Source organism: Bradyrhizobium uaiense (genome assembly GCF_010811875.1).
Classification (GTDB): Bacteria; Pseudomonadota; Alphaproteobacteria; order Rhizobiales; family Xanthobacteraceae; genus Bradyrhizobium; species Bradyrhizobium uaiense.
Genome location: NZ_VKHP01000055.1, coordinates 1 through 40,768 on the forward strand (window position 1 = coordinate 1; position 40,768 = coordinate 40,768).

Genomic DNA, 40,768 nt, shown 5'->3' on the forward strand with positions numbered 1-40,768 from the left:
CCCGGCGCCACAAAGCCCCGCCCCACTCCCCGGCGAGTGGCCCAACGGGCTGGGGGCGCCCCGCCCCCCCCGCCCGGGGGCGGGCGAGCCCGCCCCCCCGCGGGTTGCCCCCGGGGCCCCGCCGGTCCGCGCGCCGCGCAGCGAGCCGCCCGCCCCGCCCGCCGGCGGACAAAAGAGCGGCTTCGAGAATCTCGAGGACGAGATGGCCTCGCTGCTCGGCCGGCCGAAGAATCCTTCGTGAGGTTTCGGGCAGTCCCGCGTAGAGTTTTTTTCATCGCTGTCCTGATCGCCACCGGATCCCTCGCCGATCCGGCGATGGCGCAGGACATCAGCATCAATCTCGGCGGCGGCAATGGCGGCGTGACCGAGCGCGCGATCCAGCTGATCGCGCTGCTGACGGTGCTGTCGATTGCGCCGTCGATCCTGGTCATGATGACGTCGTTCACGCGCATCGTGGTCGTGCTGTCGCTGCTGCGCACCGCGCTCGGCACCGCGACCGCGCCGCCGAACTCGGTGATGATCGCGCTTGCGATGTTCCTCACCGCCTTCGTGATGGGACCGGTGCTGCAGAAATCCTATGACGACGGCATCAAGCCGCTGGTCGCCAACCAGATCGGTGTCGAGGAGGCATTGCAGCGTGCCTCGGTGCCGTTGCGCGGCTTCATGCAGAAGAACGTCCGCGAGAAGGATTTGAAGCTGTTCATGGACCTCTCGGGCGAGCCGCCGCCGGCGACGCCGGAGGAGATGTCGCTGCGCATCCTGGTGCCGGCCTTCATGATCTCCGAGTTGAAGCGCGCCTTCGAGATCGGATTCCTGCTGTTCCTGCCGTTCCTGATCATCGACCTCGTGGTTGCCTCGGTGCTGATGTCGATGGGCATGATGATGCTGCCGCCGGTGGTGGTCTCGCTGCCGTTCAAGCTGATCTTCTTCGTGCTGGTGGACGGCTGGGCGCTGGTCGCGGGCAGCCTGGTGCAGAGTTACGGGGGGTAGCCCCGCGAAACATTCATAGCCCGCTCGCTGGATCAGCCGCGCGGTTGCACTATCATGCGCAGCACCGCATCCAGGGAGCTGCGCCGTGCAGCAGCCATTCGACCGCGCCGCAGAAGACCTCGGCAACGCCATCCATCTCGAGCACGTCAATGTGCAGGTGCCTGACCAGCGCCTCGCCACGCTGTTCTATATCGCCGGCATCGGGCTGACCCGCGATCCCTATCTGATGGTCTCCGACAGCAACATGTGGGTGAATGCCGGCCGCAGCCAGTTTCATCTGCCGAGCGGCCGGCCGCAGGTGCTGCGCGGTCACACGGGTATCGTGATCGCCGGGCGGCAGGCCCTGCTCCAGCGCCTTGCCGCGGTCGCGCCCAAGCTCGAATGCACCGCGTTCAGCTATCGCGAGCACAACGATCACGTCGAGGCCATTTGCCCCTGGGGCAACCGCCTGCGTTGCTACGAGCCCGACGCCGAGCGGTTCGGGCGCATCGCGCTCGGTATGCCCTATGTCGAATTCGAAGTGCCGCCCGGCACCGCCGAAGCGATCAGCCGGTTCTATCCCGAAATCATGGGCATCCCCGCGAGCATTACGAATGACGACGGCACGGTGGCGCGCGCAAAAGTCGGCAAGGACCAGTATCTGCAATTCCGCGAGACCGATCAGCCGCAGGGCCAATTCGACGGCCATCACGTCCAGATCTACATCACGGATTTCTCGGGCCCCTACAGGCGGCTGCGCGAGCGCAATCTGGTCTCCCGCGAGGACAATCAGTACCAATACCGCTTCTGTGACATTGTCGATCCCGCCAACGGGCGGCATCTGTTCACCGTGGAACATGAGGTGCGCAGCGCCACCCATCCGATGTATCTGCGGCCGCTGGTCAACCGCAATCCGGCACAGACCAACCGCACCTTCGCCAATGGCTACGATCAGGCGCCATGGGCGATGGGCCCCGACCAGTATGACGGATGAGCCGCGCGCTCATCCTCACCGCGACGTCATCTGCAATCCCAGCCACGAGACGACATGCTTCCCTCCCAGCGCCATCTGTTCGAGATCCCACGCGAGGTCTGCTACCTGAATTCGGCGTCCTACAGCCCGCTGCCGCTCAAGACGCTCGACGCCGGCCGCGCGGCGGTCGGACGCAAGGGCCGGCCCTGGACGATCGACGCCGGCTTTGCCGGCCGCCAGCATGAGCGTGCCCGCAGCGCGGCAGCCCGTCTGATCAATGCCGATGCCAATGACGTCGCGCTGATCCCGGCGATCAGCTACGGCGTCGCCACGGTGGCAAAGACGCTGACCATTCCGCGTGGCACGCGCGTCGTCGTGCTGGAGAACGATCACTCCTCGCCGGTGCTGGAATGGCACGCCCGCGCCGAGGCGCAGGGTTTCGTCGTCGACACCGTACGCCAGCCCGCCGATGGCGACTGGACATCTGCCGTGCTTGCAACGATCGAGCGGCCGGGTGCGCCGCCGGTCGGCCTCGCCTCGATCTCTTCGGTACACTGGTCGGACGGCGGCTTGATCGACGTTGACAAAATACAGGCCGCGCTACGGCGGCAAGGCGCTGTCTTCGTCATCGACGCGACGCAAAGCGCCGGCGTCGTGCCGATGGATGTGACAAAGCTCGATCCGGACGCCGTGATCTTCCCGACCTACAAATGGTTGATCGGCCCCTACGGCCGGGCGTTTCTCTACGTTGCGAAACGCCACCAGAACGGCGTGCCGCTGGAGCAGACCTCCGCCGGCCGCCGCAACGTCAATTCCGAGAACCCGGTCTATTTCGGCGACCTCGCCTATGTCGACAGCGCGCAGCGTTACGACATGGGCGAGCGCGATCATTTCATCACCCTCGAAATGGCCTCGATCGGCATGGAGATGATAGCCGAATGGGGCGCCGCGGCCGTCAGTGCGCGGCTTGCGATGCTCAACCAGCGGATCGCCGACGGCGTCCATGACCTCAAGCTCAACATGCTTGCGCCGAACGTGCGCGCGCCGCATATCCTGAGCCTCGGCATGGCCGGCGGCATCCCGAAGGAGCTGATCGCGCAGCTCGCCGCCGAGAACATCCACGTCGCGCTGCGGCTCGGCCGGATGCGGATCTCTCCGCACGTCTTCAACGACGAGGCGGATGTCGACCGCCTCGTCGCTGTGCTGACCAAAGCGCTGCGCGGTTAGCTCGGCTTGCGTCCCAGAGCGACAACGCTGAACAGTTCAATCGTCAGTGCGATGGCCACGCCGGCCGCACCGATCACGAACAGCAGCGCATAATTGCCGCCGCTCTGCGCGAACAGATAGGACAGGCCATAGGCGCCCGCAGCCTGGAACAGCGCGAAGGTCGTGGTGGCCTGCGCCCAGGTGGAGCGCTGGCTCGCTGCCGAATGCGGGATCAGCTCGTGGATGCGGCCGATCACCAGTGGCACGATGCCGGGCGTGAAGCCGCCGACGATGAGGCTCGACACGATCAGCGCGGCGGGCGAGTTCGTCACGGCGGGCAGCGCGACAGCAACGGCCTCGATCGGGAACGCCGCACGCAGCGCCGCAGCGAAACCTGCGCGATCGGCAAGATGACCTGCGAGCAGCGGACCGACCACCGCGCCGATGCCGTACAGCACCCAGTAATGCGATCCCGCCGCAATCCCCTGCCCGAGTCCGCGGGCGACATAGTCGACAAGGAACACCATGTGCGGCACCAGCGCCAGCGCGTTGAGCCCGTACTCCAAGCACAACGCGATCACCAGCGGCGAGCGCACGCCATGCGACGCAACGTGGGGCTCGGCGGCACCATGTGTGGCAGGCACGTCCACCGGCCACGCCTTCCAGCTGATCAGGGTCAGCACTACCGACAGCACGCCGAGGCCGTACCAGGCCTGCTTGACGCCCTGCTGCAGCAACAGCGGCACCAGCGTGCCTGATGCGGCGACGCCCAATCCGACACCGGCAAAGATCACGCCGCCGATCAGGCCGCGCTTGCTTGGCGCGGTGTGCGGCAGGATCGCGGTCGCGGCCAGCACCATGATCACGCCACCGCTGATGCCGGCGAGAAAGCGGAAGCCGAAGAACCAGATGAAGGAGATCGGCACCGCGCAGGCAAAGCAGGTCACTGCGGCCAGCAGCATCATGCCGCGCAGCGCCCACACCGAGCCGATGCGCGCGCCGAGATCGCGGGCGATCAGCGCGCCGGCCAGATAGCCGGCAAGGTTGGCGGCTCCGAGATAGACAGCTTCCGCCGGCGTGAACCACTTCGCCGCGATCAGCGCCGGGATCAGCGGCGTGTAGGCAAAGCGCGCCAGCCCGAGCCCGACCAGCGAGGCACACAGCCCTGCGGTTGCGGATAGCCACAGCGGCCCAGCTGCGTCGCGATGCGGCTTGGCGTGATGGCGCCTGTCATGATCGACATTGGCTGACATGGACATCGCAGTAGGCCCTCCGGCCGTTCGTGAAAAATGATTAGTTGCGATCGCAGCAATCGCTCGCAGCGATCACCGTTCGCCCCTCCCGATCGGGAGAGGCGCGAGTTTAATTTGGCAGAAGCGGTCAGCGGGACGAGGTCGCAGCGGCAGCAAGCTTCTTCCGATATTCGAGCGCGGGCAGCCCGCCCCAGCCCCAATTGTCGGTGTCGACTTCCTCGATGATAACGAAGGTCGATTCCAGGGGCTTGCCGAGCACGTCGCGCAGCAATTCGCTGGCGCCCTTGATCAGCGCGGCCTTCTGCTCCCGTGTGGTGGACGACGCACCCGGCGCCGTCCCTTCGCGCGTGACCTGGATCGTGACGATAGGCATGATGCTCTCCGGATCACGCTCGTTAGTGACCGGCGCTCTGGCCGCCGTCGACGTGCAGGATCTCGCCCGTGACGAAGCCCGCACCTTCCAGGAACAGTACGGCGTCGACGATGTCCTTCATCTCGCCCATCCGCCCGACCGGATGCAGCTTGGCGAGGAAGTCATGGGTCTCCGGAGCGTGCATCGGCGTCTTGATCACGCCGGGCGCCACCGCGTTCACGCGGATGCCCCTGGCGGCATATTCAATCGCCAGCGACTTGGTCGCTGCGTTCAGGCCGCCCTTGGTGAGCGAGGCCAGCACCGAGGGGACGTTGCTGTTGGCATGGTCGATCAGGCTGGTCGTGATCTGCACGATGTGGCCTGAACCCTGCTTCACCATCTCCTTGGCGACGCGGCGGGTGATGTAGAAGAAGCCGTTGAGGTTGGTCGCCAGGATCGAGGCGTAGTCCTGATCGGTATGATCGGTGAACGGCTTGGCGATGAAGATGCCGGCGTTGTTGACCAGCGTGTCGATACGGCCGAAGCGCCCAAGCGCCTGCTTGACGATACGCTCCGCAACCTCGGGATCGCCGATGTCGCCCGCCACCGCCAGAACATCCGGGTCCGACGACGGCTTGATGCTGCGGGAGTTGGCGACGACGCGATAGTTGCGGTCGCGATAACCCTTGACGATGGCCTCGCCGAGGCCCTGCGATGCACCGGTGACGATTGCGACCTTCTGCTCTGCACCCATGATGTCTCTCCATCTGTTGCTGAAGCGACCCAGCGCCGCTTCGATGCAAAACAAATTAGATACATCCGCTTTTCGTGCGAATGCCCGCAATTCGGCAGACACTCTTCCGCGGCGCGAACGATTGAGCATGATCCGGAAGAGTGTGAAGCGGTTTTCCGGCGCGACAAACGCGAAGCGTTTGCGCAGAGTTCATGCGCTAGCAAAAACAGAAGCGCGATGAACTCATCGTCGCGCTTTTGCCCCGGCCTTGCTGGCCTCCCGGGAGAGCCGCTCGAAGTAACGTTTCAGCCGCGGCGTCGCGAAATCGACGAAGGCGCGCACCTTCGGCACGTCGAAGCGGCCCTGCGGCGCCAGGAGATGCACCGGCAATGGCGGGGGCTCGTCGCCCGCGAGCAGGATCTGCAGCCGCCCGTCGCGGATCTCCTCGGCGATGTGATACGAGAACAGCCGCGTGACGCCGTGCCCTTCGCTGGCGGAGGCGACCGCCGCCCGCACCGTGTTGACGACCAGCCGCGGCGCAAACTGCACCGCGCGCGCGACCTTCGACTTGGCGGCCGGCGGAAAGCTCCAGGAGTCGAGCCCGAAATGCGTCATCGCGATGATCTGGTGCTTTGCGAGATCGGCCGGCTCGCCGATCACGGGATGCTGCGCGAGATAGCCCGGCGATGCCGCGAGCACGCGGCGCACCTCGCCGAGCTTGATTGCGATGAAATTGGAATCGGCGAGATGGGCGATGCGCAGCGCGACGTCGATGCCCTCGTCGATCAGGTTGACGGTGCGGTCGAGCATCGCGAGCCGCACCGACACCGCCGGATGTTCCGTCATGAAGGCATCGAGCACCGGCCGCAGCACGTCCTCGCCGACCACGACAGGCGCCGTGATGGTCAGCGTACCGCGCGGCGCCGACCGCTCGCCGCCGGCCGAGATGTCTGCCTCCTCGAGCTCGCTGAGGATGCGCCGGCACGCCGACGCATAACGCTGGCCGGCATCGCTCAGCTTCAGTGACCGCGTGGTGCGATGAAGCAGCTCGGCGCCGACATGATGTTCAAGGAACGCGATCGCCCGGCTGACCGCCGCCGGCGAGCGTCGCAGTTTCCGCCCGGCACCGGCAAGGCTGCCCTCGTCGACCGCCGCGACGAAGACCTTCATGGCGTCGATGCGGTCCATCGCTCCCCCCGCTTCGCGGCAGCCGCTAACCCTGCGCGCTATGCTCCTTGCACGTCATACTGCTTGCTGAGGTGATCGCCGATCTGCACCAGCATCGCGACGCATTCGGGATAGCCGGGCCTTGCCACCGTGGCCTCGTTGGCGCTGGCGCGGAATTCCCAGCTGTCGCCGTCGCGCAGCACGGAGATGTCGATGCCGTCGGGGCAATCGGCATGCACCTTCAACTCGGCACGCGCCATTGCGATGAGTTCGGCTTCGGTCTTGATCGGCTTGCTCATGTGACGACGTCCTCCCGGCTGGCGGCTTCAGCCATGGTTGCCGATTTGGCAGCGGAATGTCGAGAGGACGAACGCGATCACGACCTCTTGCAATTGACAAATCGCACCTCTCCGGCGAACATTTGGCCGGGTCGATACCACCCGCCGCTTGCACCCCGCCCCGGGGACGGTGAATGTATCAAGCCAGTTTCAGGCTTCCTTTGCCCGTACGAACGGGTCAGCAACGCAAGCCCCTGACGGTTTTCCGTTCGTCGATGCAAAGGTTGACCCCATGCGCGACTTCCGTGATGCCAAGGCCATGGCGCAGACGCTGCGCGAAGTGCTCGGCGCCAAATCGATCCCCCTCACCCACAGCGACAGCCTGGAGCTGATCGCAAAATTGTTCGGCCAGCGTGACTGGAACACGCTGTCCGCCCGGATTCAGTTTGCCGGACCGCCGAGCGCGCCGGCCCAGGCTACGGACTTCACCGCAGAATCACCGCCGATCGCCGCGCGGCAGGAGATTGCCGTGGATTCGGCCGCGCTCGATCGTTGTGCCGGATTCTACCAGCTCAACGACCGCGCCGTGTTCACGGTGACGCCCGACGGACATCATCTGGTGATGCAACTCACCGGACAGCGATCGGTGCGATTCTATGCCGAGAGCGTGACCGAATTCTTCGCCAAGATCGTCGACGCGCAGGTCAGCTTCGTCGCCGGACCTGACGGACGAGCCACCTCGCTGATTCTGCATCAGAACGGCAGCGATATTCCAATGGCGCGTATCGACGCCGCGACGGCAAGCAAGATCGCCGATCAGACGGCGGAGCGCGTCAAGAACCAGTCGGCCAATCCGGGAACCGAGGCTGCACTTCACCGCCTGATCGATGGGATCGCCTCGGGGAATCCCAACTACAATGAGATGAGCCCGGCACTCGCGGCGGCGACACGCAAGCAGATGACGTGGCTTCAGGCCCTCGCGGACCTCGGCACGATCCAGTCGGTCCGCTTTCTCGGTGTCGGCGAGCAGGGCGAAGACGTCTACAGCGTCAGACAGGCGAACGGCGCGTCGCATTGGCGCATCGCACTTGACGACAAGGGGATCATTTCGACCGCATGGGTGTCGCCCGGGCCGTAAGTCCCTGCGTCTCTACTGAGCTGCGCTGGCGCGGCGCTCGCCCTTGATGACGGGCAGCGTGCTCACCGGCGCGGCCTTCGGTTTGTCAGGCAGCGATCCGGTCGCGACCGGGTCGGGCAGCGGCGCCCGCGCGGTGGCGTCGGGGAAGCGGGTCTTCATCTCGCGGATGAAGCCGTCGAGCGTGTCGACGCTGGCGGCCATCCGCGCGATCTGGGCGAATTCGGCGCTCGAGGTTGCAACCGGCTTGCTGGCCGAGTCGAACGCGAGCTTGTCGGCGTCGCCGGACATCAGCGGGGCATATTTTTCGCGGAACCGGGACAGCCCGATGGCGTCCTCGGCGAGTGCGTAACCGACCACGGCGCGGATGATGTCGGCCTTCTCGCCCGGATTGAGCGGCGTGAAGTCGCGCCAGCGGTCGCCGTAATAGAGCTCGATCTGCTCGGAGGCCTCGCGCCAATGCCGCGACGCCCAATAGATGTCCGAGCGCAGCCGGATCGCCTCGCGGCCCGTGATGTTGGAGATGATGTCGAGCGCGAGGTCGTGCCGGCCGACGTCGCTCTGCGCGCGCGCCTCGAGCAGCAAGCGCTGCTGGCGCAGTTCGCCGGAGAGGTCCGCGATCCGGGTCGAGCGCAGCGCGCCGATGGCGCGGTCGGGCTTGCGGTTCATCAGATAGACCATCGCAAGCCGCGCGGCGACCTGGGCGCGTGCCGCGCCTTCGAGCCGCTTGTCGACCTGATATTGCAGGAGGTCGGCGGCCTGATCGAGCAGATCGACACCGACCAAGCGGTCCGCGAGACGGCGGATCATCTCATCGCCGCGGCGGCCGATCGGCGTCAGCTCGCGATACTCGTAGAAGGTGCCGAGCGCGTCGATCGGCGCCATCTCGTCGCCCTTCGGGCCGAGATAGAGCTGCACGAACAGCGCCGAGGCGGCATCCTGGGCCTGGCGCGATTCCGGCGCGTTCGGCTGCAGCCGGGTCGCGGCACGCGTCACCGCGAAGGCATCGGCATAGCGTGCGGTCTCGGCGTAGATCTTCGACAACACGTAGAGCGTCTTCAGCTCGATATTGTCGCCGCGCCACATCATCGACAGCAGCTCGAGCTCCTTCAGCACGTCGTCGCGGCCGATCTCGCCGCGCTTCTGCTTGAGCAGCGTCTCGAGCAGCTTGCCTTCGGCGGCGGCCTGGCGGTCGGCCGAACTGATGGCGAAGCGGTAGGCGTCGAGCGCGTCCTTCTCCTGGCCGAGCGCTTCGGCGAGCCGGCCGCGCAGCACCGCAACCGCGGGCTTCAGCTCGTCGGGAACGCCGACCACGTCAAGATCGCTCTTGCGCCGTGCGGCGCCGGCATAGTCCTTGACCTCGAGCGAGGCCTTCATCGAATCGATGGTGACGATGCGCTGCAGGTCGGGCGGCAGCGTCGCGACCGCGAATTCGGCATTCTTGAACTTCTCGCGCGCCTCGGCCCATTTGCCCTCGCGGGCAAAGGCGAGGCCCTTCCACAATTGGGAATCGTAGCCGTTGCCGATCGCCGAATTGGCGAGATCCTTGAAGCCCTGCGCCGGATGCCCGATCAGGATGCTGGCGACCGCATGCACCATCACGACGGGCGCCGTCTCACTGCCGCGCTTGCTCTCGGAGAGGGTCAGGTTGGCGACGCCATGAGCTTCCTGGTACATAGCACGCGCCATGTAGAATTCGGCGAGATCGAGCCGCGCCTGCGGCAACTGCTCGGCATCGGCGGTCGAAGCCGCCGCCATCAGGCCGTCGAGCCGCTTGAGGAAATTCTCCGACTGGTTCTGGCGCCACTCGTCCGGGTCGAACAGCGGCTTCACCGCCGCGGTCGCGCGCTCGGCGGCGACGTCGGCCGACGACAGCGTCAGGCCGCCGGGCCGGCCCAGCATCACCTTGTCGGCACCGACCTCGGCCTTGACGTCATCCGCATTCGGATGAACCACGACGCCGTGGATCGATTCCAGCAATGAGAGCTCGACGAAATCCTGCCGCTTGATGATGCCGCGGGTCGGCGGCGGCGCGGTCACCACCCAGAGCGTATCGCCGGCGTCGGGATCGACCAGCTTGTGAAGCTGGCCGGGATTGGCGAGCGGCACGCTGACATTGGCGAGCGACGGCTCCGAGATGTTGCGCACCACGGTGAGCGGCAGCGGCGGCTTCTGCACCCGGTCGGCAAAGGTCAGCGTCCAGCTCACGCCGCGCGAGCGGTCGTCGCTCTCGAGCGACGGCATCTGCGGCCGGTTGAGGCGGAAGCGCACCGCCTGCCCCTTCTCCAGCGGGATCCGGCTGACATCGGAAATCAGCGCACCGCCCTTGGCACGGATCGGATCGACGTCGATCGGATCGGCGGTGTCGAACACCATCCACACCGTATCGGCGCGGCGGAACAGCGCCGCCGGCGTCGCGCCGGGGAATGAGAACGTCACACGCAGCCCGTCGCTGTCGCGCTGGGCTTCGACCGCGGGTTTGCCGCGGGCCTCGGCGGACGGCGATGGCGCAGCGTTGGGCTTCGGCGTCTCCATCGCAGCCGCGGCTGCGGCAGCGGGCATTGGCTTCGGCGCTTCGCTCGCGGGCGTCTTACCCGGTTCCGGCTCAGAGCCGGCGCTGCCGTCGTGCGGCACAGCGGCGCGCTCGACGTCGGCCGCCGGTGCAGCTGCGATCTTCGGCAGCTCCGAATTGGGCAGCTCTGACCTTGGCTGCTCGGTTTTCGCTGACGCGATCGCCGGCTGTTCACTGCCGCCCTGCTCGGATTTGACCGCTTCGGATTGCGGCTGCGGCAGGTCGGACTTGAGCGGCTCGGGCTTGGCCGATTCCGCTTTGGCCTGCTCGGGCTTGATCTCGATCCTGGCCTGCTGCGCGATGCTTTCCGAGGTCACCGGCGCAATCGCCGCCGCGCCCTTCGGTTTGCCGCGTGGCGTCGGCAACAGCGAGCTGAGCGAGGGCTTCGCCGCCTGCTGCTGCTCGTTCTGCTGGAATGCGACATCGACGATATAGTTCTTCTCGTCGCGGAACGAATGCACATCGACGTCGCCGATCAGCGTCACGTCGACCGCCGAGGTGTCCGTATCGGAGCGCGAGCTGATCGATGCGACGTTCGGCGGCGCGGCGACCTTGGCGTCGGCTAGATCGAAGATCAGGACCGAGTTGAAGGACAGCGACAGCTTCTGCTCATTCAGCACCGAGGACACGCTGACCCCGTCGGGAACCTCGAACACGAAACGGACGAAAGTGGGCTGCACCAGCGCGCGGACGCGGATCGGCGGCTTCTTCTTGGCGGCGTCGGCCGCGCGCTGGATGCGCAGCAGACGCTCGGCGGCGCGGGCGCGCTCCGCAAGCTCGCGGATTACCTCCTGCGGCAGCGACGGCGGCGGGCCGGTCCAGCCGTCGGGCAGGAAGTCGACGAAGATGCGCTCGCCGGCGGTCATGGTGTTGACGGTGACGCGGCGTGCCAGCGACAGGCGGATCGCCGACCCGTCCGGATCGCGGCGGGCGGCGCCGACATAATCGGGCACCGCATCCTGCAGTTTCTCGACGGGGATGTCGACCGGACGCTTGAAGCGGATCACGATAATCGAGCCGGCGGTCGTCACCTCCGACTCGACATCCTCCTTCAGCCTGAGCACCAGCCGGGCATAGCCGTTGGCGGCCGAGAATGCCGCCTCACCCGGCACCGGGTCTTCGGCCCGCGCCGCGGTCGAATAGGTCAAGTTTGTCAAAGCAAGGCCGGTGGCGAGCAGGCACAGACGCGCAGTCCGCGCCCAGGCGCGGCCTAGCGACCATGTTCCAGCGGCAGCTGTTTGCGCCATCTCGAAGCGTCTTCTCGGGACCCCAGCCATACCAGCGCGAAGCGCCCTCGCCCACGCGTCCCGATCTTGGATCGGGCGGCGTTAAGGAGCTGTTAACGCAAACCCAAAGCCCTTGATTTCATTCGAGCGATGTCGTGTGCGGCGGTCCACATGCGCCCTGAGTTCGGGGTCTGATCGCCGCGCATTGGGCCTGATTTATCGCGGCGGATACCCGCACCGGATCAGGGCCCAGAACTGGACGCCCCCCCCCCGCGGCATTAGGGAGGTTCAAGTGAGCGTGCTCCGAGCCCGGACCGCCGAGCCGCCCGGCTCGCCATGCGCCGCTCGCCGCGTCTGTGTGTTCTCCCGGACCAGCAACCAGCAGAACAGGATGATGACCGGAGCACCAAAGGGCAGCGGCTGCACGGCGGACAGTTGGTAGAGAACCGGCAAATAGAAGACCATCGGCGCGAGAAACGTCACGCCAAGCACCATTTTCGACCAGGCCGGAAAGCCGACCTTCAACCACTCGCGCAGCATCCAGGCCAGCGGCAACGCCAGAATGAGCATGTCGTAGAACAGCGAGAACGGCGTGACCAGGAGGCAGGCGAGCACGATGATCGAGCGTTCGGCGGCGGCGCTGATCTTCTGACGCAACATCCAGATCAGCACACACACCATGCCAAGCGCCGCGAGGCCGTGAATGACATAGGCCGTGCCGGCGCCGGCGCCGAGCATGCGCGCCGCCGCGAACACGCTCTGCAGCAACGAAAACCCGACCTCGCCGTTCTCCAGCGCCTGGCCGGCCGAGTGCGAGACGTCGAGGAACTTGAGCCAAGTATCGAGGCCGAACAGCAGCCCGGACAACACCACGAGCGAAGTCGACGAAATGCCTGCCCAGATCAGCGTGCGCCAGCGACCTGTGACGATCAGGGCGATCGGCACGGCCAGCGCCAAATGCGGCTTGATCACCATCAGCCCGAGGATCACGCCCGCGAGCCTTGGCCTCCGGTTCATGATGCCGAGACCGCAGCCAAGGATCGAAACCGTCAGAAAGGCGTTCTGCCCGGCCACAGCATTCAGATAGACCGGCGCATAGGCCAGGATCGCAACCAGGGCCCATGGCGTTCGCAGGATACGCCAGATCACCACCGCGAACGACGACGCCGTCACACCGATGAATACGAAGAACGAGACGAAATACGGCGCGAGCGCGAGCGGCAGGCACAGGATCAGCATCGGCGGCGGATAGAAGAACGCCTCGTAGCCATCTCGCAGGTAGGGACGCTCCGCGAGCAGATGCAATTCGGGCACATAGACCTCGGCGGCATGCCCGGCGAGAATCTGAAGCGAGGCGGCCCAGAACGTCAGGAAGTCCGAGCCGAGCAGAAAATCTTTCGCGCCATAGCCGCCGGCGCGATAGAAAAGCAAAAGCGACCTCGCTTGGGTCAGGACCAGCACAAGTGCGATGCCACTTGCGTACAACCGGGCGCGCTGCGCGGTCAGCCAGGGCATGTCCTTCAGCATCGGCAATTTCCTAAAGCAACAGCTTGAGACATGGCGTCTCGAATTCCACGACAAATCGGTCGCAGCTTGACGCTATCATAACTCCGGTGTTCCGTGGCGGTCGTGTCCCTCGGACAGAGCGCAAGGACCTCCGCACCTTTCGTTGGGGATACGGTGCCGGAAGCCGGCGGCATCGGCGGACCACTCGCCTGCAGCACCGCGAGTGTGCTATAGACCGGCCTATATTGCGAAATTTTCTATAGCTTCTGGCTGTTTCATGAATGGAATTGGAATGACGCACGAGCGCAGCGGATATGACCGTGCGCTGGCCATTGCCTGCCTCATCGTGTTGAGCTTCCCGCTGCTCCTGGTCTTGCCGAAAGTCGTTGACGGCAGCTTCATGCTCGGGCTCGACTTCTCATGTTTTTGGAGCGCGGGGACGATGGCCCTCGATGACCACGCCGCCGCCGCCTACGATTGGCAGCAGCTGCGGCAACTGATCCTTCGGATTCAACCGGGTCTGAACCAGGCGCCGTTCCCGGTTTACGAAGTACCGATACCGTTCTTCTATCCGCCGGTGTTCTTCTTTCTTGCGGCGCCGCTCGCGCTGCTGCCGTTTCCGACCGCGTTCTGGATCTGGAGCGCGGCAAAGCTGCTGTGCTGGGCGCTCGTTGTTTGGGCCATCCGGCCGCGCTCCATCGCGCTGCTGCTGGCATTTGCGATGCCGCCCGTCTTGTATGACTTCTTTGTCGGCCAGTGCTCGCTGCTCGCGGCATCGCTGCTCGGCGGCATCCTGCTGACGCTGGACAGGCGCCCGATCGTCAGCGGCTTGCTGATCGCGTTGCTGATCTTCAAGCCGCAGTTTGGCTTCCTTCTTCCGTTCGTCCTGATCGCCACTGGACGCTGGCGCGTCGTCATCACGGCCAGTTTGGCGATACTGGTCCTCATGCTCCTCACCGGACTGACCTTCGGCTGGGACACCCTTGAGGGATTCCGTGCGGCGGCAATCTTCGCGACGACCCAGTTCCACTTCACCGGCACGCTGGCCTGGTACAAACTGCAAAGCATCTACGGCGTGCTTCGGTTTGCCGGCCTTGGTTACGGATCGGCGATGGCAGTGCACATCGCCGTCGCTGCCGCGGTCGCGATCTGGGCGATGATGATATGGCGCCGCAATGTCAGTTTCGCCGTCAAGGCCGCGAGCCTGCTCGCCGGAACGCTGCTCGTCTCTCCCTACTTCGCGATCCACGACATGGCGACACTGGCGCTTGCGCTCGTCTTTCTCATGAGCGCGCCCCCGTCCGAACAGGGCTCTCTTCTCTCAAATCGCTCCGCAATCCGGATCGGATACAGCGTGCTTGTCGTGTTGGGGTTTGCCTACATCGCACTCATACCCGTCGGTCCGTTGATGTGCGCGACCGTGATCGCGATGATCTGGATGAGATGCCGGCAACCCGACGTCAAATCGGATCTGGCTTACGGTTGAGCAGAGCATCGTCAGCCAATTGACGGGTTGCCCGATCAGAGCCGGTCAATTCGTCTTCGGGGCGAGCATCTTGCCTTCGATCTTGGGGAGATCGTCGGTCGACGCCGACTTGTCGCCACCGGCGCGGCGGGCAAGCTCGACCGTCAGCCGTTCGGCGGCCTCGGGCTGCATCAGGCCGAGGATGTCGGACATCTTGCGCGGCTGGATCTGCGATGCGATCTGGTAGAGCACGCCCATTTCTAGGCGATCGAACACCTTGGCGGCGTCCTTCGGCTTCATGTTCTCGTACATGGTGACGATGCCCTTGAAGCGCGCGGCCTCGGCTTCCGTCTTTGCCGCCGCGTCGGCATTCGCCTTGGCATCATTGGCCTTGGCTTCCTCGACCTTGGCCTCGATGCGCTTCTCGGCCGCCTTCAACAGGCCTTCGCGGATATCGACCTCGCGCGCGCGCGTCTCGAGCTCCTGGCGGCGCGCCTGCAGCCGTTCCAGGATCGCGCGCTCGGATGCCGACACTTGCGGCGGCGCATCGAGATTGATCGGCACACCGTCGGGCTTGGGCGGCTCCGCGGCCGGTGCAGCCGGCTTCGGCGGCTCGTCCTTCTTTGCGTCCTTGCCCTCGACCGATCCCGTGATGTCGCCGGGATCGGCCTTGATCCTGCTGGTGACGACCGCCGTCCTGCCGGCGCCGGGGAAGTTGAAATTCTGCTGCGCCCAAGACGGGCCGGCCGGCGGCGCATCGTCGGCAAACACGTATCCGCCATCGAGCACCAGGCCCGCGATCTTCAGCACCATCAGGCCGAAGATCGCGACCAGCACCACGGGCATCACTCTGATGTCACGAAGCAACTTCATGCAGCGAGGCCGCCGGCCCTCCTGCGCTCGGTGAAGGCTTCAGCCGCCGCGGCAACCGCGCGCGCGGCCGAAACCCTGGGCGCCGGCGCCACCGGTGCGGCGGGCGCAGCTGCTTGTACCGGTGCATGCGTGGGCTCCGGCGGCCGCGCCGCCAGCGCGATCTTGGACAGCCGGCGCACCACGCCATCGCCTTCCGCCAGCTGGTTCTTCAACTGCGCCGACATCTGCGTCGCCGCATCGAGCTGGTTGCCGAGGTTCTCGTTGACGTCGCGCACCGCATGCTTCAACCCGCCGATCGCGCGCTCGGCGATCTCGGTCGCGGTGATCAATTCGGCGATCGTCGCCTTCAGCGAATGCTCGTCGGCCTTGAGCCGCTGCAGGCGCTTGTTGAGCAGCCAGCAATAGCCGATCGTCAGCATCAGCAGCACGGCCACCAGACTCTCGATTATCAGTCCAAGCACATGACTCATGGTGCCTCCATCATCTTGGTCCGCTCATCCGCCTTCTCGAACATCGCGAAGGTGGTTTGGGGTTTACGCAAATTCTTGGTGACGCGGATCGCGACACGGTCGCCGACGCGGCCCATGCGGCCTTCCGTCAGGGTGACGTTGCCGCAGCGAACCGAGACCAGCGCATCGGAACGGATATCCAGCGGCAGCGTGTCGCCGACCTTGAGCTTCATCAGCTCCTTCAGCGGGATATCGGCTTCGTACAGCACCGCGTCGACCGAAATCTCGGCCTGCGCCACTTCGGTGGCGAAATGGCCTTCCCAGATCGGGTCGCGGCCGAACTTTTCGCCCATGAACATCTGCAACAGCACGTTGCGGATCGGTTCGATGGTGGCGTAGGGCAGCAGCAATTCGACGTTGCCGCCGCGGTCTTCCATGTCGATGCGCAGGCGCACCAGGATCGCGGCGTTGGCCGGACGGCTGATCGCGGCGAAGCGCGGATTGGTCTCGAGCCGGTCGATCGAGAACGTCACCGGCGACAGCGGCCGGAACGCCTGCTCGGCATCCGACAGCACCACCTCGACCAGGCGCTTCACGAGGTTGGTCTCGATCGTGGTGTAGGGCCGGCCTTCGATGCGCAGCTGGGTCTGGCCGCGGCGGCCGCCGAGCAGCACGTCGATCATCGAATAGATCAAGCTGGAGTCGACGGTGGCGAGACCGAAATTCTCCCATTCCTCCGCCTTGAACACCGAGAGCACCGCCGGCAGCGGGATCGAGTTCATGTAGTCGCCGAAACGCACCGAGGTGATGCGGTCGAGCGAGACTTCGACGTTATCGGAGGTGAAATTGCGCAGACTGGTCGTCATCAACCGCACCAGGCGGTCGAACACGATTTCGAGCATCGGCAGACGCTCGTAGGACACCATCGCGGAATCGATGATGGCGCGGATGCCGGAATGGTCGTCGAGGCTGACGTCGCCGACCGTGAAGCCGAGGAGATTGTCGATCTCCTCCTGCGACAGCACGCGCTCGCCATTGGTGGTCTTGCTGCCGAAGTCGCGGCTGCCGTCCTCGACCATGGCGGCCCATTGCAGCGCCATGTTCTCGGTGAGCTCGTTCTTGGCTGCTTCCGCCGCGGCCGCCGCGGGATCCTCGGAATCGAGCGAGGCTTCCCATTGGGCCGCAATGGCGTCCTGGTCCATCTGGTCGTTGCCGGCCATGGCTTTACATCCACCCCGTCACTGGATCACGACTTCCTTGAACAGCACCGCGTTGACCTGGTTCGGCGCCAGCGCGAGGTTGACGCGCTTGGTCAGCTCCTCCTTGAGGCGGAACAGGCCGGCCGAGCCGTTGAGATCGCTCGGGCGCAGCTCGCGCATATAGGTCTGGAACAGGTCGGTGACGCGCGGCAGCGCCGGCTTGATCGCCTCGACCTGCTTCTCTTCCTTGACCTCGAGCACGAGCTTGAGCTTGAGATATTGGACGCGCTCGCCGGGCGCGCCGACCAGATTGACCAGCATGTCGGGCACGTCGACGAAGCTCGGCGGCTTCGGTGGCGGCGCTTCGGCGTGCTGCTCCTCGCCATGGCCCCGCATGAAGAAGAACCAGCCGCCCGCGCCTGCGCCGAGCACGACGAGGAAGCCGACGACGGCAATGATCAGCTTGAGCTTGCCCTTCTTCGGAGCGGCCGCGCCTTCGCCGCCTTCCGTCTTTTCCTCGTCCGCCATCGTCCGCCCGCTTCAACCCTGAAGGATGCGAACGCGATTGCCCCAGCTTTGGCTTGAAGACGCGATACAAAGGCCGCCGGCGCACACGCGCCCCAATGCCGTCAACGCTAGGGTAATAATGGTTAACGGAACCTTAGGATTTACCTTCAACTAGGAAAAAACTGCCGGGCAAACATGGTCAACAAGACCTTTCTGCCGCCCTGCCCGGCACCCGGTCAAACACCTAAGCCATTCGAATATCTTACCATTTCAAGTTGGCACGGCTTTCGCTGAGAGGACGGCGTAACAGGCGGGTTTGGGAGAACCCAATGGTTACCGACGGTCCGGCGTGAAGGTTTGGGAGAACCTGCATTCGGATCACCTCACAGGGGAGAGCCACCGATGCAGAATACGCTTCTGGTCGGACTATCGAAGCAGATGGTGCTGGAACGGCAGATGGATGTCGTGTCCAACAACATCGCGAACATGAACACCAACGGCTACAAGGCCGACCGGTCGCTGTTCCAGGAATATCTGTCCTCGAACGCGCATGAGGACAATTTCGCCGGCGGCGACCGCCGCGTGTCCTTCGTGCAGGACCGCGCCACCTTCCACGACTTCTCGCAGGGCCCGACCGAAGAGACCAAGAACCCGCTCGACGTCGCGATCGACGGCAACGCCTTCCTGGTGGTGCAGACGCCGGGTGGCGAGCGCTACACCCGCGAAGGCAATCTGCAGATCAATAATCGCGGCCAGTTGGTCACCGCCTCCGGCTACCAGGTGCTCGGCACCTCCGGCCCGATCACGTTCCAGCAGACCGATCACGACGTCAACATCGCCCCCGACGGCAACGTTTCCGTGCTCGAGGGCACGTCCCGCCTCGATTCGATCCGCGGCAAGCTCCGCCTGGTCTCGTTCGCGCAGGCTCAGCGCCTGCTCAAGGAAGGCTCCAATCTCTACGCGCCGGGCGAAGGCACACAGCCGCTGCCGGACACCAAGGCCCAGATCCGCCAGGGCTTCATCGAGAAGTCGAACGTCAATTCCGTCGTCGAGATGAGCCGCATGATCGAGATCACGCGGACCTACACCCAAATCGCCTCGCTGCTCCAGCAGCAGAGTGACCTGCACAAATCGGCGATCGAGAAGCTCGCCGACGTGCCGAACTGATCCGGGGGACTGACCGATGCGCGCACTTTATACAGCTGCGACCGGAATGGCGGCACAGGAACTCTCCGTTCAGGTGATCTCCAACAACATCGCGAACCTGCGCACCACCGGCTACAAGAAGCAGCGCGCCGCGTTCCAGGACCTGATCTACGACCACGTGCGCCGGGTCGGCGCGCAGGCCTCCGACCAGAACACCATCATGCCGATGGGCATCGACCTCGGCGGCGGCGTCAAGACCGTCGGCACCCCGCGCATGATGACCCAGGGCACCCTGTCGCCGACCGGCAACGACCTCGACATCGCGATCCGCGGCGAAGGCTTCTTCAAGATCCTAATGCCCGACGGCACCTTCACCTACACCCGCGACGGCTCGTTCCAGATGGACAACCAGGGCCGCATCGTCAACGCGCAGGGCAATCTGGTGCAGCCGACGATCACGATCCCGCAGAACGCGTCCGGCCTCACCATCAATGCGCAGGGTCAGGTCTCGGTGACGCTGCCGGGCCAGACCGCATCGACCAACATCGGCACGATCGGCCTGACCCGCTTCATCAACAAGGCCGGGCTGATGCCGATCGGCGACAATTTGTTCCAGGAAACGCCGGCCTCCGGCCAGCCGCAGGACGGCACCGCCAACACCGACGGCTATGGCGACATGCAGCAGAGCAACCTCGAACAGGCCAACGTCGAGGTGGTCTCGGAAATCTCCGACCTGATCGCAGCGCAGCGCGCCTACGAGATGAACTCGAAGGTGGTCTCCGCGGCCGACCAGATGATGCAGTCGACCTCCAACCTGTTCCGCTGAGGATGATCTCGATGATCGCCCGCTCACTCCTGATCGCAGCCGCGCTCCTCGCGGTGACCGTGGCGCCGGCTGCCGCGCAAAGCCGCAGCGAAGCCATCGCGGTGCCGACGCTGCGCGCCAGCATCACGGTCGCGGACGACATCGTGCGGGTCGGCGACCTCATCGACAATGCCGGCAACGCCGGCAGCATCGCGATCTACCGCGCGCCCGACCTCGGCACCACTGGCACGCTGCCGGTCGCGCAGGTTCTGAACGTCCTGCGCGGTCACCAGGTGATCGGCGTCGACACCCGCGAGCTGAAGGAGATCACCGTCACGCGGCTCGCGCGCACCATCGACGGCAAGGAGATCGAGCAGCAGGTGTCGCGCGCGCTGGAGGGCCGCCACGGGCTCGGCCGGGCCGGCAACATCGCGCTGACCTTCGACCGCGATCCCGGCGATATCCGCCTCGAGGCCACCAACACCGGCACGATGCAGCCGATCGCGGTGCGCTACGACGCGCGCTCGACGCGCTTCGACGTGACCTTCGAGATCGGCAACGACGCCGGCACCGCTCCTTACAAGATGCGCCTCACCGGCACGGCGATCGAGACCATCGAGGCCGCCGTGCTGACGCGCAATGTCGAGCGCGGCGACGTGCTGAAGGCCTCCGACGTGATGATCGAGCGCCGCCCGAAGGCCGAAATCGGCAACGACGCGGCGGTGCGCGACAGCACCATCGGCATGCAGGTGCGCCGCCAGCTCCGCGCCGGCCAGGCGCTGCGCACAGCCGACATGGCGAAACCCGATCTCGTCACCCGCGACCAGAACGTCACGCTGATCTACCGCACCGCCGGCATCTATCTCACCATCCGCGGCAAAGCGATGGATGGCGGCGCCGAGGGTGACGTCGTCAGTGTGATGAATTTGCAGTCCAAGCGTGCCGTCTCCGGCGTCGTCACCGGCCGCGGCGAGGTCTCGATCACGGTCGCCACCCCGCAAGCAGGACCCGAAGCCGACGCCACCTCTTCAAATTCCGCTCCCGTCAAGCTGAGTTCAGTCGCACCAAACGCCGAGTAAAGTTCATGTCCCAGTACCGTATCAACCGCCTCATCCTGGCCGGTGCGCTGCTCGCACTCGGCACGATCGCCAGCGGTTGCTCGTCGATCGACCGTCTCTCCCAGATCGGTGAAAAGCCGAAGCTGACGGAGATCGAGAACCCGACCACGCAGCCCGGCTACAAGCCGGTGCAGATGCCGATGCCGAAGCCCGAGGTCGCCTCCTACAGCCCGAACTCGCTGTGGCGCAGCGGTTCCCGCGCCTTCTTCAAGGACCAGCGCGCCGCGCGCGTCGGCGACATCCTGACCATCACGGTGAACATCACCGACAAGGCCGCGATCGCCAACGAAACCCAGCGCAGCCGCGCCAATTCGGAAGACTCAGCGATCACCAACTTCCTGGGATCGCAGACCATCACCCAGGCGAACAAGATCCTGCCCGGCAAGATCCTGACCGCCGAATCGACCGCCTCCAGCGACGGCAAGGGCTCGGTGAACCGCCAGGAGGCGCTGCAGACCAACGTCGCTGCCGTCGTCACCCAGTTGCTGCCGAACGGCAATCTGGTGGTCGAGGGCAAGCAGGAGATCCGGGTCAACTACGAAATCCGCGAGCTGATCGTGGCCGGCATCGTGCGTCCGGAGGACATCCAGAGCGACAACACCATCGACTCCTCGAAGATCGCCCAGGCCCGCATCGCTTACGGCGGCCGCGGCCAGATCACCGACGTGCAACAGCCGCGCTACGGTCAACAGGTCCTCGACGTGCTCTTGCCCTTCTGACGGCGTGATCCCGAAAAATGCGAACCGGCTTTCGGAAGCGGATCATGCCTGAGTAAGACTTTTACGAGCTCCCACATCTCGTCGCGAACCTAGGCGCGGCGCGGTGTACCAACACGGCCCTCGTCAGCTCCCCTGGCGAGGGCCGTGGCATTTGGAGCATGATCCGGAAAAGTGTGAAGCGGTTTTCCCTCGCGACAAACGCGGAACGCGTTTGCGCGGAGATCATGCTCGAACAAGGAGCCAAGGCGCGACGACGATTCGCCCAATCTCATCGCGCTTGTGACCGGTGCCGTGCACGCGAACGATCGCCGCGCACCAGTCCGATACCGCTTCGCGCAAGTCGCACGATCACCTTCTCGGTTCGTTAACCCTTGCGACAACTCGCAGTAGAAGTCCCGTCGCTTGCAACGTAGCTAGACGACAACGCAGGGTTTCTGTTTGTATGACGGTCATGCAGAGAGACGGACAATATGCGGCGTGGTTCCGGACGCCGCGGGGCGAAGGCACCGGAATAGTCCAGCTCGCGAATGGCAGGATCAGCGGCGGCGACGCCATGTTCATCTATGGCGGCTCCTATCAGCTCGATGAGGACCGCTTCACCGCGGTGCTGACGACGCATAGATATGCCGATGGCCCGTTCACCACCGTGTTCGGATGTGACGAGGTCGAGGCGCAGCTGACCGGCACCTTCAGCGGCAATCGCGCGACGTGCATGGGAACGGCCAAGCAGGCCCCCGGCGTGGTGTTCGAGGCGACGCTGTTTCTGCAGCAACCGGAGCCGGAGCCCGCGCCGCGGCCAAGAACGGCGACGACGCGCGCGGATGTGGCGCGGTTGCCGAAACTCCCCGACCGCCGCACGACCGTCGTGAGCAGGCGTTTCAGCTAGAGCCTGACGAGTCTTCCTCACGCGAGCCGGTATCCATCCCGCATCAAGTGCGGGACGGGCTTCGCTCGAAAACGCTCTCATCCGTCCGCAATCCCGATGGCATCTTCGCCTGGTCAGGCGTACCATCGCCTATGCGCGAAGCGCGCCCGATCGATGTAGCCGGAAGGAGCAACGCATGTATGCCGCCATCCGTCACGCCAAGGCGAAGTCCGGTAGCGCCGAGGAACTTGCGCGCCGGATCAAGGAAGGCGCAATTCCGATCATCAGTGACGTCGAAGGCTTCATGGCCTATTACGTGGTCTATGCCGGCGACGACACGGTTACCGCGATCAGCGTCTTCAACAATTATGCCGGCGCCGAGGAAGCCAACCGCCGCGCGCTGGCCTGGATCGACGACAACCTCGGCCCATTGCTGATCGGCCAGGCCACCGCGGTGGCTGGTCCGGTCATCGTGCACACGAAGGCGTGAAGCCCGCAGCCGGGGCTGCACGCTCGCGCGACCAGTCGGCTCATCCGGGCTACCCTCGGCTACGCCCCGTTGCTCAGGACAATGAAAACCTTGTCCGCAAATTCGTATCGCGCGACCTCGCGCATGCCGAGCCGCAGATGCGCGTTGAGCGAGCGCAGATTGTCTTCCCGAATGAAGAGGATCGCTTCGCGACCGGGAAATGTCACCTGAAGTTTGGCGTATAACGCGTCCAGAACTCCCAAACCGCGCGCGTCCTGGGAGACGCATACGGGACCATACACATAAGCATCGGAACCGCCCGGCCAGGCCTTCAACATGGCCCGCACCGGCGGGGCATCGTCGAACCCCTTCTCCGAGGTCAGGAGCGCGCCGAGCAACTGGCCCTTCTCGCCGGTCGCGATCACGATCGACTGCCCGCTCGAGTTGCGTGTGGCAATCACCTCTCGCGGCCATTGTCCGAGCAACATCCCGCCCCGGTCGCCGCTGTTGGCCTCGAGCAGCCCGGAGATAGCTTCCGCATCCGACGACGTGGCGAGTCTGGTCGTGATCATCTCGGATGGACCGCGATCAGCATGCCGGCGCAGCTCACGCCTTCTTCTTCGCGGTCGCGCGGGTGCCCGCGGCGGCCTTCTTCGCCGGCTTCCTTGACTTGCTCTGGTTGAGTTCGATCGCTGCACGAATGAGCGCTTTCAGCGCGCGGTCATTGACCTTGTCCCCCTCGAACAGATCGATCGCGCGCCGCACATTGCCCTCGAAGCCGGTGTTGAACAGCTTGTCCGGGTCGGGGAGTTGCGCACCGTACATGAAGGTCAGCTTCACCTTGCCCTTGTGGGCGTTGCCGACCGCAATGATGCCGTCGCGCGACCACACCGGACTGCCCATCCACTTCCACTCCTCGATGATATCAGGGTCGGCGGCGAGGATGCTCTTGCGCAGGCTGGCAAGCGTCTTGCCGCGCCAGTCGGTGAGATCGTCGATCATCTGGTCGATACGTTCCGATGCCGTCATGTCTGCCTCGCGTTCCCCGCCTGCCCTATGCAATCACACATGGGATGCCCGGGCATCACGCTTGTGAGCCCGAGGTCGATCCCCGCCGCGGCGCCAGATAGGGCAACGCGAACAGATAGAGGCCGCTGAGCAGCATCAAGATCAGCGGGAACAGCGCCAGCAGACCGATCCAGACGGCCTGCTGCTGCATGACCATGGCAACGATGTTGATGATGACGGCGACCGTGAAGGCGATCGAGAGCCAGCGGTGCGATTGCCTGATGCAGTTGTTCCAGTTCAATGTGACCTCCTGTTGGATGGTGTGAGTACAACGTCATTTGCGACGCGCGATCGTCGCGGGCCTCACTCCGGCCGCGTCATCAGCTGATCGAGGTTCTCAAGGAACTGCTTCCACCCGGCATGGGCGCCGCCATAGGCCTGCTTCTGATGGGGCTGGAAGCCGGATTGCTCGACGCGCAGATGGGTGCCGCGCGGCGTTGGCGTCAGCGTGAAGACCACCACGCTTTCGAGATTGTAGGCCGCATCCTCATGCGCGAAATTCCAAGTGTAGGACAGCGTCCTGTGCGGCTCCACAGTAAGCACCTTGCAATCCAGCACGCCGCCCCACTCGCCGCGCAGATTGAAGCTGTGCCCGACCTCAGGCTTGAAGTCGTTCTTCATCAGCCACTCCTCCATCAGATGCGGTTGCGTCAGCGCGCGCCAGAGCTTTTCCGGCGGATGGGGAAATTCGCGCTCCACGATCGCGGAACGCGTCTCAGCCGTGGTCTTGTTCATTGGTCCATCCTTTTGAGAAGATCTTCGAGGTGGTCGAACCGGTTCTGCCAGAAGCCCGCCATCTGGCTGGTCCAGTCGATCAGCGGCGCCAGCGCGCCGAGTTGCGCGCTGTAATGCGTCTGCCTTCCTTCATGGCGATCGCGCACCAGCCCGGCCTGCTTCAGCACGCCGAGATGTTTCGACACCGCCGGCTGCGAAATTCTCGCCCGCGCCGTCAGCGCGCCGACGGTCTGCTCGCCCTCGCGGCACAGGCGCTCGAAGATCGCCCGCCGGGTCGGGTCTGCGAGCGTTCGAAACAGCACATCATGGGCATCCGGCATCGATCAATAACCCGTTAGTTATGGATTATCGTATAACCAGCGAGCTATGGATGAGTCAATAGGGAAGCGACGGCGCCAGCCACAGCCGGTCACGACGCTATCCGCTGGATACGTCTCGAGACCAGCCTCGTCGAATTCTCATAGCCCAATGGTTATCTCACGACAGCGAACGGATCGTGGATTCGTAGGATGGGCGGAGCGAAGCGAAGCCATCATCGACGCTGTCGCTGTCGTCCCTGCGAAAGCAGGGACGACGCCTGGAGGGAGCGTGCCTCTCGGACGACGGTTGTGGATGTGGCGGGTCGTTGCGAAGGCACAGCGCCTGACCTACACATATCGCGCGGATGCGGTCCCCGTTCACGGAGAACCTTGATGTGCCAGTTCTGCGAGATCACACCTTCCAGCCGAACCTCCAGGCGCTTCTTCCTCGCTGCCGCGGCGTGCACCGCGGTCAGCCTCGCCCTTGCGCCGGCTGTGACGGCCAAGGAGGCCAAGCGGCCGCCGAAGCGGCAGAACGTGTTGCCGCCTGATGCGGCGCTCGACCGGCTGGTGAAGGGCAATCTCCGCTATGTCGACGGCGTGTCGCGGCGGCATGATTTCAAGCACGAGCGCAAGGCGCTGGCCGGCGGACAGAACCCGTTCGCGGGCATCCTGAGTTGTGCGGACTCCCGCATCGCACCGGAATACGCCTTCGACACCGGCCGTGGCGATCTGTTCGTCTGCCGCGTCGCCGGTAATTTCGCCAGCGACGAGACCATCGCAAGCCTGGAATATGCGCAGTCCGTGCTCGGCGTGCCGCTGTTCATGGTGCTCGGCCATGACAGCTGCGGGGCGGTCGACGCGGCGATCAAGTCGCTGAAGGACAACACCACCCTGCCCGGTCATCTGCCCTCGCTGGTCAATGCGATCGCGCCGGCCGTGAAGGCGACCGCAGGCAGCTCGGGTGACCGGCTCGCCAACGCGATCCGGCAGAACGTCATCGACAATGTCGCCAAGCTCAAATCGGCGACGCCGATCCTCAGCGCCGCGGTCGATCAGGGCAAGCTCAGGATCGTCGGTGCGGTCTATCGGCTGGTCGACGGCAAGGTCGAGCTCGTCGCGGACGGCATGCGGCCGGCGATTTGAACCTCGGCGCAGCTCGCAGCCACTGAGACCATGTGAGCGACATGGAGAACACGGATGTGGCGCCGGCGCGCTGGGATTGCTGGAGTGCTGCTCCTGCTGGCGGCTTCGTTGACGGCGCGCGCCGGTGCCGAGCCCTGCAACACCGCGGCGAAGCGAATCGAAATAACGGCGTCGCTCCGCCACGCCGCGGAGGACCGGCCGGTCAACGTCACCTTCGCAACCCGGGCCGATGGCGTGAAACTTCCCGCCGCCTTGATCGAGAAATACCCGGAGGAGATCACGATCATCCTGCAACACGAATTCAATCGCCTGGTGGTGACGGATGACGGCTTCGAGGTCGGCCTCTGGTTCAAGCGCAAATATGCGCGGCTGACCGTGCTGTTCGACGCGGTCAGGAGCCTTTGGGATGACGCGATTCAGATGTGCGCGAGCGGTCAACCGGGCAAACAGTGACCATCGTAGAGGGCATGAACGATCAGGTGAACGTCGCTTCCACCTTGCCGAGACCGTCGAGCTCCATCACGACCGCATCGCCCGCCTTCAGCCAGACCGTCTTGACCAGGCTGCCGGTCATCACGATCTGGCCGGCATGCAGGCCGCGGCCCTCGGTGGCGAGATGATTGGCGAGCCAGGCGAGCGCGTTGTGAGGATGACCCAGCACATCGGCGCCGGTGCCGCGCCCCTCCTCCTTGCCGTTGACGATCGCGCGTCCGGTGACCTTGCGCAGATCGGGTACGGTGATGCGTGGCACGGCCTCACCGAGCACGCAGCCGGCGGCGAAGAAGTCGTCGGCAATCAGCGTCGGCGCGCCGAGCGTCTCCCATTTGACGTAGCGGTCATCGACGATCTCGATCGCGGGATGATAGGCCTCGATCGCCTCCGCGACCCATTCGGCGGTGAACGGCGCTTCGCTCGGCGCGAGATTGCGTGCCAGCCGCACCGCGATCTCGCATTCGACGCCGACATGGACGAAGTCGGCGGCCGGCAACCGCACGCCGCTGTCATGCACGACCTTCTCGAATATGCCGCCGCCGCAGGGGTGCGGGATGTTGATGTATTCCTGCATCACCGCGCTGGTGCAGCCGATCTTGTAGCCGACGAGGCTGCCGACCTGCGGCTGCATCAGATCGTGCAGCGCGTACTGCACGCGATAGCCTTCGGCCTCGTCAAGCGGCACCACGTCCTTCGGAAGCGCCTTGAGCGGCGCGCGGTTGCGGCGCGCGGCGGCGATCGCCTTTGCGGCCGCGAGGACCCGATCCATCTGCGCAGCCTCCCTGATGTTCTCGGCGGCGCGGTGGCGCCGACGTCTGCTTGCGGCAATTCAGCACTCGGCGACGCGTCTGGCAAGCACGCTGGACGGGAGCGGCCGTCATGCCTTGACCAAGCCAAGCCTGATCAGGCTCTCGGCGGTCGCAACGATCATCTCCTCATTGCCGCGCGGCCGCCAGCCGAGCAGGTTTTGCGCCTTGGCGCTGGTCGAGCGGCGCACCTTGCCGAGCAGCGGCAGCGCGGCGCGGGCCAGCGGGTTACGCCGCGCGGCGAGCCGCATCATCCAGTCTGGCGCCTGGAACCGCGGCACCCGCCGCGCCTTGCTGCCGAGCTTTCGGCGCAACACCCGAGCCACCTGCAACACCGACATGGTGTCGCCGGCGACCGCGAGGAACCGCTCGCACTTGGCCTTGGGCGACGTCATGGCGCGCAGGTGCAGATCGGCGACATCGCGCACGTCGACGAGCCCGAAATGGATCCGCGGCACCGCCGGCATAGCGCCGTCGAGCAGCGCCTTGATGATCCCGATCGACTCGGAGAAATCAGGCCCGAGCGCCGGACCGAACACCGCGGTCGGATTGACCACGGCGAGCTCGAGGCCATTGCCTTCGCGTGCGACGAAGTCCCAGGCGGCGCGCTCGGCCAGCGTCTTGGATTTCGGATAGGCCTGCACGTCGGGCCCATCGAGATTGGACCACACGGTCTCATCGAACGGCCTGGCTTGCGGCGGATGGCCGTAGCCGATCGCCGCAAAGGACGATGTCACGACGACGCGCCTGACACCAGCGTCGCGCGCCGCGCGCAACACCCGCAGCGTGCCTTCGCGCGCCGGGACGATCAGCTCGTTCTCGTCCTCGGGCACGTGCGATCCGAGCGGCGATGCGACATGCAGCACATAATCGCACCCCGTGACCGCCTCGCGCCAGCCGTCGTCGCGCAGCAGATCGGCGGTGACGAAGCCGACCTGGTCGGCCGTATCAGCGCCGCCCTCGCGCAGCATCGCGATCACGTCCCTGCTGCGATCCGGATTGCGCACGGTGGTTCGCACCGCATGCCCGTCGGCGAGCAGTTGCAGAATGGTATGCGCACCGATGAACCCCGACCCGCCCGTGACCAAAACCGTGCTCATGTCCCTGCCCTCTTCATGGTTCGGCAGGCGGGCTGTTGCACCGTCCACCCTGCACAGGCCGCATCTGGTCACTATCTGACATTGAACAAGTAGGATGAAATTCGAGACCGGTATGGAAAACAATACCAGCGATCTATGTGACGGGTGAATGCGAGGGCTGCCCAACCGACCCCACCCTGCTGATCGAGTTCAAGCACGCGATCCACGCGCTCGGGGGAAAATGGAAGCTCGAGATCCTGTTCACGCTGATGAACGGCGGCGTGCGGTTCGGCGCGCTGCGCCGCGCGCTCGTGCCGATCACCCAGCACGTGCTGACCGCGCAACTGCGCGAGCTCGAGCGCGACGGCCTGGTGGCACGCAAGGTGCTTGCCGAGAAGCCGTTGCAGGTCGAATACGGACTGACGGATTCGGCGTGGAGCCTGACGCCGGCGTTTCGCGAATTGCTGGCGTGGTCGAAGACCTATCAATGAATTGCTCGACTTGCGCGCCGCTCAGCGCGCGCGTCGTCTCCACCAATCATGATTGTCTCTCAAATTGTCGCCGGCCATCATTGGTCCGCGATGCGCGGAACCTGGCCGGTCCATTCGGTTCACTGGAATCCCGCGAGCCCAAGCTCGGGGGGGACGATCAGCGCTTCTGTGCGGAAGCGTGTTTCCTGGCGGAAACGAGATCAGCCCAGGAAGAAGACCGATGCGATATTGAGAGTGCGTGTCGTCATGGCGGCGCGAACCTGCAACCGGTGCGCGCCGGAACCAATCAGTGGGGGCGATCCGCCGCCGTTACTCGTCGCGATAGACCTTCTCGCGCTTCTCGTGGCGTTCCTGCGCCTCCACCGACAGCGTTGCGATCGGGCGGGCTTCGAGCCGCTTCAACGAGATCGGGTCACCGGTCTCTTCGCAATAGCCGTAGGTGTTGTCTTCGATGCGCTGGAGCGCCGCGTCGATCTTGGAGATCAGCTTGCGCTGACGATCACGGGCACGAAGTTCGATCGCGCGGTCGGTTTCCGAGGAAGCTCGGTCCGCGAGGTCGGGATGATTGACGTTCTCTTCCTGCAACGTCTGCAGCGTGACCTTCGATTCGCGGAGGATCTCATCCTTCCAGGCCAGCAGCTTGGCGCGGAAATAGTCGCGCTGCCGCTCATTCATGAAAGGCTCTTTTTCAGTCGGCCGGTAGTTCTTCAGCTTTTCCAAAGGCAGCCATGTCCCTGTCAGGCGGAGGGAACAAAACCCCTCCGCGCGGCGCCTTATATAGCCACGTCATGTGACAGACAATATCTGCCACCGCGAATGGCGGGCTGCCCCCAAGGCCTTGCACAGGCAAACTTATCCGCCCTGCCCGGGGGCCGCCCTGAGGCCTCAATAACCGACCGTAAAGCGCTGTCGGATATGGGCCGGGCGCTCGATTTCGTCGGCGAGTGCAACTGCGAAATCCTCAAACGAGATCGAGCTTTTGCCGTCGGCAGCGGTCAGAAGCTGGTCGGTCCCGAGGCGGAACTTGCCTGTCCGCTCGCCCGCCACGAACAGCGCCGAGGGCGACAGGAAGGTCCAGTTCAGGTCCTTCTCCAGCCGCAGCAGGTCGAGGAATTCGGCGCCCTTGGAGGCCTCGGCCTTGTATTGGGGTGGAAAATTGGGGGTGGTCACCAGGCGGACGCCGGGAGCCACCTCGAGGCTGCCGGCGCCACCGACCACCAGATAGCGGCCCACCCCGGACGCCTTGGCCGCCCCGATCAGCTTGACGGGGTCGCTGACCGAGAAATGGACGGAACTGATCGCGGCGTCGTGGCCGGCCCACAGCGCGGCCAGGGCGGCCTGATCGTTCACATCGCCTTTCTGGGCGGTGACATTGGCGAGGCTGGCGATCTTCTCCGGGTTGCGGGCGATGGCGGTGACGGCATGGCCGCGGCGGGCGAGTTCCGCGGTGAGTCGCGAGCCGGCCTGGCCGGATGCGCCGGCGATGGCGATCTTCATCTCAAGTCTCCGATTGATGGTTTCCAATGGTGACTAGATAGCGAAATGGATGTAAGTGTGAAGAAGGTACTATTGTCTCACCTGATTACGCCGGAGTAACCCGATGAAAGCCGCGAGCCTGAAGCCGGACGCCTATGCCGCCAATTGCCCGACGCGCCAGATCCTCGACAGGGTCGGCGACAAATGGGCAGTGCTGATCCTGCTGCTGCTGCGCAGCGAGCCGATGCGCTTCAACCAGCTCCGCCGCGCCATCGAAGGCATCTCGCAGAAGATGCTGTCGCAGGTGTTGAAGAGCCTGGAGCGCGACGGGCTGCTGCGACGCCGAGCGATCGCAACCGTTCCGGTCACCGTGGAGTATTCGATCACGCCGCTCGGATCGACGCTCGCCGAAGCGGTCGATCCGCTACGGGATTGGGCCGAACAAAATCTGAAGGAGGTGCTGGCCGCGCAACGCCGCTACGACGCACAGCGCAAGGCGCTGGCGGCGTGAGGCAGGTTGGTTGATGGAGGAGCTTAATACTGTCCAGCCTTGGCGAGCTCGACTTCGACGCGCAGCTCGATCTCGCCGAGCACGGCATCGAGGCCGGGGTCACCGGAGGTTTCCTTCAGGCTCGCCGCAGCGTCGCGCAGCCGGTTCACGGTGGAGGAATCGAAATTGCCGGACAGCAGTCCGAGCTTGAGCGCGTCGAGCACGTCGAGTGCGCCCTTGCCGCGGGCCACCGAGCGCTTGCGGCGTTCGGTCGGGTCTTCGACGCCCTGCAACGCGAGCAGCGCGTCCAGGCTGGCCGCGGCCTTCGGCGCGGCGGTGGAGCGCACCTCCTCCTGTGCAGTCGTCGCATCCGGCAGCGAGAAGCCGCTCGACGAGGTCCGCCGCGTGGAACTGGTGGACGTGCCAAGCGTGGTGCCGTTCGGTCCGTAGATGCGCATCGCGATGATCCCGCAGGCCTGAATGCCGCGAGCATCGCCGTTTTATGGTTAACGACACGTAAACGACCCGGCAATTTCTGCCGCCGCACGGCAGTTTCGCGCTCCCTGGCCAACCCAAGCCAAACCGCGAGCAGACAATTTCGATAAATATATCAATACATTGCCCCAGCGAAACGAACTGGCACGCAGCTCGCATGGTTAATGGCGGATCGCCCGTCATGGGAGTGTCGCGTGATCCGCGAGTTCAGTTCGAGGGGAGCATCGGGATGCCCGGCATCCGCATCGCAAGTTTATTCGGAGTGGCCTGCGCCGCGTTGCTGACGCTGGCGGCCTCCGTCATGCCGGCGGCCGCGACGTCGCGGATCAAGGATCTCGCCAATATCGAGGGCGTGCGCCAGAACCAGTTGATCGGTTACGGCCTCGTGGTCGGCCTCAACGGCACCGGCGACACGCTCAACAACATCCCCTTCACCAAGCAATCGCTGCAAGCCATGCTCGAACGCATGGGCGTCAACATCCGCGGCGCTACCATCCGCACCGGTAACGTCGCCGCCGTCATGGTGACCGGCAATCTGCCGGCATTCGGCACTCAGGGCACGCGCATGGACGTCACCGTCTCCGCGCTCGGCGACGCCAAGAACCTGCAGGGCGGCACCCTGCTCGTCACCCCCCTGCTCGGCGCCGACGGCAATGTCTATGCGGTGGCGCAGGGATCGGTAGCGGTCGCCGGCTTCGCGGCCGAGGGCGCCGCCGCCAGCGTCGTGCGCGGCGTGCCGACGGTCGGCCGGATCGCCAACGGCGCCATCATCGAACGCGAGATCGAGTTCGCGCTCAACCGCCTGCCGAACGTACGGCTCGCGCTGCGCAACGCCGATTTCACCACCGCCAAGCGGATCGCCGCCGCGGTCAACGACTATCTCGGCGTCAAGACTGCCGAGCCGATCGATCCCTCTACGGTGCAGCTCTCGGTCCCATCGGAGTTCAAGGGTAACGTCGTCGCCTTCCTGACCGAGATCGAGCAGTTGCAGGTCGATCCCGACCTCACCGCGAAGATCGTGATCGACGAGCGCTCCGGCATCATCGTGATGGGCCGCGACGTGCGCGTCGCGACCGTCGCGGTGGCACAGGGCAACCTCACCGTCACGATCTCGGAAGCCCCGCAGGTCAGCCAGCCCAATCCGCTGTCGCGTGGCCGAACGGTCGTGACACCGCGCACCAGCGTCGGCGTCAGCGAAGACGGCAAAAAATTTGCGCTCGTCAGAAGCGGCGTCTCGCTGCAGCAGCTCGTCGACGGCCTCAACGGACTCGGAATCGGACCGCGCGACCTCATCAGCATCCTGCAGGCGATCAAGGCCGCCGGCGCGATCGAAGCCGACATCGAGGTGATGTGATGGCGAGCCTGATCAACAGCACCACCGGCAGCATGCCGAACAAGGCGCTGACGCCGATGTTCAACGGCCGTCCCGATCCCGTGCTTCAGGATGCGATGAAGAAGGTGACGCCGCAGCAGATCACCAAGGCAAAGGCAACCGCCACCGATTTCGAATCGATGTTCCTCAATTCGATGTTCTCGCAGATGACGACCGGCCTGAAGGGCGAAGGCCCGTACGGCGACACCGTCGGCACCGGTGCGTGGCGCTCGATGCTGACCGACGAATATTCGAAGAACTTCGCCAAATCTGGCGGCGTCGGCATTTCCAACGAAGTGTTCCGCTCGCTGATCCTGCAGCAGGCGAACAAGAGCTAATTCTGTTTCGAGGAGCAGCGCGATGAACCAGCGTCCACAGCACCGTCCAGCCTCCGCTCCCGCCGCGCGGCCCGCGACGTCGACGCCTCCCGATGTCGCGCGTCTCGCCAACGAGCTGACCGAAGTGATGAGCGCGCTGCTCGTCGTCGTCGAGCAGGAGACCGAATTCGTTCGCGCCGGCAAGATCCGCGAGGGCATGCGACTCGAGGCGCAGAAGTCCGATCTGTCGCGGCGCTATATGCTCGCGGTCGAGCATCTGAAATCGATGCAGAAGATGCTGGCGCAGACCGATCCCGAACTGCTTGCGACACTGCGGCGTCATCATGAGACGTTCCGCGCCCTGCTGCAGGTCAACCTGACCGTGCTTGCGACCGCGCACGCCGTCTCCGAGGGCATCGTCCGCGGCGTCAATGCCGAGGTGCAGCGGCGCAACATCCCGAACACCTACACAGCGAACGGACAGCGGGCTGCGCCGGGCCCGCGCAACATGACGCCGATCGCCGTCAGCCGCACGCTTTGACGCAGGCATGCCGACAATTTAGCTCAATTCGACGCTACCCTGGCAGCGCGGAATTCAGCGTGTTCTCTAACACCCTGTTGAGAGGTTCCCCGTAGAGTTGCGGATCGTGAGGGGTTGGGATTTGACTCAAGCGAACTAGTGCCTGTGCACTACGAGGCTGCCATGAGTACAGATTTCAGCATCAAGCCGGTGGGGGCACCGGTTGCAGCGCCGATGATCACTCCCGTGAGCGATACGGCGCAGAAGGCGGTGAAGACCGAATTGCCCGCGAGCCAGAGCGTCACCGCTCCGGAGCCGAGCGTCCGCGTCACGATCGACCCCAACGCCGTCAATGCATCGATTTCAAATCAGGCGCCGTCGGTCACCGACCAGGTCATCATCGACCGCGATGCGCGTGCCGTGGTCTACCAGGTGGTCGACAATCGCACGAACCTGGTGGTGAGGCAGTTTCCGGAAGAAGCCGTATTGCGCCGCCGCGCCTATTTCCACGCACTCGATCTCAGCAAGGACGCGCCGACGCGGGCGCGCGCGACCGACCGCCGCGCGTAACGCAAGCGATCGGCCCCTCACTTCTGTGTGGCGTAGGCCTTGTCGAGATAGGTCGATCCGGTGGCCGGATCGGTGACGACATTGGCGATCAACGCCGTTCCCTGTTGCACCAGCGAAAACTTGGTATCGCCGACCCGGAACGCGCCGTCCTTGATCAGGACGTCTTGATACTTGCTGGTGCCGTCGCTCTGATAATGGACCTTGGCGCGGAAGCCATCGACGTTCGACACGGAGATGTTGAACGACTTGTTGTTGGCATACTTCCCGCTCCAGCTGCCCTCATAGAGCTTCGGATCGACAGCCACATACGGCGTCTTCGACGGGACCGTCAGGCCCGCGGCCTTGTAGTTGGCGGACAGGATGCTCAACACGTCGGCCATGCCGGGAGCTCCGCTGCGAACCGGTCGATCAGCCGCGGCCCGAGAGGCCGGCGGCGATGTTGCAGTTGATGTCGATCAGCGACTTCAGCTTCGCCGGGTCCGGATTCATCTGGATGTCGATGGTCTGTTTCATCACGAACACGCTGATGTTGGCGATGTTCTGACGCACCTCGAGCGGCTGCGGATTGTCAGCGCCCTCTGCCGCGCTGAGAAAGATCGACCACAAGCGGCGATTGAACAGCAATGCGTGATCGAGTGCCTTGTCGAGGCCGTTCCAGTTCGCCTGGACTTCCTGCAGCTGACGGGCCGCCTTCAAGAGCGCCTGCGCCTCGATCTCACGTGGGGACGCCGTCGTCGTGGACGTACGAGCGTAGGCCTGGGCTGCATTCGACATTAATGACCTCGATGGGATGCGGATTTCTCGAGCCGCGGAGACGCAATTCTAGCGCCCGATATTTATGCATTCGCGGCCTTTAAATATGGTTAGCGGCCGTTACGAAATGCGCCGTTCCGACGGCACAGCCAGATACCGTAATATCCCGGAGATAAAGAAAAACGGCGGGGTTGCCCCCGCCGTTCTCGAAGTGCTTGTCGGTGCGCTTAGCGGAGCAGCTGCAGCACGCTCTGCTGGCTCTGGTTGGCGAGCGCCAGTGCAGAGACCGCGATCGACTGGCGGGTCGACAGCGCCTGGCTGTTGGCCGCCTCCTCGTTGGTATCGGCCAGCGTCAGGTTGGACGAACCGGTCTGCAGCACGTTGATCAGGTTCTTGGAGAAGTCCTGACGGATCTGCACGATCGAGAGGTTCGAACCCAGCGTCGAGGCTTCACTGCGCAGCGAGGAGCTCGCGGTGCCCAGCGAGGCGATAACGCTGTTTGCCGAGTTGTTGTCGAGGAAGTCGGTGCCCGCGGCCAGCGATTTCAGGCCGAGGCCTGCAGCGTCGAACTTGACGCCGCTGATTGCGAGCGTGGACTTGCCGGTCTCGTTGAAGGTCAGCTTGAGGTTGTCGCCGTTCAACAGGTTGATGCCGTTGAACGACGAATCCTGCGCCGTGGTCGTGATCTGCGCGATGGTGTTGTTGTACTGCGTCACCAGGGCGGCGCGCGCCGACTGCGAGGCCGAATCGGCAACCGGAGCCGTGCCGGCTGCGCTGAACGTCGCGGTACCGCCGCCGGTGTTGGTGAAGGTCACCGCACCGATCGTCGAGGACGCCGCGTCATTGGTCGTGGTGATGACGAGCTTGTTGGAGCTGTCGAGGCTCGCCGTCAGGTTGCTGGCCGACAGCGCGGTGTTCAGCTGCGCCAGCGAGCTGCTGGCCCCGAAGGTGAAGCTGAAGGCGGGCTGACCGGCCGAAGCCGCGATCGCCAGAACGTCGCCGCTCTTGATCGTGGTACCGTCGACGAGGTTGGCCGCCGTGCCGCCGAGCGCCGCGGTCGAATTGACCTGCGACCTGGTGGTGTAGCCGGTGGGGCTCTGCAGCACCTGGTTGGCAATCGACTTCGCGGTATCGACCAGCTTCTGCAGCGAGGTGATGCCGGTGTTGGCAGCCTGCAGCACCTGCACACCGTTGCCGATGCCGTCCAGCAGGTTGTTGATGTCGCTGGCGCGGTTGTCGAGCGACTGCGCGGTGAAGAAGTTGGTCGGGTTGTCGAGCGCCGTGTTGACCTTCTTGCCGGTGGCAAGACGGTTCTGCGTGGTGGAGAGCAGATCGGCGGTGGACTGGAGGGAGAGGAGATTCTGACGAACGGAGGAGGAGAGAATGATACCGGACATTTTCATACCTTTCTGGTGTGAAACTGAGGAAAAAACCGCGCCAATCCTTTCTGACCGGGCGGATGGCCGATCCTGCGGGCCGAGCCGCGAAGGAAAAAGAAATCTCCAGCACGGCATTTGAGACAAATGCAGAAGAATAAAATTGTCGCGGTTAGGCGAAGCTCGCCGTGAAAACTACTGAGACGATTGCTGATTCCGGCCGGATGCCAGCGCCCGGGCGCGTCCCCTGTTCACCAAGCATTAACCATCATGGGAAAGGATCACTGTCGCATCGGCCCCGTGCCGCAACGGCGGCTGCTAAGCAGAGCCGAACATGTTCCGCTGGCGGCGACATCGCGCGTCTGCCGGCAAAGGAGAACGGTCATGGCCCTGAAGGTCGAACTCAAACCGAACGAGCGCATCATCGTCGGCAATTGCGTGATCACCAACACCGATCAGCGTGCCCGCCTGCTGATCGACGGTGACCGGATCCCGATCCTGCGCGAGAAGGACATCCTGACGCCCGAGACCGCGGATACGCCGGCGAAGCTGATTTATCTCGCGGTGCAGCTGATGTATCTGTCGCCCGACCCGATGGCGCACCACCCGACCTATTTCAGCCTAGTGCGCGACATCATCACCGCGATGCCGAGCGCCTGGCCGTTCATCGAAAGCGTCAACAACTTCATCCTCAACGGCGATCTCTATCACGCGCTGAAGGAATCCAAGAAGCTGATCGCACACGAAGAGAAGCTGCTGGAAAGCGTGCGTGGCCCGCAAAAGTCCAGTCAGGACGACACCCGCAAGAGCGCGTAGAGCTTCTCGTTTTGACGCGTTTTCTTCACGCGAACCGGCCTCCACTTCGTTTGAAAACGCTCTAGCCTCCCCTCGCCTGAACGAAAAAGGCCTCCGCGAGGAGGCCTTTTTGCTGGCTGGAGATGGGCGGCGAGCGATCAGCCGACCGGCAGATATTTCAACAGCGTCGTCTGATACAGCATCGACGTGGTCTGGTACGACGCCTGCAGGCTGGTCTGCAGCGCGAGGATCTTGGTCGCGACCTCGTCCTGATTGACGCCCTCGACCGAGTCGAGCATCGTTTCCGCCATTGCCTTGAGCTGGGTCTGGCGATCGGTCGCCGCCTTGGTCGCCGTCTGGGCACCGGCGAACTCAGCCTGCACGTCCTGGATCTGCTGCTGACCGTTCTGCGGGGCGAGGTTGGCACTCACGCGCTGCGCGAGCGCCGTCACCTGCGCGCTCGCATTCGGGTTGCTGGCGTTGGTGGTCACCGCGGCATACACCGCGACATTCTGCAGCAGATAGCGGAACGCCTGCTCGTTGGCGCGCGCGCCATATTGCACGGTGATCGACTGATCGACTTGCGCCACGGCGGTGCCGCGCGCCGATCCCGGGCCATTCTCGCCGGTGTACCAGTAGACGGTGTTGGCGGGCGTACCGGCGACCAGGCTGGTCGCCGTGTTGAACGGCGGCCCCCCGACCCTGAGTGGCGCCGGGGCCGCGGTCGTATTGTTGGCGATGCCGAGCGCGCCGAGTGCCGCTGTATTGGAGCTCGATATCGACAGGCTCTGGCCGTCGGCGCCGTGCAGGTTGATCACACCGTTGCTGATCGTCGACGGGTTCTTGGTGCCGCTGACCTGGTCGATCTTCGCCATCAGCGTCTGCACGCTGTCGGTGATGTTGACTTGATTTCCGGTTGCGCCGGAGGCCACGAAGGTGATCGGGGTGCCGTTCACCGTGATAGTGTCACCGGTCGCGAAGCTCGTCGACAACGAGTCGGTGCCCGCTGCGCCCGAGAGGACGGTGCTGCCGCTGATCGGCGCCGGCGGCGTGTTCTGGTTGTTGACGGCTGCGCCCGAAACGGTTGCGACCGGATTGAAGAAATTGTTGGACGCCGCGACCGCAGAGGCGGCGACCAGCGACGTATCGCTCAACGTCTTGATGGACGAGGTCAGCGTCGACTGAAGGTTCGCCGTTGTCGCCGTGGTGTCGGCGCCGATCAGGAACGAACCGGCCGGCGGCGGGTTCGTCGCCGTCGCCGTGAGTTCGATCGCATCGGTGGTGCCGTCGGGCAGCGTGAAGTTGAACTTGATCTTGTCGCCTTCCTTCGGATTGACAGCGCCGAGATCGACCGAGGCCGACTTCGGCGTGCCGGTCGGCTGCGTCACCGTGGCGCCGGTCAACGACGACTGCACCGACAGGAGCTTCAGGCCGAAAGGCGAGCCGTCCTCCGCAACGCTGGTTACCGTCGTGGTCGCCGGCGGCGACGAGACGCTCAGGCGCCCCATCATGTTGGCGCTCTGATCGGCCTGCTTGCGCTCATTGATGAGCTGGGTGAGGCCGGCCTGGGTTGCCGTGCCCTTCAACATGGTGTCGGCGGAGACGGTGGCCGGTGTGTCCATGGCTCGGCCGGAGAACAGGTAGCGATCGCCCGACTGGCTGTTGAGCATCGCGACCGCGTTGGCGAAGGCGGCCTGCGCCGTGATCTGCCCCGAGGTCTGGCCACCCTCGTTGAGGGTCAACGTCGCCGTCGTCGAGGCGTTCTTCACCTGGCTGCCGACGTCGGACAGCCCCTGCAAGGTGAGATTGGCGACACTCAAACGCGTGTTGAGGTTGGTGGCGGTGTCGGAGAACGCGTTGATGCTGCTGATCTGCGCGCGCAGGCTGAGCGCAAAGCCGCGGTCGAGCCCCTGCCCCGCATAGGTCGTCGATACCTTGCCCGTCGCGAGCTGCGTCGTCAGGTCATTGAGCTGATTCCGCAGGTTGAGGATGTTGGTGCCGATATAGGAAGTTCTGCCGCTAACGCCGTCGATCGACATGTTACCCTCACGTGAGCTGCAGCAGCGCGTCGTACATCTGCTTGATCGACGACATCACGCGCGCATTGGCGGAGTAGGCGTTCTGGAGCGAAAGCAGATGCGCCATCTCCTCGTCCATGTTGACGCCGGAGGTCGAGTCCATCTTGGTCTGCAGCGTGTTGAGCACGACGTCCTGACCATCAGCCAATTGCTTGGCCGCCGTCGCCGATTCGCCCTGCTGGCTGATGAATTGCTTGGCAAAGTTCAGCAGCGTGCCGGTGAACGGCGCGCCGGTGGTGCCAAGGCCGGTTTGCGGCGAATAGCTGAACGACGCGTTCGAGAGCTGGTTCAGGACGAGATTGGCGCGCGTGGTGTCGCCGGCCGGCGTCTGCGGATTGGTCGAGTACACCACCATGCGCGAGGGATCGCCGACCAGCGCGGTGTTGACGCTGATGCGTGCGGCAAGGCCGGTCGTCTGCGAGCCGTTTGCGGTGATCGCGCCGGTATAGAGCCCGCCGTTGTCGGTGAACAGCGGAAGCTGCGGATTGCCCGACGTCAGCGACGAGACGGTCGACGTGACCGATGCCGCGGTAACAGTGGCCTTGTTGGCGGCGCCGTCGTTGAGCACGCGCAGCGTCGATCCGGACGGATTGGAGAATTGAAGGCCGGGTCCGCCGAGCGCCCCGTTGAGCTGCGACAGCACCGAGCTCATGCCGCCGGAGAAGTCCACTCCCAAGACCTCGTCGTTCGGACCGACGGTCGCGGTATTGCTCAGCGGCAGCACGCTCGGATCGTCGACGCGGATGATCGACAGATTATGCGTCAGGCCGGTGGTGTTGTCCTTGTAGGAGACGTGGATGGTATTGCCGCTCTGCAGCCCCGAGAGATCGAGATCGAAGCCGGACTGCGCCCCCGCCGTCGCCGCGGTGCCTGCGGTCGTCTTGTCCGACAGCGCGCTCGACATCGAGGCCGCGAACTGGTCGATCTGCGCCTGGGCCTTCACCAGCGTGTTGTCGCGCAGCTCGAGATAGGCTGCGATCTTGCCGGAGCGGATCGAGTTGGTCGACACCATGTCATAGGTGCCGCCATGCGGGAACGTGATGGTGATGGTGCCGACGGTGCTCTTGGTCGGGTCGGTATTGTACTGTGCGTTGGGCGTCATCGTCCCCTGGGCGTTGAAGCTGAGCGACGCAGCTTCAGTGCCGACCAGCTGCACACCGGAATTGGTGAACACGGTCACCTGATTCTGGCTGTTGGTGACGGTGCGGATGTCCATCAGCTGCGAAAGCTGCGTGACGTAGCGATCGCGCTGATCGAGCAGCGCCGCGGTCGACGCGTCCTGTGTGCCGCCATTGGCCTGCAGCTGGACATTGAGGCGTGCGATCTGCTGCAGCGCATTGTTGGCGGTGTTGACGGAGTCGTTGATGCCGGCCTCGGCATTGGCGCGCAGCGACTGGATTCCCTGCGAGGTCGCGTTGAGCTGCT

46 protein-coding genes are annotated in these 40,768 nt (G+C 64.7%); 20 read left to right on the top strand and 26 right to left on the bottom strand.

The features are described from left to right. Window positions 1–237 precede the first annotated feature (237 nt). From fliP to FNJ47_RS15800, 3 genes are all read left to right on the top strand, one after another. On the top strand, window positions 238–990 hold the full coding sequence (gene fliP, locus FNJ47_RS15790) for a flagellar type III secretion system pore protein FliP (RefSeq protein WP_163154600.1): 753 nt from the start codon (window positions 238–240) through the stop codon (window positions 988–990). Window positions 991–1,075: 85 nt separating this feature from the next. Then, window positions 1,076–1,963, top strand: a complete 888-nt coding sequence (locus tag FNJ47_RS15795) for a hypothetical protein (RefSeq protein ID WP_163154602.1) — start codon at window positions 1,076–1,078, stop codon at window positions 1,961–1,963. A gap of 54 nt (window positions 1,964–2,017) precedes the next feature. Continuing rightward, a complete protein-coding gene (locus tag FNJ47_RS15800; protein ID WP_163154604.1) occupies window positions 2,018–3,169 on the top strand; it encodes an aminotransferase class V-fold PLP-dependent enzyme in 1,152 nt (383 codons plus the stop codon). On the opposite strand, the gene FNJ47_RS15805 is transcribed toward FNJ47_RS15800, so the two are convergent. The 5 genes from FNJ47_RS15805 to FNJ47_RS15825 all read right to left on the bottom strand — a co-directional run bounded on the left by FNJ47_RS15805 (window position 3,166) and on the right by FNJ47_RS15825 (window position 6,952). Continuing rightward, a complete protein-coding gene (locus FNJ47_RS15805) occupies window positions 3,166–4,407 on the bottom strand; it encodes a YbfB/YjiJ family MFS transporter (protein WP_235999908.1) in 1,242 nt (413 codons plus the stop codon). The genes FNJ47_RS15800 and FNJ47_RS15805 overlap by 4 nt on opposite strands. Before the next feature lie 121 nt (window positions 4,408–4,528). After that, complete coding sequence (locus FNJ47_RS15810) at window positions 4,529–4,774, bottom strand: tautomerase family protein (protein ID WP_163154606.1); 246 nt, start codon at window positions 4,772–4,774, stop codon at window positions 4,529–4,531. 22 nt (window positions 4,775–4,796) lie between these two features. After that, window positions 4,797–5,507: an SDR family NAD(P)-dependent oxidoreductase gene (locus tag FNJ47_RS15815; protein WP_163154608.1), complete on the bottom strand. Its 711-nt coding sequence runs from the start codon at window positions 5,505–5,507 to the stop codon at window positions 4,797–4,799. Window positions 5,508–5,729: 222 nt separating this feature from the next. Next, entirely contained in the window at window positions 5,730–6,674 is a 945-nt protein-coding gene (locus FNJ47_RS15820; protein ID WP_163154610.1) for a LysR family transcriptional regulator, read from the bottom strand. Window positions 6,675–6,712: 38 nt separating this feature from the next. Beyond that, entirely contained in the window at window positions 6,713–6,952 is a 240-nt protein-coding gene (locus FNJ47_RS15825) for a hypothetical protein (RefSeq protein ID WP_163154612.1), read from the bottom strand. A gap of 271 nt (window positions 6,953–7,223) precedes the next feature. Between FNJ47_RS15825 and FNJ47_RS15830 the strand changes: the two genes are divergently transcribed. Beyond that, complete coding sequence (locus FNJ47_RS15830; RefSeq protein WP_163154614.1) at window positions 7,224–8,069, top strand: glyoxalase superfamily protein; 846 nt, start codon at window positions 7,224–7,226, stop codon at window positions 8,067–8,069. Between the two features lie 12 nt (window positions 8,070–8,081). Here FNJ47_RS15830 and FNJ47_RS15835 read toward each other — a convergent pair whose 3' ends face one another. Next, a complete protein-coding gene (locus tag FNJ47_RS15835; protein WP_163154616.1) occupies window positions 8,082–11,885 on the bottom strand; it encodes a tetratricopeptide repeat protein in 3,804 nt (1,267 codons plus the stop codon). 267 nt (window positions 11,886–12,152) lie between these two features. Continuing rightward, a complete protein-coding gene (locus tag FNJ47_RS15840) occupies window positions 12,153–13,391 on the bottom strand; it encodes a glycosyltransferase family 87 protein (RefSeq protein WP_163154618.1) in 1,239 nt (412 codons plus the stop codon). A gap of 271 nt (window positions 13,392–13,662) precedes the next feature. Here FNJ47_RS15840 and FNJ47_RS15845 point away from each other — a divergent pair, with 271 nt between their 5' ends. Then, entirely contained in the window at window positions 13,663–14,856 is a 1,194-nt protein-coding gene (locus tag FNJ47_RS15845; RefSeq protein ID WP_175068382.1) for a glycosyltransferase family 87 protein, read from the top strand. 45 nt (window positions 14,857–14,901) lie between these two features. Here FNJ47_RS15845 and FNJ47_RS15850 read toward each other — a convergent pair whose 3' ends face one another. Genes FNJ47_RS15850 through fliL form a run of 4 tightly spaced genes read right to left on the bottom strand, consistent with a single transcriptional unit; the run spans window position 14,902 to window position 17,884 of the window. Continuing rightward, window positions 14,902–15,708 (bottom strand): MotE family protein, encoded by an 807-nt coding sequence (locus tag FNJ47_RS15850; RefSeq protein ID WP_163154622.1) that lies wholly within the window; start codon window positions 15,706–15,708, stop codon window positions 14,902–14,904. Next, window positions 15,705–16,178: a DUF6468 domain-containing protein gene (locus FNJ47_RS15855; protein ID WP_163154623.1), complete on the bottom strand. Its 474-nt coding sequence runs from the start codon at window positions 16,176–16,178 to the stop codon at window positions 15,705–15,707. The genes FNJ47_RS15850 and FNJ47_RS15855 overlap by 4 nt, the downstream gene beginning before the upstream one ends. Continuing rightward, window positions 16,175–17,377 carry a flagellar motor switch protein FliM gene (gene fliM / locus FNJ47_RS15860; RefSeq protein ID WP_163154625.1) on the bottom strand — a complete coding sequence of 401 codons (1,203 nt, stop codon included), beginning with the start codon at window positions 17,375–17,377 and terminating at the stop codon, window positions 16,175–16,177. Before fliM ends, FNJ47_RS15855 begins: the two co-directional genes overlap by 4 nt. An 18-nt stretch (window positions 17,378–17,395) precedes the next feature. Continuing rightward, a complete protein-coding gene (fliL, locus tag FNJ47_RS15865; protein ID WP_163154627.1) occupies window positions 17,396–17,884 on the bottom strand; it encodes a flagellar basal body-associated protein FliL in 489 nt (162 codons plus the stop codon). Window positions 17,885–18,265: 381 nt separating this feature from the next. Here fliL and flgF point away from each other — a divergent pair, with 381 nt between their 5' ends. The 6 genes from flgF (at window position 18,266) to FNJ47_RS15895 (ending at window position 23,006) form a co-directional block, all read left to right on the top strand. After that, window positions 18,266–19,030, top strand: a complete 765-nt coding sequence (gene flgF / locus FNJ47_RS15870) for a flagellar basal-body rod protein FlgF (RefSeq protein ID WP_163154629.1) — start codon at window positions 18,266–18,268, stop codon at window positions 19,028–19,030. A 16-nt stretch (window positions 19,031–19,046) separates the two neighbouring features. Continuing rightward, entirely contained in the window at window positions 19,047–19,835 is a 789-nt protein-coding gene (gene flgG, locus FNJ47_RS15875) for a flagellar basal-body rod protein FlgG (protein WP_050631042.1), read from the top strand. A gap of 2 nt (window positions 19,836–19,837) precedes the next feature. Then, window positions 19,838–20,893: a flagellar basal body P-ring formation chaperone FlgA gene (gene flgA, locus FNJ47_RS15880; protein WP_163154631.1), complete on the top strand. Its 1,056-nt coding sequence runs from the start codon at window positions 19,838–19,840 to the stop codon at window positions 20,891–20,893. 5 nt (window positions 20,894–20,898) lie between these two features. Continuing rightward, window positions 20,899–21,651, top strand: a complete 753-nt coding sequence (gene flgH, locus FNJ47_RS15885) for a flagellar basal body L-ring protein FlgH (protein WP_163154633.1) — start codon at window positions 20,899–20,901, stop codon at window positions 21,649–21,651. A 451-nt stretch (window positions 21,652–22,102) separates the two neighbouring features. After that, on the top strand, window positions 22,103–22,537 hold the full coding sequence (locus FNJ47_RS15890; protein WP_163154674.1) for a hypothetical protein: 435 nt from the start codon (window positions 22,103–22,105) through the stop codon (window positions 22,535–22,537). A 175-nt stretch (window positions 22,538–22,712) separates the two neighbouring features. Further along, on the top strand, window positions 22,713–23,006 hold the full coding sequence (locus FNJ47_RS15895; RefSeq protein ID WP_163154635.1) for an antibiotic biosynthesis monooxygenase: 294 nt from the start codon (window positions 22,713–22,715) through the stop codon (window positions 23,004–23,006). A 59-nt stretch (window positions 23,007–23,065) separates the two neighbouring features. On the opposite strand, the gene FNJ47_RS15900 is transcribed toward FNJ47_RS15895, so the two are convergent. The 5 genes from FNJ47_RS15900 to FNJ47_RS15920 form a co-directional block, all read right to left on the bottom strand. Next, window positions 23,066–23,557, bottom strand: coding sequence for a GNAT family N-acetyltransferase (locus FNJ47_RS15900; protein ID WP_163154637.1), 492 nt, complete (start codon window positions 23,555–23,557; stop codon window positions 23,066–23,068). A 34-nt stretch (window positions 23,558–23,591) separates the two neighbouring features. Beyond that, a complete protein-coding gene (locus tag FNJ47_RS15905; protein WP_163154639.1) occupies window positions 23,592–24,014 on the bottom strand; it encodes a DUF1801 domain-containing protein in 423 nt (140 codons plus the stop codon). A gap of 55 nt (window positions 24,015–24,069) precedes the next feature. Further along, a complete protein-coding gene (locus FNJ47_RS15910; RefSeq protein ID WP_163154641.1) occupies window positions 24,070–24,294 on the bottom strand; it encodes a hypothetical protein in 225 nt (74 codons plus the stop codon). Between the two features lie 62 nt (window positions 24,295–24,356). Continuing rightward, window positions 24,357–24,788, bottom strand: coding sequence for an SRPBCC family protein (locus FNJ47_RS15915; protein WP_163154643.1), 432 nt, complete (start codon window positions 24,786–24,788; stop codon window positions 24,357–24,359). Then, window positions 24,785–25,108, bottom strand: coding sequence for an ArsR/SmtB family transcription factor (locus tag FNJ47_RS15920; protein ID WP_163154645.1), 324 nt, complete (start codon window positions 25,106–25,108; stop codon window positions 24,785–24,787). The genes FNJ47_RS15915 and FNJ47_RS15920 overlap by 4 nt, the downstream gene beginning before the upstream one ends. Before the next feature lie 372 nt (window positions 25,109–25,480). Between FNJ47_RS15920 and FNJ47_RS15925 the strand changes: the two genes are divergently transcribed. Then, window positions 25,481–26,233: a carbonic anhydrase gene (locus FNJ47_RS15925; protein WP_163154647.1), complete on the top strand. Its 753-nt coding sequence runs from the start codon at window positions 25,481–25,483 to the stop codon at window positions 26,231–26,233. Between the two features lie 84 nt (window positions 26,234–26,317). Beyond that, the gene (locus FNJ47_RS15930; RefSeq protein ID WP_163154648.1) at window positions 26,318–26,686 is read left to right on the top strand and encodes a ClpXP protease specificity-enhancing factor SspB; all 369 of its coding nucleotides are present in this window, start codon (window positions 26,318–26,320) and stop codon (window positions 26,684–26,686) included. A gap of 22 nt (window positions 26,687–26,708) precedes the next feature. Here the strand turns inward: FNJ47_RS15930 and FNJ47_RS15935 are convergent, their stop codons facing one another. Both FNJ47_RS15935 and FNJ47_RS15940 read right to left on the bottom strand, forming a co-directional pair. Beyond that, window positions 26,709–27,494, bottom strand: a complete 786-nt coding sequence (locus FNJ47_RS15935; RefSeq protein ID WP_163154650.1) for a 2-keto-4-pentenoate hydratase — start codon at window positions 27,492–27,494, stop codon at window positions 26,709–26,711. Between the two features lie 108 nt (window positions 27,495–27,602). Next, a complete protein-coding gene (locus FNJ47_RS15940; protein ID WP_163154652.1) occupies window positions 27,603–28,631 on the bottom strand; it encodes an SDR family oxidoreductase in 1,029 nt (342 codons plus the stop codon). A 137-nt stretch (window positions 28,632–28,768) separates the two neighbouring features. Between FNJ47_RS15940 and FNJ47_RS50515 the strand changes: the two genes are divergently transcribed. After that, entirely contained in the window at window positions 28,769–29,101 is a 333-nt protein-coding gene (locus FNJ47_RS50515) for a winged helix-turn-helix transcriptional regulator (protein WP_347341674.1), read from the top strand. Window positions 29,102–29,410: 309 nt separating this feature from the next. On the opposite strand, the gene dksA is transcribed toward FNJ47_RS50515, so the two are convergent. Beyond that, a complete protein-coding gene (gene dksA, locus FNJ47_RS15950; RefSeq protein WP_021077973.1) occupies window positions 29,411–29,776 on the bottom strand; it encodes an RNA polymerase-binding protein DksA in 366 nt (121 codons plus the stop codon). 210 nt (window positions 29,777–29,986) lie between these two features. Beyond that, window positions 29,987–30,598 (bottom strand): NAD(P)-dependent oxidoreductase, encoded by a 612-nt coding sequence (locus FNJ47_RS15955; RefSeq protein ID WP_163154654.1) that lies wholly within the window; start codon window positions 30,596–30,598, stop codon window positions 29,987–29,989. A gap of 103 nt (window positions 30,599–30,701) precedes the next feature. On the opposite strand from FNJ47_RS15955, the gene FNJ47_RS15960 reads away from it, so the two are divergent. Then, a complete protein-coding gene (locus FNJ47_RS15960; RefSeq protein ID WP_074131694.1) occupies window positions 30,702–31,088 on the top strand; it encodes a winged helix-turn-helix transcriptional regulator in 387 nt (128 codons plus the stop codon). A 23-nt stretch (window positions 31,089–31,111) separates the two neighbouring features. Here FNJ47_RS15960 and FNJ47_RS15965 read toward each other — a convergent pair whose 3' ends face one another. After that, window positions 31,112–31,525, bottom strand: a complete 414-nt coding sequence (locus FNJ47_RS15965; RefSeq protein ID WP_163154656.1) for a flagellar assembly protein FliX — start codon at window positions 31,523–31,525, stop codon at window positions 31,112–31,114. A 266-nt stretch (window positions 31,526–31,791) separates the two neighbouring features. On the opposite strand from FNJ47_RS15965, the gene FNJ47_RS15970 reads away from it, so the two are divergent. From FNJ47_RS15970 to FNJ47_RS15985, 4 genes are all read left to right on the top strand, one after another. Continuing rightward, on the top strand, window positions 31,792–32,916 hold the full coding sequence (locus tag FNJ47_RS15970; RefSeq protein ID WP_163154658.1) for a flagellar basal body P-ring protein FlgI: 1,125 nt from the start codon (window positions 31,792–31,794) through the stop codon (window positions 32,914–32,916). Further along, a complete protein-coding gene (flgJ, locus tag FNJ47_RS15975) occupies window positions 32,916–33,272 on the top strand; it encodes a flagellar assembly peptidoglycan hydrolase FlgJ (RefSeq protein WP_163154660.1) in 357 nt (118 codons plus the stop codon). Before FNJ47_RS15970 ends, flgJ begins: the two co-directional genes overlap by 1 nt. 22 nt (window positions 33,273–33,294) lie before the next feature. Then, a complete protein-coding gene (locus tag FNJ47_RS15980) occupies window positions 33,295–33,792 on the top strand; it encodes a hypothetical protein (protein WP_163154662.1) in 498 nt (165 codons plus the stop codon). Between the two features lie 162 nt (window positions 33,793–33,954). Continuing rightward, window positions 33,955–34,341, top strand: a complete 387-nt coding sequence (locus FNJ47_RS15985; RefSeq protein ID WP_165445707.1) for a hypothetical protein — start codon at window positions 33,955–33,957, stop codon at window positions 34,339–34,341. A 17-nt stretch (window positions 34,342–34,358) separates the two neighbouring features. Here FNJ47_RS15985 and FNJ47_RS15990 read toward each other — a convergent pair whose 3' ends face one another. From FNJ47_RS15990 to FNJ47_RS16000, 3 genes are all read right to left on the bottom strand, one after another. Beyond that, a complete protein-coding gene (locus tag FNJ47_RS15990) occupies window positions 34,359–34,721 on the bottom strand; it encodes a hypothetical protein (protein ID WP_097676407.1) in 363 nt (120 codons plus the stop codon). A gap of 28 nt (window positions 34,722–34,749) precedes the next feature. Next, entirely contained in the window at window positions 34,750–35,115 is a 366-nt protein-coding gene (gene flaF / locus FNJ47_RS15995; protein ID WP_050403500.1) for a flagellar biosynthesis regulator FlaF, read from the bottom strand. Window positions 35,116–35,321: 206 nt separating this feature from the next. Then, the gene (locus FNJ47_RS16000; protein ID WP_163154664.1) at window positions 35,322–36,491 is read right to left on the bottom strand and encodes a flagellin N-terminal helical domain-containing protein; all 1,170 of its coding nucleotides are present in this window, start codon (window positions 36,489–36,491) and stop codon (window positions 35,322–35,324) included. Between the two features lie 363 nt (window positions 36,492–36,854). Here FNJ47_RS16000 and flbT point away from each other — a divergent pair, with 363 nt between their 5' ends. Next, window positions 36,855–37,286: a flagellar biosynthesis repressor FlbT gene (flbT, locus tag FNJ47_RS16005; protein ID WP_163154666.1), complete on the top strand. Its 432-nt coding sequence runs from the start codon at window positions 36,855–36,857 to the stop codon at window positions 37,284–37,286. A gap of 137 nt (window positions 37,287–37,423) precedes the next feature. Here the strand turns inward: flbT and FNJ47_RS16010 are convergent, their stop codons facing one another. Both FNJ47_RS16010 and FNJ47_RS16015 read right to left on the bottom strand, forming a co-directional pair. Next, entirely contained in the window at window positions 37,424–39,304 is a 1,881-nt protein-coding gene (locus tag FNJ47_RS16010) for a flagellar protein (RefSeq protein WP_163154668.1), read from the bottom strand. Window positions 39,305–39,311: 7 nt separating this feature from the next. Further along, a partial coding sequence (locus FNJ47_RS16015; protein WP_163154670.1) for a flagellar hook-associated protein FlgK occupies window positions 39,312–40,768 on the bottom strand: 1,457 nt, incomplete at its 5' end.

Coding starts and splice junctions, on each gene's coding strand:
- FNJ47_RS15810 (WP_163154606.1), bottom strand. CDS start 4,774: ATGCCTATCGTCACGATCCAGGTCACGCGCGAAGGGACGGCGCCGGGT.
- FNJ47_RS15920 (WP_163154645.1), bottom strand. CDS start 25,108: ATGCCGGATGCCCATGATGTGCTGTTTCGAACGCTCGCAGACCCGACC.
- FNJ47_RS15815 (WP_163154608.1), bottom strand. CDS start 5,507: ATGGGTGCAGAGCAGAAGGTCGCAATCGTCACCGGTGCATCGCAGGGC.
- FNJ47_RS15900 (WP_163154637.1), bottom strand. CDS start 23,557: ATGATCACGACCAGACTCGCCACGTCGTCGGATGCGGAAGCTATCTCC.
- FNJ47_RS15895 (WP_163154635.1), top strand. CDS start 22,713: ATGTATGCCGCCATCCGTCACGCCAAGGCGAAGTCCGGTAGCGCCGAG.
- FNJ47_RS15990 (WP_097676407.1), bottom strand. CDS start 34,721: ATGGCCGACGTGTTGAGCATCCTGTCCGCCAACTACAAGGCCGCGGGC.
- FNJ47_RS15845 (WP_175068382.1), top strand. CDS start 13,663: ATGACGCACGAGCGCAGCGGATATGACCGTGCGCTGGCCATTGCCTGC.
- FNJ47_RS15980 (WP_163154662.1), top strand. CDS start 33,295: ATGAACCAGCGTCCACAGCACCGTCCAGCCTCCGCTCCCGCCGCGCGG.
- FNJ47_RS15890 (WP_163154674.1), top strand. CDS start 22,103: ATGCAGAGAGACGGACAATATGCGGCGTGGTTCCGGACGCCGCGGGGC.
- FNJ47_RS15965 (WP_163154656.1), bottom strand. CDS start 31,525: ATGCGCATCTACGGACCGAACGGCACCACGCTTGGCACGTCCACCAGT.
- FNJ47_RS15800 (WP_163154604.1), top strand. CDS start 2,018: ATGCTTCCCTCCCAGCGCCATCTGTTCGAGATCCCACGCGAGGTCTGC.
- FNJ47_RS15985 (WP_165445707.1), top strand. CDS start 33,955: ATGAGTACAGATTTCAGCATCAAGCCGGTGGGGGCACCGGTTGCAGCG.
- FNJ47_RS15970 (WP_163154658.1), top strand. CDS start 31,792: ATGCCCGGCATCCGCATCGCAAGTTTATTCGGAGTGGCCTGCGCCGCG.
- FNJ47_RS15850 (WP_163154622.1), bottom strand. CDS start 15,708: ATGAAGTTGCTTCGTGACATCAGAGTGATGCCCGTGGTGCTGGTCGCG.
- flgG (WP_050631042.1), top strand. CDS start 19,047: ATGCGCGCACTTTATACAGCTGCGACCGGAATGGCGGCACAGGAACTC.
- fliL (WP_163154627.1), bottom strand. CDS start 17,884: ATGGCGGACGAGGAAAAGACGGAAGGCGGCGAAGGCGCGGCCGCTCCG.
- FNJ47_RS16000 (WP_163154664.1), bottom strand. CDS start 36,491: ATGTCCGGTATCATTCTCTCCTCCTCCGTTCGTCAGAATCTCCTCTCC.
- flgF (WP_163154629.1), top strand. CDS start 18,266: ATGCAGAATACGCTTCTGGTCGGACTATCGAAGCAGATGGTGCTGGAA.
- FNJ47_RS16010 (WP_163154668.1), bottom strand. CDS start 39,304: ATGTCGATCGACGGCGTTAGCGGCAGAACTTCCTATATCGGCACCAAC.
- FNJ47_RS15925 (WP_163154647.1), top strand. CDS start 25,481: ATGTGCCAGTTCTGCGAGATCACACCTTCCAGCCGAACCTCCAGGCGC.
- fliM (WP_163154625.1), bottom strand. CDS start 17,377: ATGGCCGGCAACGACCAGATGGACCAGGACGCCATTGCGGCCCAATGG.
- FNJ47_RS15940 (WP_163154652.1), bottom strand. CDS start 28,631: ATGAGCACGGTTTTGGTCACGGGCGGGTCGGGGTTCATCGGTGCGCAT.
- flgA (WP_163154631.1), top strand. CDS start 19,838: ATGATCTCGATGATCGCCCGCTCACTCCTGATCGCAGCCGCGCTCCTC.
- flgH (WP_163154633.1), top strand. CDS start 20,899: ATGTCCCAGTACCGTATCAACCGCCTCATCCTGGCCGGTGCGCTGCTC.
- FNJ47_RS15915 (WP_163154643.1), bottom strand. CDS start 24,788: ATGAACAAGACCACGGCTGAGACGCGTTCCGCGATCGTGGAGCGCGAA.
- FNJ47_RS15835 (WP_163154616.1), bottom strand. CDS start 11,885: ATGGCGCAAACAGCTGCCGCTGGAACATGGTCGCTAGGCCGCGCCTGG.
- FNJ47_RS15830 (WP_163154614.1), top strand. CDS start 7,224: ATGCGCGACTTCCGTGATGCCAAGGCCATGGCGCAGACGCTGCGCGAA.
- flgJ (WP_163154660.1), top strand. CDS start 32,916: ATGGCGAGCCTGATCAACAGCACCACCGGCAGCATGCCGAACAAGGCG.
- FNJ47_RS15820 (WP_163154610.1), bottom strand. CDS start 6,674: ATGGACCGCATCGACGCCATGAAGGTCTTCGTCGCGGCGGTCGACGAG.
- FNJ47_RS15855 (WP_163154623.1), bottom strand. CDS start 16,178: ATGAGTCATGTGCTTGGACTGATAATCGAGAGTCTGGTGGCCGTGCTG.
- FNJ47_RS15955 (WP_163154654.1), bottom strand. CDS start 30,598: ATGAAGATCGCCATCGCCGGCGCATCCGGCCAGGCCGGCTCGCGACTC.
- flaF (WP_050403500.1), bottom strand. CDS start 35,115: ATGTCGAATGCAGCCCAGGCCTACGCTCGTACGTCCACGACGACGGCG.
- FNJ47_RS15960 (WP_074131694.1), top strand. CDS start 30,702: ATGAAAGCCGCGAGCCTGAAGCCGGACGCCTATGCCGCCAATTGCCCG.
- dksA (WP_021077973.1), bottom strand. CDS start 29,776: ATGAATGAGCGGCAGCGCGACTATTTCCGCGCCAAGCTGCTGGCCTGG.
- FNJ47_RS15935 (WP_163154650.1), bottom strand. CDS start 27,494: ATGGATCGGGTCCTCGCGGCCGCAAAGGCGATCGCCGCCGCGCGCCGC.
- flbT (WP_163154666.1), top strand. CDS start 36,855: ATGGCCCTGAAGGTCGAACTCAAACCGAACGAGCGCATCATCGTCGGC.
- FNJ47_RS15825 (WP_163154612.1), bottom strand. CDS start 6,952: ATGAGCAAGCCGATCAAGACCGAAGCCGAACTCATCGCAATGGCGCGT.
- FNJ47_RS15840 (WP_163154618.1), bottom strand. CDS start 13,391: ATGCTGAAGGACATGCCCTGGCTGACCGCGCAGCGCGCCCGGTTGTAC.
- FNJ47_RS15805 (WP_235999908.1), bottom strand. CDS start 4,407: ATGTCCATGTCAGCCAATGTCGATCATGACAGGCGCCATCACGCCAAG.
- FNJ47_RS15905 (WP_163154639.1), bottom strand. CDS start 24,014: ATGACGGCATCGGAACGTATCGACCAGATGATCGACGATCTCACCGAC.